The sequence below is a fragment of the Aquimarina hainanensis genome (assembly GCF_042684685.1).
In the GTDB taxonomy this organism is placed as follows: Bacteria; Bacteroidota; Bacteroidia; order Flavobacteriales; family Flavobacteriaceae; genus Aquimarina; species Aquimarina hainanensis.
The window spans coordinates 57,672-115,342 of record NZ_JBHULX010000021.1 but is presented as its reverse complement, the minus strand read 5'-3'; the positions used below and the strand labels follow the sequence as shown (position 1 = coordinate 115,342).

Annotated in this window: 33 protein-coding genes (1 of these 33 only partly in view); 18 read left to right on the top strand and 15 right to left on the bottom strand. The window is 35.5% G+C overall.

Annotated features, from left to right (window positions below; all coding sequences use genetic code 11):
* The 5 genes from ACFSTE_RS11310 to ACFSTE_RS11290 form a co-directional block, all read left to right on the top strand.
* On the top strand, positions 1-113 hold the 3' end of the coding sequence (locus tag ACFSTE_RS11310) for a 4-hydroxyphenylacetate 3-hydroxylase family protein (RefSeq protein WP_176028946.1). 1,429 nt of this gene lie to the left of the window's left edge; 113 of the gene's 1,542 nt are visible here — the last part of the coding sequence; the start codon falls outside the window, past its left edge; it ends in the stop codon at positions 111-113.
* Between the two features lie 49 nt (positions 114-162).
* Positions 163-1,143, top strand: coding sequence for a 3,4-dihydroxyphenylacetate 2,3-dioxygenase (gene hpaD / locus ACFSTE_RS11305; protein ID WP_176028947.1), 981 nt, complete (start codon positions 163-165; stop codon positions 1,141-1,143).
* A gap of 5 nt (positions 1,144-1,148) precedes the next feature.
* Complete coding sequence (locus ACFSTE_RS11300) at positions 1,149-1,511, top strand: 5-carboxymethyl-2-hydroxymuconate Delta-isomerase (RefSeq protein ID WP_176028948.1); 363 nt, start codon at positions 1,149-1,151, stop codon at positions 1,509-1,511.
* Positions 1,512-1,514: 3 nt separating this feature from the next.
* Positions 1,515-2,975: an NAD-dependent succinate-semialdehyde dehydrogenase gene (locus ACFSTE_RS11295; RefSeq protein WP_176028949.1), complete on the top strand. Its 1,461-nt coding sequence runs from the start codon at positions 1,515-1,517 to the stop codon at positions 2,973-2,975.
* Between the two features lie 115 nt (positions 2,976-3,090).
* On the top strand, positions 3,091-3,978 hold the full coding sequence (locus ACFSTE_RS11290; protein ID WP_176028950.1) for an AraC family transcriptional regulator: 888 nt from the start codon (positions 3,091-3,093) through the stop codon (positions 3,976-3,978).
* Here the strand turns inward: ACFSTE_RS11290 and ACFSTE_RS11285 are convergent.
* The 8 genes from ACFSTE_RS11285 to ACFSTE_RS11250 all read right to left on the bottom strand — a co-directional run bounded on the left by ACFSTE_RS11285 (position 3,944) and on the right by ACFSTE_RS11250 (position 16,482).
* Positions 3,944-5,185 carry a pyridoxal phosphate-dependent aminotransferase gene (locus tag ACFSTE_RS11285; RefSeq protein WP_378256913.1) on the bottom strand — a complete coding sequence of 414 codons (1,242 nt, stop codon included), beginning with the start codon at positions 5,183-5,185 and terminating at the stop codon, positions 3,944-3,946. The genes ACFSTE_RS11290 and ACFSTE_RS11285 overlap by 35 nt on opposite strands.
* 124 nt (positions 5,186-5,309) lie before the next feature.
* Positions 5,310-6,683 (bottom strand): aminotransferase class III-fold pyridoxal phosphate-dependent enzyme, encoded by a 1,374-nt coding sequence (locus ACFSTE_RS11280; RefSeq protein WP_217704324.1) that lies wholly within the window; start codon positions 6,681-6,683, stop codon positions 5,310-5,312.
* A gap of 10 nt (positions 6,684-6,693) precedes the next feature.
* Complete coding sequence (locus ACFSTE_RS11275) at positions 6,694-7,374, bottom strand: HAD-IA family hydrolase (RefSeq protein ID WP_378256911.1); 681 nt, start codon at positions 7,372-7,374, stop codon at positions 6,694-6,696.
* Positions 7,371-8,618, bottom strand: coding sequence for a Tm-1-like ATP-binding domain-containing protein (locus ACFSTE_RS11270; protein ID WP_378256909.1), 1,248 nt, complete (start codon positions 8,616-8,618; stop codon positions 7,371-7,373). The genes ACFSTE_RS11275 and ACFSTE_RS11270 overlap by 4 nt, the downstream gene beginning before the upstream one ends.
* A 113-nt stretch (positions 8,619-8,731) precedes the next feature.
* Positions 8,732-10,162, bottom strand: coding sequence for an APC family permease (locus ACFSTE_RS11265; RefSeq protein WP_176028954.1), 1,431 nt, complete (start codon positions 10,160-10,162; stop codon positions 8,732-8,734).
* A 74-nt stretch (positions 10,163-10,236) separates the two neighbouring features.
* Positions 10,237-11,673: an aldehyde dehydrogenase family protein gene (locus ACFSTE_RS11260; RefSeq protein ID WP_176028955.1), complete on the bottom strand. Its 1,437-nt coding sequence runs from the start codon at positions 11,671-11,673 to the stop codon at positions 10,237-10,239.
* Positions 11,674-11,940: 267 nt separating this feature from the next.
* A complete protein-coding gene (locus ACFSTE_RS11255) occupies positions 11,941-13,656 on the bottom strand; it encodes an amidohydrolase (RefSeq protein WP_176028956.1) in 1,716 nt (571 codons plus the stop codon).
* A 150-nt stretch (positions 13,657-13,806) separates the two neighbouring features.
* Positions 13,807-16,482 (bottom strand): TonB-dependent receptor, encoded by a 2,676-nt coding sequence (locus tag ACFSTE_RS11250; protein WP_378256906.1) that lies wholly within the window; start codon positions 16,480-16,482, stop codon positions 13,807-13,809.
* Positions 16,483-16,881: 399 nt separating this feature from the next.
* Between ACFSTE_RS11250 and ACFSTE_RS11245 the strand changes: the two genes are divergently transcribed.
* The gene (locus ACFSTE_RS11245; RefSeq protein ID WP_378256904.1) at positions 16,882-17,202 is read left to right on the top strand and encodes a hypothetical protein; all 321 of its coding nucleotides are present in this window, start codon (positions 16,882-16,884) and stop codon (positions 17,200-17,202) included.
* Positions 17,203-17,309: 107 nt separating this feature from the next.
* Here ACFSTE_RS11245 and ACFSTE_RS11240 read toward each other — a convergent pair whose 3' ends face one another.
* Entirely contained in the window at positions 17,310-21,398 is a 4,089-nt protein-coding gene (locus tag ACFSTE_RS11240; RefSeq protein WP_378256902.1) for a two-component regulator propeller domain-containing protein, read from the bottom strand.
* A gap of 381 nt (positions 21,399-21,779) precedes the next feature.
* On the opposite strand from ACFSTE_RS11240, the gene ACFSTE_RS11235 reads away from it, so the two are divergent.
* From ACFSTE_RS11235 to ACFSTE_RS11195, 9 genes are all read left to right on the top strand, one after another.
* Positions 21,780-23,138, top strand: coding sequence for a Gfo/Idh/MocA family protein (locus ACFSTE_RS11235; RefSeq protein WP_176028960.1), 1,359 nt, complete (start codon positions 21,780-21,782; stop codon positions 23,136-23,138).
* Positions 23,139-23,156: 18 nt separating this feature from the next.
* Positions 23,157-26,102 carry a SusC/RagA family TonB-linked outer membrane protein gene (locus ACFSTE_RS11230; protein WP_378256900.1) on the top strand — a complete coding sequence of 982 codons (2,946 nt, stop codon included), beginning with the start codon at positions 23,157-23,159 and terminating at the stop codon, positions 26,100-26,102.
* Between the two features lie 22 nt (positions 26,103-26,124).
* Positions 26,125-27,780 carry a RagB/SusD family nutrient uptake outer membrane protein gene (locus tag ACFSTE_RS11225; RefSeq protein ID WP_378256898.1) on the top strand — a complete coding sequence of 552 codons (1,656 nt, stop codon included), beginning with the start codon at positions 26,125-26,127 and terminating at the stop codon, positions 27,778-27,780.
* Between the two features lie 67 nt (positions 27,781-27,847).
* Positions 27,848-31,159, top strand: a complete 3,312-nt coding sequence (locus ACFSTE_RS11220) for a VCBS repeat-containing protein (RefSeq protein ID WP_378256896.1) — start codon at positions 27,848-27,850, stop codon at positions 31,157-31,159.
* Between the two features lie 647 nt (positions 31,160-31,806).
* Positions 31,807-32,673 (top strand): tail fiber protein, encoded by an 867-nt coding sequence (locus ACFSTE_RS11215; protein WP_378256894.1) that lies wholly within the window; start codon positions 31,807-31,809, stop codon positions 32,671-32,673.
* 89 nt (positions 32,674-32,762) lie between these two features.
* Positions 32,763-41,627, top strand: coding sequence for a LamG-like jellyroll fold domain-containing protein (locus ACFSTE_RS11210; protein WP_378256892.1), 8,865 nt, complete (start codon positions 32,763-32,765; stop codon positions 41,625-41,627).
* A 48-nt stretch (positions 41,628-41,675) separates the two neighbouring features.
* Positions 41,676-42,593, top strand: a complete 918-nt coding sequence (locus tag ACFSTE_RS11205; RefSeq protein ID WP_378256890.1) for a hypothetical protein — start codon at positions 41,676-41,678, stop codon at positions 42,591-42,593.
* 8 nt (positions 42,594-42,601) lie between these two features.
* Positions 42,602-42,988 carry a hypothetical protein gene (locus ACFSTE_RS11200; protein ID WP_378298145.1) on the top strand — a complete coding sequence of 129 codons (387 nt, stop codon included), beginning with the start codon at positions 42,602-42,604 and terminating at the stop codon, positions 42,986-42,988.
* 202 nt (positions 42,989-43,190) lie between these two features.
* Positions 43,191-44,111: a LysR family transcriptional regulator gene (locus ACFSTE_RS11195; RefSeq protein ID WP_378256886.1), complete on the top strand. Its 921-nt coding sequence runs from the start codon at positions 43,191-43,193 to the stop codon at positions 44,109-44,111.
* Positions 44,112-44,261: 150 nt separating this feature from the next.
* Here the strand turns inward: ACFSTE_RS11195 and ACFSTE_RS11190 are convergent, their stop codons facing one another.
* A complete protein-coding gene (locus ACFSTE_RS11190; RefSeq protein ID WP_378256884.1) occupies positions 44,262-44,552 on the bottom strand; it encodes a hypothetical protein in 291 nt (96 codons plus the stop codon).
* Between the two features lie 435 nt (positions 44,553-44,987).
* On the opposite strand from ACFSTE_RS11190, the gene ACFSTE_RS11185 reads away from it, so the two are divergent.
* Positions 44,988-46,184 (top strand): serine hydrolase domain-containing protein, encoded by a 1,197-nt coding sequence (locus tag ACFSTE_RS11185; RefSeq protein WP_378256882.1) that lies wholly within the window; start codon positions 44,988-44,990, stop codon positions 46,182-46,184.
* 55 nt (positions 46,185-46,239) lie between these two features.
* Here ACFSTE_RS11185 and ACFSTE_RS11180 read toward each other — a convergent pair whose 3' ends face one another.
* The 3 genes from ACFSTE_RS11180 to ACFSTE_RS11170 form a co-directional block, all read right to left on the bottom strand.
* Positions 46,240-46,635 carry a hypothetical protein gene (locus ACFSTE_RS11180; protein WP_176028971.1) on the bottom strand — a complete coding sequence of 132 codons (396 nt, stop codon included), beginning with the start codon at positions 46,633-46,635 and terminating at the stop codon, positions 46,240-46,242.
* A 261-nt stretch (positions 46,636-46,896) separates the two neighbouring features.
* Positions 46,897-48,132 (bottom strand): DUF4374 domain-containing protein, encoded by a 1,236-nt coding sequence (locus ACFSTE_RS11175; protein WP_176028972.1) that lies wholly within the window; start codon positions 48,130-48,132, stop codon positions 46,897-46,899.
* A 10-nt stretch (positions 48,133-48,142) separates the two neighbouring features.
* Positions 48,143-50,518 carry a TonB-dependent receptor gene (locus ACFSTE_RS11170; protein WP_378256879.1) on the bottom strand — a complete coding sequence of 792 codons (2,376 nt, stop codon included), beginning with the start codon at positions 50,516-50,518 and terminating at the stop codon, positions 48,143-48,145.
* Between the two features lie 239 nt (positions 50,519-50,757).
* Between ACFSTE_RS11170 and ACFSTE_RS11165 the strand changes: the two genes are divergently transcribed.
* Positions 50,758-51,768, top strand: a complete 1,011-nt coding sequence (locus tag ACFSTE_RS11165; protein WP_378256877.1) for a helix-turn-helix domain-containing protein — start codon at positions 50,758-50,760, stop codon at positions 51,766-51,768.
* 11 nt (positions 51,769-51,779) lie between these two features.
* Here the strand turns inward: ACFSTE_RS11165 and ACFSTE_RS11160 are convergent, their stop codons facing one another.
* The gene (locus ACFSTE_RS11160; protein WP_378256875.1) at positions 51,780-52,943 is read right to left on the bottom strand and encodes a PepSY-associated TM helix domain-containing protein; all 1,164 of its coding nucleotides are present in this window, start codon (positions 52,941-52,943) and stop codon (positions 51,780-51,782) included.
* Between the two features lie 295 nt (positions 52,944-53,238).
* Positions 53,239-53,868 (bottom strand): DUF4494 domain-containing protein, encoded by a 630-nt coding sequence (locus tag ACFSTE_RS11155; RefSeq protein WP_378256873.1) that lies wholly within the window; start codon positions 53,866-53,868, stop codon positions 53,239-53,241.
* 347 nt (positions 53,869-54,215) lie between these two features.
* Between ACFSTE_RS11155 and ACFSTE_RS11150 the strand changes: the two genes are divergently transcribed.
* A complete protein-coding gene (locus ACFSTE_RS11150; protein ID WP_378256871.1) occupies positions 54,216-57,605 on the top strand; it encodes an Ig-like domain-containing protein in 3,390 nt (1,129 codons plus the stop codon).
* Positions 57,606-57,671: the final 66 nt, after the last annotated feature.

Here is a 57,671-nt window from a genome sequence, read left to right as displayed (position 1 = left end):
ATCTTCTTAGACAAGCCATGGCTTCTAAATCTCTGGATAAATGTACCGCTATGGTCCAAAAATGTATGGATGATTATGACATAAATGGTTGGACAAATACCTGGTTAACCTGATTTACCTTATAGAAGTACAACACAACTGAATTTAAAAAAATAAAAGATAATGAAAGTCCTGAAGCACAATTTTAACCTTCCATTCAATATTATTCGCTGTAGTCATGTAGAATACGGAGTCAGAGATTTGGAGGTTTCCAGAAAGTTTTATGTAGAAACACTGGGATTAATAGAAACCGAACGAACGGATGAGGCATTATATCTCAGGTGCCTCGAGGAACAGCAACATCATTCTTATATTTTAAAAGTAACGGAAGAACCTTGTGTCTTAGCAGTAGGGTTTAAAGTAGCTTTTGAAAAAGATTTGGATGCCCTTAAAGAACATCTGGATCAAAAAAATATACGATCAGAATGGGTAGATAAATATGCAGAAGATAGAACGTTAAAGGTCACTACCCCACAAGGGTTTATTCTGGAGTTTTATGCCAGAATGAAAAAGGTGGCTCATAAACTACGAGAATACCAATCCTATCAGGGAATGCATCCGCAACGATTTGACCATTTTAATGTGTTTACACCAAATGCACAGGAAACCTATGAGTTTTTTGTAAACGAGCTTGGGTTTCGGTTGACTGAATATACTACTACTGAAAAAGGAGAGATGTGGGCCGCCTGGATGCATCGCAAAGGGAATGTACATGATATGGCGTTGACAAATGGAGATGGACCTCGTTTGCATCACTCGGCTATATGGGTGCCTACAGCACTCAATATTATTCACCTCTTAGATGTGATGGCAACATCCGGATTTGTTGAAAACATAGAAAGAGGTCCGGGACGACATGGGGTATCCAATGCTTTTTTTCTGTACGTATTAGATCCCGATGGACATCGAATAGAGATATACACCTGTGATTATCTTACAGTAGATCCGGATCTGGAACCCTTAGGGTGGGATTTGAAAGATCCACAGCGACAGACGCTTTGGGGAGCACCAGCACCCAAAAGTTGGTTTGAACATGGGACTTCTTTTGTGAATACACCTGTAAAAGAGGCTAAAATGGAAGCAAGACCAATCATAGCAAATTAATACAGATGCCACATATTACACTGGAATATTCTGATAATGTATCGCTGGATTTCAAACTTTTTTTTGAAGAATTGAAAAACAAACTGGTTGAAACAGGCTATGTTTCTGCAATGGGAATAAAATGTAGAGCAGTACCATCTACTGTCCATTTTATAATTGATGGTAATCCCAGTTATAAAATGGTAAATTTATTGCTTCGATTACGAGAAGGGCGCTCTCTGGAAGTAAGAAAGAAACTTTCTCAAATTGGAATAAGTTTATTGGAAAAGTATTTCCAGAAAGAGATCACTAATAAAGAAATTATATTGTCTACAGAGGTCAAAGAGTTGATCACTGGATTAGATATCACTAAAAATGCTATCAGATAACGAATGAAACATAACAGTAATACCTTGTTATTCCAGACAAGCGCCTATATCGATGGAGCGTGGGTTAGGGATGCTAATAATAAAACATTTGATGTAATTAATCCGATGGATGATTCTGTGATTGCATCGGTTGCTGATTTAGGAAAAGAAGAAACTAAAAAAGCCATTGAGGCAGCAAATATAGCATTTCACGACTGGAAAATGAAGACCGCTACAGAACGTTCCAAATGTTTGCGTAAGTGGTTTGAATTACAAATCGAACATGTCAAGGAGTTGGCAGAGATTTTGACATTGGAGCAGGGAAAACCCTTAGCAGAAGCAGAAGGAGAAATCAGGTATGGGGCTTCGTTTGTAGAGTGGTTTGCCGAAGAGGCAAAAAGAACTTATGGAGATGTAATTCCCGCCCACGCTAGAGACAAACGGATCATTACATTAAAACAACCTATTGGTGTAGTTGCAGCCATTACTCCCTGGAATTTTCCTAATGCTATGATTACACGAAAAGTAGCACCTGCTTTGGCGGCAGGTTGTACGGTGGTAGTCAAACCAGCAAAAAATACTCCTTTGTCTGCTTTGGCATTAGCGTATTTAGCAGAGAAAGCAGGAATACCCAAAGGCGTTTTTAATGTAGTAACTTCTAGTGATTCCAGAGCGGTAGGAGAAGAGTTGACACGTAATCCGATAATTAGAAAGCTGTCTTTTACCGGATCTACAGAGATTGGAAAAATATTGATCAAACAATGTGCAGATACAGTCAAAAAAGTCTCTATGGAGTTAGGAGGTAATGCGCCTTTTATCGTTTTTGAAGATGCGGATATCGATAAGGCTGTTGAAGGAGTTATAGTATCTAAATATAGAAATGCTGGACAAACCTGCGTTTGTACCAATAGGATTTTTGTACACGAACATATACAAGAAGAATTTACCGTTAAATTAGCCAAAGCAATTCAGAAATTAAAAGTCGGAAATGGATTAGAAGAAGGGGTTACAATTGGACCGATGATAGACCACCAGGCATTGGAATTTGTAGAAGAGCTTGTAGAAGATGCAGTAGCAAAAGGAGGAAAGGTGGTTTATGGAGGAACAAGAAGCGCTATTGGAAATAATTTCTATACACCTACATTACTTTGTAATCTGGATACTTCCATGAAGGTTTACCATGAAGAAATCTTTGGACCGATAGCGGCTGTTTTTTCTTTCCAAACTGAGAAAGAAGTGATTCAAATGGCTAATGATACTCCCTTTGGACTTGCTTCCTATTTTTATGGGAAGGATTATGCAAGAATATGGAGAGTAGCAGAAGCTCTGGAGTATGGAATGGTTGGAATAAATACAGGATTAATATCAACAACTTTGGCTCCTTTTGGAGGGATTAAAGAGAGTGGGTTTGGGAGAGAAGGATCAAAGTATGGAATGGATGATTATCTGGAACTTAAATATTTGTGTATAGGGGGAATTGAGTAGTCTCATATGCCTTATACTATCTACAGATATTTGATATTGGCCAAAACAATTTGTAACCCTGAGTTTTGATTTGCTTAACTTGGGGTTTCTTATTTTGGGTAAAAGAAAAGTAAATATGATGTATAAAAGAGATAAAGGAATGATTAAGAGAAATAATAGAGAAAGTACATTCGCCATAGAACCTTTGCCTTCTACTATCGTAAGAACCAAAAATGAACATCAAATCAATAAACATTTATACAAGGAAATTATCTTTTTGTTTTCTGGAGAAGGTAAGCATATGATTGATGATGAGTTGATTGAATTTACGCCTAATACCTTATACTTGATTAATATTGGTCAGGTACATTCGTATATTGAAGGTACGAATATACAGGGATATTCAATAAAGTATAAAAATGAATTTATTCCCTCTTCCGGGTTAAGTTATAAGTCTAGTTTTTATTCCAAGCTGAATGGATATATTGCTGATCTCAATTATATAAAATTAGCTAAGAAAGATGTAAAAAACATTCGATCACATTTTCAAAGTATATTGGAAGAATATAAGCAACCAGATGAAGCATTTACTAGTAAGGCTATTGTACAATATTTGTTTGTGAGTTTTATGCTTAAAATTGAAAGAATGGCCCGGGAGATTGTCATTATAACCTCTAAAACAACAACCAGCAACCATAAAAAAACCTTGTATGTTAAATTCTTGAGTTTGCTGGAAGAGAATTTTATGACCAACCATAGTATGGATTTTTATACAGAGAAGCTGAGCCTTTCCAGAAGAAAATTATCGGATTTGGTTAAAGAGTTTAGTGGGATTACTGCCAAACGCTATTTGTTAAATCGCATTATTTTGGAAGCCAAACGACTACTGGCATATTCCAATCACAATTTAAAAGAAATATGTTATGATTTAGGGTTTGAAAGCCCTGCCTATTTTTCTACTTTGTTTAAAGAGATGACAGGCAAGACCCCTAATGAATATCGCAAGATGCAACAGAAGAAGTAGTCGTCTTTTCGTGATCAATGTAGCGGTATTCGTCTAAAGCATGTTTTAGAATGGTTACCGCTTTTATAATGGAGTCTTTGTTAAGTACGTATGCAATTCTAACCTGATATTTTCCAAATGCTGTATTTGAATAAAATCCAGAAGCAGGAGCGACCATAACTGTCTCGTGTTTGTAATGGTACTTCTCTAATAACCATTGAGCAAAATGATCTGCATCACAAATCGGAAGTTCTGCGATACAGTAAAAAGCTCCCTTTGGTTGTGTAACTTTTACATGTGGTATCTTTTGTAGCTCAGTGATCAAGGTGTTTCTTCGGTCACTGTATTCTTTGATAATTTGATCAAAATATTCCTGTGGGGTATCCAAAGCTGCTTCACTGGCAATTTGCGCATATGTAGGGGGAGATAACCGGGCTTGTGCAAATTTTAAAGCGGTAGCGATAAAAGTGTTGTTTCTGGAAACGATACATCCAATTCTGGCACCACACATACTGTATTTTTTTGAAACAGAGTCAATCATAATTGCATGTTCTTCCAGCTCGGATTCTCTTAATATGGAATAATGTTCTGTATTATCATAAATGAAATCTCTATATACTTCATCAGCAATCAAGAATAAATCGTGTTTTTTTGCCAATTGCGCCAGGGCATGTATTTCTTCTTTGGTATACAAATACCCGGTAGGATTTCCTGGATTACAGATTAAGATGGCTTTTGTCTTGTCAGAGATTAATTGTTCAAATTCAGAAATAGGAGGAAGATCAAAATTAGTGTCAATTTTTGAGGTAACAGGAACAATGTGCACTCCAGAAGCGATCGAAAAACTATTATAATTAGCATAGAAAGGTTCTGGAATGATTATTTCATCCCCGGCATCGGCAATGCTGGAAAGCGTAAAAAATAAGGCTTCACTTCCTCCGGTAGTTACCAGAATGTCATCATGAGTTACTTGAATATGATACTTCTTGTAATGCATAGCGATCTTTTTTCGATATATTTCTGAACCTTCTGACCGGCTATACGCTAACACATCAATACGATTATTTTTTACAGCATCCAGGGCAATTTGAGGAGTTTTTATATCTGGTTGCCCAATATTAAGGTGGTATACTTTTATACCTCTTTTTTTTGCATTTTCTGCAAATGGAACCAGCTTTCTCACAGGAGATTCAGGCATATGATGCCCTTTTAAGGAAATACTTGGCATGGTAACAGGGATTTATAAAGTATAAGGATACAGGTATATCGTAGAAAAAAAATAAGGTGTCTGTACCTGTACCTTTATACTGATTTGTAATTATTTCAATTCTTGTCGGATAAAAAGAACGGGATTATAAAGCTTCGGCTTCAATAAGGGAAGTTTCAAAGATATCCACAATGCTGTCTAATTCTTTTTTGTTGATAATCAAAGGGGGAGAGATGATAATGGCATTGCCTGAAGCACGTACAAAGGCTCCTTTCTCGATCATTTTTTTATGAATTTTAGATACGATCTCTCTATTGGGCTTTTTACTCGTTTTATCTTTTACAAATTCGATGGCAAACATCAATCCTTTTCCTCTTACATCACCAACTGTTTTATATGTGTTTTCAAAAGGTTTTAATCGATTCATCAAGTGATTTCCCAGTTTTCGTGCATTGGCAGGAAGGTCTTCTTTAATAACTATGTTTAGGGCAGCAATGGCAGCTGCACAAGCAACCGGATGACCAGAATAGGTATATCCATGACCAATAGCGCCGAAGGAATCATTATTTGCTTTGAAGACATTATCAATTCGTTCATTACAAAGTGTTGCTCCCAAAGGAATATAACCAGAAGAAATTCCTTTGGCTAATGTCATGATATCAGGTTTTACACCCCAGGCACGACTTCCAAACATACTACCGGATCGACCAAAACCGGTAACTACCTCATCCGCGATTAACAAGACATCATATTTATCGCAGACTTCTCTTACTAATGGCATAAAATTATCAGGAGGAACAATTACACCACCAGCTCCCAGAACAGGCTCCATAATGAAAGCTGCTACGGTATCTGGACTTTGAAACTGAATTTCACGCTCTAGTAGTTCAGCACAGATTTTACCCAATTCTTCTGGGTTTTCAGTATACGGGTTTCGATAAGTCCATGGAGCATCAATATGAGAACATCCAGGAAGTAAAGGTTCGTAATTTCTTCTAAAACGAGTATTTCCATTTACTGAAGCAGCACCGAAATGTGTGCCGTGGTATCCTTGTTTTAGAGAGATAAATTTATATCGATCTTTTTGCCCTTCCATTTTCCAATATTGACGGGCAATCCGCATAGCGGTTTCCATGGCGTCAGAACCTCCGGAGCTAAACATGACCCGTTTCATATTTTCTGGCTTGGTCATTTCCATCAGTAAATGAGCTAACTCAATCGAACGTGGGTGCGAGGTACCTTTAAAGGTAGAATAGTATACCAATTCATCCAATTGATTAATAATAGCGTCTTTAATTTCTTGCCGATTATACCCACAATTGATATTCCATAATCCGGCAAATCCATCAATCATTTTGCGCCCATGATTATCTTCTATGTGGACTCCTTTTCCTTTTTTTATAATTAAAGGAGGCTTTTGTAACATGTCATTCGGGTGTCCCATGGGATGCCATTGTTCTTTCCCATTCCATTCTTCTATATTCAATGATGCGTCCATATTTAATAAGGTTGTATCCATTTTTATTTTTTTAATTGTTGGTTGCGATAAGAGAGTTGATGCCTAGTACATGTAATACATATTGATAGCAGGCATCTGGTTGTGTAATGTCGAAATGCAGGGTTTTTAATCCTGACTTCATAGCTCCTACTATGTTTCGTAATTGATCGTCTACAAACAACACTTCATTGGCGTGTAATTGTAGTGTGTTCAATGCTATTTCATAGGCTTTGGGATTCGGTTTTAAAATAGCGTTATGAGTAGCGTCGTAAAAAGAATCCAGATCTTTAAGAAAGGGAAGGTTGTCTACAAATTCTTTCCCGGTGAATAATTCGATTTCATTACTTAAGATCCCTACCTTACCTCCTGATTTTTTTACAATATCAATTACTTGTAATGCCTGAGGTCGCAATATTTCACTGTAATCGGTTTTTTCTCCCATGGATTTCAGTAAGTCAAGCATTGACCAGTTTTTTTTCCCAATTAACGCTCCAATTTCCTGAGCACGTGTTCCCCAATAATCGCGTTCAGTAATTTCATCTCGCTGCATGGACATCCATAAAGGATCACTACTTGGGTCAAAAGGTCCTTTCCAGGTTAATACTCCTTTGGGAAGTTGAAGTTTTTCTTCTATGATATTCTGGCGCTCAAACAGCGATTTACTGATAACACTACCAAAATCCAATAACAAGGCTTTTATAGGCGTTTTCATGCGTTTACAGGCTGTTTTAATATAATTCCTTTTTCTATCCAGTCATCAAATACATCAAGTACCCTGTCTGCAAAGACCTGATCATTGATATGGCAGTTGATTTCTTCTATTTCAATATTGGGAGTATGAAGAGATTTCATCTCGTTAAAAAACACGTGTAATGTTTCAGGGTCATATAACTCTCGACCTTTTCTATCCCATTCCAGTACCCCTTTTAGAGGAAGCAGTAGTTTTGTTTTTCCTTTTGCTTTGGCAATTTTCTGTGCAATCTTTGCTGCCAGTTTTCTAAGTTCTTTTTTATCTAGCACTACAGAAGAAATCAGTCGATTATGTACATGAGAAGGGCGGTCTTTCAGTTTTTTTGGTGGTTTTTGCCAGGTTGGAATATCAACAATATTAATAGAACCGGGGGCAATGATTTGAGGAATTCCGTTTAACCCTGTATTTTCTAACCGATCTTTTCCAGAGGTAACAATAGAATTAAACACATCATTGACAACTTCCTGTAAACTGAAATCCAAGACGGCTGCAAATCGTTTTTTACTGGCTAACCACTCCAATGCTCTTCCGCCCTGACCGGTTGTGTGAAATACAACCAGTTCAAAACCTCTTTTTTCCAATTCTGGTTTTAGATATACCATATACTTCAGAGCAGATTTTCCCAGAGAACTCATAGCGACCAATGGTTTGTCTATTTTAAGCTTTTGAGAAGCTCTTGCTGCTCCGACTACAGCACCACAAGCCTGTCTCAATACAGATTTACATATTTTGTTTATTCCATATAAGCCACCTGACCAAAGCATCATCGATAAGTCTGGAGATATTCTTTCAGGAGGGATTAAATGAGAAAATGAAATGGTAGAAACCACATATTTGGGAACACCAAAAGGAAGAGAAGAGGCAACATCCAATGCAAGGTCAGTACCCATGGTACCTCCCAAAGCAATCATTCCATCAATCTTTCCTTCACTATATAATTGACTGACTAATTTAGAGGCTCCTTCAGCGGTCTTAGTCATGGCTTTGTTTTCGTCTCCTAATGCTATAATAGCTTTGTTGGTAGTATTTATGGTTTTTGCAACATCATGTTTACTATAATCAACGGCAAAACCAGGATCTCCCAGAACGCCTACATCCATGACTTTTGGGTTTCCTCCCTGCGCTTCGATACAATGCTTCATGAATAATAATTCGTCAGATTTTGTATCTGCGGTACCAACGATAAGTATTGTTTTTCTTTTCATTACTTGCTTATTACTCCTGATTAAAATTAAAAATGAAATAGGACTCTTGTTTACATAAAAGTGTAATTAATATTTATGTTTTGTGCTTTTTTATTGATTAAACAAACTATTTGTCAAGAGGTTTCCTGATGTGGGTGTTTTTGCAAAACATGCTCTATTTCCAGAGGAGTCCAGAGCGGTACTTCCTGTTTGTATTTAAGCCATACAAAAGAATAAGTAGCACATATAGAGAGTATGACAAAAAAAGGAATATAAATCTGAGATGGTGTTAAGAAAGGAGGGACTAAATAGAAAAAGGTGATAAATAATCCGATAATAGCCAATAATTGTGGGAGAGGATATAAAGGGGTCTTAAAAGGGCGTACAATTTTAGGGTGTCTTTTTCGTAGTAAGACTACAGCAATATTAATCAGTATATAAAAAAATATCCAGGAGCAGATAGCTGCCAGGATGAGAGCAAAAACTCCATTGATATCAGATCCGATGAGGTAAGATCCAAGCATAGGGATCAGTGCAATAAAAATAATACCAACATAGGGAGTGTCATATTTTTTATGTGTTTTTAGAAATATTTTAGGCAAGACTCCATCAAGTGCCATTCCATAAAGTATTCTGGGAATACTGGCGATGATGGTATTTATTAAAGCAACTGTGGCAAGGAATATTACCAAAACAAAACCCCATTTACCCACCTCACCTAAAATAGCATCACCATACACCAAAGCGCTCTCAGGTGTTTCCAGTAATAATGTATTACTTGTTTGATCGACAACTTCATTAGGAACTAACCGAACGATACTGGTGCCAAATATCAGCATTGCAATTAATGACATTGTCAATCCGATAAATAAAGAATGTTTGATATTCTTATTAGGATCCTTCATTTCAGGGGCTAGTGGTGTTACATATTCTGCTCCTACAAATAGGAATAAGGTGAACCCTACCAAGGTGAAAATTGCAGAAATGTCATGACCGATGGAAGAGTCACCCCAAATAAAATCTAAATTGGTTTTGGGGATGATAAACAATCCGATGATTCCTAGAATAACCATTAAAGCATATTTGGAATACGATAGGATGTTTTCTATCAGAGCAAACATATTGATGCCTCTAATATTGATTATAGCACATAGAATTACAATTCCCCAACCAATAATCCAGGAATTTTCTGGAGAAACGAAAGAAGAAACAATAGGAAAATTACTTTGTGCAAATAAGCCTGCGGCAGCTACCTCTGCTGATGAAGCAAAAAAAGTAACAATCACATAAGAAGCGAGTGTTGCAGTAACTCCCCAAAATCGCCCCATTGCAATGGTGATGTAATCATAGACAGCTCCTACTGTTGGAATGATTCCGGAAAGCTCTGCAAAGCTGGTTGCCTGACACATCATTAATACATATGAAATTACCAGTGCAATAAAGAAAACATAGCCGCCCAGGCTAATCCCTTGTGTAATGGTTAATAGAGAAGATGCCAGTAGCATTAATCCCAGAATAGATGCGATACCTGTCGGGGTTCCAACTTTTTTATTGCTAGTACTCATAATTGTATTAAAAGTGTTTTATGTTAATAGATTACATGTCTGATTACAATATACTAATTTGATAATTAGGGGATTTAGTAGGAGATTACTACGGATTTTGATCTGGTGAAGGCTGCTATAGATGCTTTCCCCAGCTCATTACCAATTCCAGATTGTTTAAATCCTCCTAATGGTAAATTTGGATCAGACCGAACAGGAGAATTGACATAAATCATCCCTGCATGTAGTTTAGACAGTAAATAGTGCATATTACTTACATTTTTTGTCCAAATACTTGCTGCCAGTCCATAAGGAGTATCATTAGCTTTTTGGATTAAATCATCTAAACCATCGTAGGAGACAGCTACGAGAACAGGACCGAATATTTCTTGTTTTAAAATATCTATTTTATGATTATCTGGGTTTGAAAATACTGTGGGAGCTACATAATATCCTTTGTTATATAACTTATTACCTCCTGCAATAACTTCTGCTCCTGCTGCAATTCCAGAATCGATATACTTTATAACATGTTCCATATGTGATTTGGAAACTAATGGTCCCATTTGAGATGTTTGATCCATTCCATGTCCTACTTTCATGGTTTTGGCTATATCACCTATATCACTCAGGATGGTATCATATTTTTGTTTAGGAAGATAGATTCTGGAGCCGGAAACACATACTTGTCCCTGATTATAAAAAATCCCTTTGGTAGTTCCTTTGGGTAGAGAATTCAGATCAGCATCATCGAGTACTAGTACTGGATTTTTACCTCCTAGTTCTAATGTGAATTCTTTTAAATTTTGTCCGGCTTGTTTTCCTATGTTTTTACCTACTTGAGAAGACCCGGTAAAAGTTATTTTATGAACCTTGGGGTGATTGATCAGGTAATTCCCGACGGTTGCCCCTCTGCCATTAACTACATTGATCACTCCATCAGGGATACCTGCTTCCTGAGATAATTCTGCTAGTCGTAATGCAGTTAAAGGGGTTTCTTCTGATGGTTTAAAAACTACAGCACAGCCACAGGCAAGGGCAGGTGCTATTTTCCAAGCATACATCATCATAGGAACATTCCAGGGAGCAATAGCAGCCACAACACCAATGGGTTCTTTTTGGGTATAGGCAAAATGGTTTCCGCCACTTAGGGATACTCCCAGGGTAGATCCTTCTATTTTGGTTGCCCATCCGGCATAGTATCTAAAACAATTTACAGTAGCACCCACTTCTTTTTGGGCATCCGCAAGTAGTTTTCCGTGTTCTGCTACGAGTAATTCACTCAATTCGGTAGTGTGTTGTTCTATGATATCAGCATATTTGAGTAAAACAGCTTCCTTTTTATTTGGAAGCATTTTATACCAATCCCCCTGATATATCTGGTAATGAGCAGCATTTATAGCAGTGTCAATATCGATATTTCCTGCTTCTGAGATGGTTTGGATTTCTTCTTCGGTGGCAGGATTGTGTATGCTAAAAGTAACGTCTGATGAACCATCAATCCATTTACCATTTATGAAATTTGATTTCATAGCTTGTATAGAGAATTAAAATAAATGTTTGTTTTTATAGCAATTCGTAAAATAGAATTCACAAATCACTGAGTTGTCTTTTTGAACTTCAAAACCCATAAGTTGTTATTAATAACAAAAACGGAAGTAATCCTGATTCGATTTTATATAACATCTTCTTGAACTCTGTTAATCAAAGAACAAAATGACTACTCCAAACATATTCATCATTTGTAAAAAAACACTACATAAAAATAGATGTTTTGTTTAGGTTTTGTGCGTTGTTGTTTATGGTTTTAACCTATGGCATTCAACTCCTTTGTAATAGGTTGACAGTACTTTGATTTCACTAATATCATCTGGATCAATATCGAAGATGGATTGATCAAGAATGATGAAGTCTGCATTTTTACCAACTTCTAATGAACCGGATTCATGGTTTTTATTCATTGATATAGCACCGTTTATAGTGAAGATTCGCAAGGCATCAGATAAAGGAATTTTTTGTTCGGACCAAAATGCTTTTGTAGTGTTTGTTGCTGTAGGGTTTTTTCGGGTTACCATGGCTTCTATACCAACCCATGGATTGAGGTTTACGGCAACTGAAGGCCAATCAGAACCTGCTATGCAATGAACTTCATGCTTTACCAAGTTTTTAATGGGCCAGAAGTCATGATTTTTTTCATCACAAACGGTTGCCAAAATATTATCAATAATGGGACTTGGAAACCATAGATAAGGAGACAGATCTGCTGCGATATTCAGTGTTTTCATTCTCAGGAGGTCGTACTCATGTATATAACTGGCATGTGCTAACTCATGTTTTTGAGTGCTTTGAGGGTTATTTTTACGAGCATATTCGACGGCATTAATAGCTTCTCGTGCCGACCTGTCTCCGGCAGCATGAATTTTAATGATAAACTGTTCTTTGTCGAAATTAGCAATATCTTGTTGTAGTAGTTCTGGTGTAATATGCAAAAAACCATTAGTTGGAGTAGGGTGATGATGATCCGTTTTGTAATTGCATAGCATGGCGGCTGTTCGAGAGGAAGTGGGAACGCCATCTAAGAAAAATTTGATAAAATAAGGGTCGATATTATCGGTTTTGTTCTTTTTAGCAGTTTCTACAAAAGACCGGATATCCAGGGGGTGGTTTCTTGCCATTTTAGGTGTAGATTGACACATGGCAAAAAACATATTGATAGCACCAGCTTGATCCATTTTATACATTGTTTCAATGGATTTTTTATTGGCGTCTGCATCCTTAATAGCGATAATTCCATAGGAGAGCGATTGTTTTTGTGCATATTCTATGGACTTCGCGTATTGTTCTTCGGTGAAGGTTACCTTATCAAGTACCAGAAAAGAAGCATTTTCGTGAAGAACCCCATTGGGGTTTCCCTGAGGGTCTTTTTCAATTCTTCCATTTTTAGGGTCTGGAGTATCGCGATTGATGTTCCCCATTTTTAACCCAGCACTATTCACCCATAAATTATGACCCGTATCATCTGCTAGTAATATAGGAATGGTGCTATTGATTGCATCCAACCATCTTAAGGGGTGATCAATCTGATTTTTTTCAAAAAAATCACTAGCCCAGGCACCTCCAATGACGATTTCAGAATTTACGTGCTTTATATAATGCTTCATGCTTTTGTGTAAAGAATCAGCTGGAATATCCCATTCAAAATTTAATTGAAAAAGATCTTTTAAGGCTCCAGTAATTGGATGAGAATGCGAATCATAAATACCGGGCATTAAAGTGTTCTGATGTAAATCTACTTCTTTTATGGAATAGATTTTTTGCAAAGAATCTTTTAAGATGTGATAATTTCCGATTGCTATTATTTTTTTATTTCTAATAGCCATAGCCTCGACAATATCATTCTGCTTATTAATGGTTAGTATTGAACCATTATGAAAGATGGTGAGGGGTGGTTTATTATCTTTTTTACAACTGATACAACAAAGAATCAGTAAGCTATATAGGAAACGATTTTTCATTATTATTGGTTGGTTTGCTAAGAGTAATGTATGTAATAGAAATAGTAATGATTTGTATCAAGATCAATAACCCTCTGTGAGTTTTCCACGAGGGTTATTAATATGGGATCTATATGATTATCATTGTGTCTCTGAATACAAAAAATATGTTTAAAATTTATATCGCACATTTATACCATAGGATGCAGGTCTTCCTACTGCATATCGATATCTTCCAAAAGGAATAGCAGCTAAAGAAATGATATCTCCAAAATTAGCAATTTCATTTGTTAGATTTTTGCCAAATACAGCAATATCAAATTTTGATGAGGAATACCCAATTCGCGCATTTAGAATACTGAAAGCATCAAAGATAAATTGAGGTTCGGTTTCTGGGGAGAATGTATTCACACGCTCTCCGGTATGTTGAAAATCCAGGCGGTAAAACATGGATTTATCTGTTTTTAGTTGATGAGAGTATTGAATATTGGCACTGGCTGTAATATCAGGAACATTTAGTATTCTATCTCCTTTTTCTGAAGCGGTAAGGATACTCCCTTCATTTACTTCGGCCTTTACATATCCAAAAGCTCCTCCAATCTGAAGATTCTTGCTGACTTTCCCTTTTACTTCGAGGTCGAATCCGGTGATGGTTGCTTTACCAATATTATCTACAAAAATAAATCCAGAAGGAAGAAAAACACGTTGTTGCAGATCATTCCATACTGTATGAAAAACAGAAGCATTGGCAATCAATCTATTTTGAAGGAAAGTATTTTTACTACCAATTTCATATGTCCACAAAAAATCAGATTCGAAAGTCCGGGGTGCTTCTTCTAGTCCCAGGGCAGCCAGATCTGCTTCGGCGAAAATTACAGGGACAATACCATTTGCTCCACCAAGTCGATATCCTCTGGTAGCACTTCCGTAAAGTAAGCTTTTATCATTAATGGTATACGTGAGGTTAAGCTTGGGGGTAAACCCATCATCCGTAATTTCTTCATCGGTAGGGATTCCTCCTCCAGCAGCGACAAATCCTCCTAGTTTTTGTTTTAATTCCTGTTTGTAAGAAAAATAACGCAAACCAAAAGTAGCTTTTAATTTAGGGGTAATATCCCAATATATTTCACTAAATAGGGCAAACTCATCTGTTTTAAAATCGGTATCCTGCGAAAACCAAATAAAATTCTCAGCAGCGATAATTTCTTGCAGATCAGGAAGCCCAATATTTCCAAAGAAATTAGATAATGCTCCCAGATAGGAGTTCCTCGGTTGTATACCATCAAATTTTGAAGTTTCGGAACTAAAGAACAAACCTGCAGTGATATTTAGTTTTTTATCAGGATTGTTTAGAGAATATCGCAACTCTTCTACTACTTTGGTTAGTGCGCCGGTGCGATCCATAAATTCCGGATAAAAATAAGCCTCGGATAAGTCTGCAAAATCTCCATTTTCGTCAAATGGAGTTAGTTCAGTACTGGAATTCCCAGAACTTTCTCGTTCAGTTACATCTTCTCTGTCAAATTGATTCACCTCACTGAAGGAAAAATTATTGGTAAGTTCCCCGTATTCTCCCAATCCGAGTTGAATTAATAGACTGCTATGTAATAATTCTAGTTCGTATTTTTCGTCGATACCACCAATTCGGTATTGCTCGAAATTATCCGGTCTGAAATCTGCAAAATCCAAACCATCTCCTTCTGTTTTTTGGTAGATGAATTTAGGAACGATTTTTAAGTTTTCACTTGGGTAAATACCAAGTGCAGCGTTAATTCCAAAACTAGTTTCATCATCTACATTTTCTTTTTGAGTTTCCCCATCTCTCCAACCATGAGTATCACTAACATCACTATTCTGTAATGTGATCGGGATAGGATCACCGGTAAATGGTATTTGAGTTCCACTGCCATCAGGGTTATCCCATATGGCATTGGGATTAGCCCCTGTGCCATCTCCTGTGTTTAGAGGGAATCCATTAAAATGAGTTTGTCTTTTTCTGTCAAAGACCCCTGTTTCAAAAGCATAGAAAGTCCCTAGTCGTAAGGCGAGTTTTTCTTCGAGAATAGGGATGTTAAATACTCCTTGAATACTATAGTCTGCATCTCCTTCTTTTACAGAAGCTCCTGAGATATCAATGTTACCTGATGTTTTATAGGCATTTGGTTGATTAGTGATTACTTTTACAGCTCCTCCCATCGTATTGGAACCGTATAAGGTACCTTGCGGACCTCTTAATACTTCGATTCGATCGGTGTCGAATAACCTGGGGTCAGCAAATTCTGGTAGAGGGGTTTCATCCAGATAAAAAGCAGTGGTATTAGTTCCTGAAATTCCTCGGATAGCAATATTTTTTCCAGAGGATCTTCCATCTCCTAACCCGGCGCCTCCCCCTCCAGAAGCACTGATACTCAGGTTTGGGATACTAGGAAAATAGTCTTCTGCCTTTACAGAACCTGTTCTGGCTAGTTCCTTTGCACCTACCGCAGTAATACTTAACGGAACATCTTGTGATCGTTGTGTCGTTTTATTGGCTGTAACGACAATGTCTTCTAACTGGAAGGCATCTTCTTCTAGCTGTACTCTGATTGTTGTCATAGTACTGCTAATACTAATTTTTTTTGTTTTAAAACCCAGAAAGCTAACAATTAGCGTAGGTGTATTACCTGACGATTCAATAGTGAAATTACCTTCAAAATCTGAAGTTGTGCCTGTTGAAGTTCCTTCAATGATTACCGAAGCCCCGGGAATGATATTCCCGGAGGTGTCTGATATATGTCCGGTAATCGTTTTTTGTGATAGCACAGTACTTGTCGTAAGCAAGACAAGTATGAGTAACGCTCTTTTCATAGTGAATAAATTATTTTCAATTTTTTTAAATATTGTTATACGTAAGAGTTTGTTGAGTATCTTTATTGTAATAAATATGTTAAAAAAATAAATTAATCTGAATCAAACTTAGTTATCTTAGGTATTGGTTTCTTACATAAAAATGAATGATTAGTTTAACTTTTGTGCTTTTTAGAATATAAGAAGGTTGGTTAGTTTTAAGAAAATCAGCAGTGTTTTGTAGGTTTTTTATTACACTAATAAAAAGAAGGTAGTTAGATAATAGTCAGTATGATACGTGTTAAGCAATTGTGTTAATCGTAACATTTTTACGGAAGAGTACATGTATATTCTAAAGAGTTATAGTAAAATGAAGATGTCTTTTGTTTAGTAGCAAAAAGCAATTAAAAAAATAGTAAAATGAAAGGAGGCTATCTAATGCTGGTTTTATGGGTGTCATTTTTTCTAAAGTCAGAAGAGAGGGCAAAACCACAAGGAATAGATGATTGTACTTTTAAGGGAAAAAAACTGTACGGAAGGGTAAAGCTTGTGGAGTATGCTTCTGAAGCTGATATAAAAGTAAAAATAGTGAATAGTTTTCCAGACCTAAAAGTGCAATTTGTAGGAAGTTTCCCTGATGAATGTGGTCAATGGAAAATAGTTGATTCGAATGAAGACCTGAAAGTGTATATAACGGAGAGCTTTCCTGATATTAAGATTCAAGCGGTTACTTCTTTTTAAAAAAAGTCTGTAGATTAAACAAAATGGTCAGATAAAGGTAACGCAAGTCGCCTTCGGAATTAATATCTATTTTCTGTATAAGGTGTGATATGTTTACCTCGAGAAAACTATTTAGGAATCTCTATTTGATATTTATTGAGGTAGGTAGTTACACCTATTTCTTTGGCTTCCTTTTTAAAAACTACAGGTGTTTTTTCGAAGTGTTTTTTAAAACATTTTGAGAAGTATTTAGGATCATTAAATCCGGTCATAAAAGAAGCTTCAGAAATATTGTATCCATATTTGGTGATTAGAATTGCTGCTTTTTTTAAACGGAGTACCCGGACAAAGTCAACAAGACTATGTCCTGTTAGGGATTGACATTTTCTGTATAAACTGGAATACCCCATATGAAGGGAGGAAGCCAGTTCTTCCATTTTAAAATTAGGATCGTCTAACCGGGCATTGATATTGTGCATAAGTTTTTCCAAAAAAAGTTCATCCTGTGATTTTTCCATACTTACTTTAGGGCGACTAATAACTTCTTTTCTATATTTAGAAATAATGTGTTCTTTAGTAATTAGTATGTTTTTTATTTTGAGAAGTAGCTCATTGGTATTAAATGGTTTATTGATGTATTCTATAGCTCCCGATTTTAACCCTGAAATTTTGGCGTTAGTAGAATTTTTAGCTGTAAGCAGCACAATCGGGATATGTTTTGTTATAGGCTCTTTCTGAAGTTTTTGGCACATTTCGATACCATCTAACTCTGGCATCATTATATCGCTCAAAATTAAGTCCGGGATTGTATTCTTGGCATAATTGTATCCTTCTTCTCCATTCTCTGCCAGAATAATATTATAAAAATCACTTAGAAGATCTTTCAGAAAAGATTGTAATTCATAATTATCTTCTACAATAAGAATAGTTTTTTTCATTAGGTCTTTCTCCGTAATTGAAGGGTCGTCTAGTACAGGGGTAATTGTATTAGGTTCCTCCTTATGAGTAACGGTTACTTTTTCTGTGTCATCATAGGCTTCTTCGGTAACGGGGAATTTGATTGTGAAGGTAGTTCCTTCAGAAGGATTTGAATCGATTTTAATTTTTCCTTTGTGTAAGTTTATTAACTCTTTGGTAAGTGCTAATCCTATTCCCGTTCCTTTGTTTTTTTTGCCAATATCCGATTGATAAAATAATTTGAAAATATGCTGTAATTCATCATCAGGGATTCCCGGACCGGAATCTATTACCGATAATTTGATTTTCTTTTTATTAGTAATGGGGACAATGTTTAATAAAATATTTCCTTCTTTGGGAGTGAACTTGAAAGCATTCGACAGCAAATTATAGATAATATGTTCAATTTTTTCTCTATCATACCAAGTATTAGCTAAGTTTTTTGGACAGTTTATTACGAAATCTACTTTTCTCTTCCGGGCAAGCTCTTTAAATGATTTGGCAATGGTATGCACATCTTTATATAAATCATTTTTAGTTATGATTAATCGTAATGTTTCCAGTTCTTTATTTCTAACCAGAGTTAATTCACGAGCAATTCTGGAAAGTCGTTTTGTATTATAGGAGATAATATCAAGCCGCTGTTTTAGAAGTAAGTTTCCATTTTTTTCAGCTTTTCGAAGCATATCATCAATAGGCCCCAGAATTAAGGTAATAGGAGTTTGAATCTCATGCGACATTTTGGCAAAGAAATTCATCTTTAAATCGTGTAACTCGCTTTCCTTTTTGTAATGGACTTTTTCCAGGAACAATTTCTTTTTTAGCGAATACCACCTTCTAATACCGTATATGGTTAAGACTAGTATTAGAAAATAAAAAAGATATGCAGGAATTGTATTCCATAAAGGCTGTCGAATGCGAATCGAAATACTTTTCGAAGGAAGATCCCAAACTCCTTTTTTGGTTCCTCCTTTTACCTCAAAAATATAATCCCCGGGAGGAATATTGGTATAGGTAGCTAAGCGTTCAGATTGGCTAATGATCCAATCTTCGTCAAAGCCCTTTAACCGATATGCATAATAATAACTTGGATTCAGGATATTGTCGACAGCATAAAATCTAAAAGAAAAATAGGATTGATCATGCGCTAACTCGAGAGAATCAAGACTGGAAATACTATGAGTCATTTTAGAGGGCAAAATGGTGTAGACCGGTTGATTAAGGATTTCAACACTATGAATATGCAATCTGGGGTCAGCAGCTTTTTTTCGTATAGTCGATGGATTAAAACTATTGACTCCCATGACTCCTCCAAAATACAATAGCCCCTGTTTATCTTTAAACTTACTTCTGAGTAAGAACCGGTTGTCCTGAAATCCATCGGTATCATAAAAAGTCTTGAGCGTTTGTTTTTCGACATCGAAGTGACTAATTCCATTATTTTTCGAACTCAACCATACATCTCCGTTTTCATCAGTAAGAACCGCGTGAAATACAATTTCTCCAATAGATGGAATATGGTCAAAATAGGTGTATTCCTTTTTAGTAATATCAAACCTTAGTAGTCTGCCGGAGCGATCGATCAACCAAATTTCATTTGAATTCCCAAAAGCCATAGACCTGGCAGCTTTCATTTCATTGATATATTTTGTATTTGTTAGAGAGTAATCTATGAATGTAGAAAGGTTGATATCCGAGAGATCCTCATCACACTGAAACAATCCCCCTCCGTCAATTCCCAACCAAATAGTACCTTCTTTATCTTCGAGAATACTTTCTGTATTGACCCCTTGTAGTCCATTGGAATTATTATCAAAAACGGCCAGTAATTTTTGTTCTTTATTGTATACGTTAATAGAAAGGTTTGAGCCTACCCAAATACGCCCTTTGGAATCAGAAAAAACGCAGCGAATATCCGTTGCTTCTTGGTTACTCGAATTATAAACCGGAATTTTTTGAAAAGTACCCGTATTTGTATTGTGAAACCATAATCCATTTTTATAAGTGCCAAACCAGATATTGGATTGTTGATCTTCTACAATGGATTGTACATAAAAATTCTTGTTCAATAGTGGATCTTCAAAAAAACGTGTTTCATGAGATGTACCATCAGGTTTATAAGTTATTTTTGTCAAGCCAGCCCCATCAGTACCTACCCATAAAATTCCTTTAGAGCTTTTGTACATGCTTAGAACTCTGAGAGGAATATGATTATCAGAGCCTTCATGGTACATGATATTATTATTTTTATACGGTAAAATATTAAGCTTGCCATAATTGGTTGTAATCCATAAATTTTTATGGTTGTCTTGATTGATATCTAAGATGGTATTACTGCTTAGTGAAAGCTCATTTGCATAGTACCTGGTAAATAATTCGATTTCTCCGGTATGAATATTTATTTTATATAGTCCTCCTCCATCAGTACCTCCCCACATATATCCATCCTTACCACAATACAATGTCAAAAACATCTCCTTATTGATATTGAACTTTTTTTCCTTAAAAAACGAATCTTGAATAAATTGCTTTTCCACAGGATCATAAACAAATAAGCCATAGGTTTCGGTTCCTATCCATATTTTGTCATTACTATCTGCTGTGAGGTAAATATTTCCGGGATAATTCGTAAAAGTCCCTATGATTTCGGTTGTTTTTCCAGAGGATAGCGAATAGGTATAGATCGTACCGCTATTAGTTCCTACATATACATCAGAAGTACCCAGAACTTCTATATCAATGATATTTTTGATTTCAGTTCCCTGATTCAAAACTGTCGTAATATGCTGCATATTCCTATTGGTATATTGATATAAATTACCGAGTTTGGTACTTAGCCAGACTCCATTTTTTTTTGCTACGATTGCATTTACAGCTTCCTTTTGAGGAAAGAAAGCAGTCATGTCTTTAAATGTATTGGTCGTCGTGGTATATTTTGTTAAGAGACCGAAGTTAGAAGTAATCCAGATATGTTTGTCAGCATCAATAATCATATCATTAATAAAGTCATTGTGCTGAATGTCTGGGAAGATCGTTTTGTTCTTAAGAAGTGTATATTCATATCCATTATACACTAAAACTCCTTCCCTGCATAACATCCATATATTCCCTATAGAATCCTGAATTGTTTTTGAAGGAATAACAAACTTATTGTCATTAACGGGAGAAAGTTGCTTGAAACTTGTGTGGCTTTGACCTAGCAAAAAAGAGGAATACCATATACTAATAATGAACAAAAAGTAGAATCTTGACGTATGCATATAGAATATCTTTTTTAGTAGTACATCTTTTAGAAGCATACCATATTACACATAAAAATAGTTCCTTATAATAAAGGTCATTGTTATCTGAAAACAACTATTAGCTAGAAATATAAATACAGTATAATTGTTGTTTTTTTAACATTTTTAAAAATAATCTGGTATTATTTGTTAAGATAATTAACAAAAATTAAAATCATAAATTAAATAACGTTAGTAAGTTATTTTTCTATAGGAGTGTAATTCGTCAAAAAAGGGTACAAAATAAGCATTTGCATACTCGAAGAGGAATTTGTCGCCCTAAATGCTTAAAATATCAACCATAATACAAAATGGAACCGTCATATTTGAATTATCACAGTTTAACATAAAATAATTTAAATGAATTCTAGACGAAATTTTGTTAAAAAAACAGTACTTGCCGGTGCTGGAGTATCATTATTACCCACTATGTCATTTGGTCAGATGACAAGTCTTAGAGGAGAAAAGTTAAAACTAGCATTTATTGGAGTTGGATTAAGGGGAATGGTTCATGTTAATAATGCACTACAAAGAAAGGATGTAACCATAACTGCTATTTGTGATATTGATCCGAACCGAATTAATGTAGCATTAGATAAAATTGATAAGGCGAATTGGAAGAAACCAAAAGTATTTGGAAAAAACGATTATGACTACAGAAACTTATTGGCATTAAAAGAAGTTGATGCGGTGATTATTTCTACGCCCTGGTTATGGCATACTAAGATGGCTGTAGATACTATGAAAGCAGGAAAATATACAGGTTTAGAGGTTTCTGCAGCGAATACGCTGGAGGAGTGTTGGGATTTGGTAAATACGCATGAGGAAACCGGGTCACATTTAATGATTCTGGAGAATGTGAATTATCGACGAGATATACTTGCTGTTCTGAATATGGTTAAACAAAATGTATTTGGAGAATTGGTTCATTTTAGATGTGGATATCAGCACGATCTTCGATTTGTAAAATTAAATGATGGGAAGACTGCTTATGGAAAAGGAGTAGAGTTTGGAGAGAAAGGAATTTCTGAATCTAAATGGAGAACACAGCATTCCGTATTAAGAAATGGAGATGTGTATCCTACTCATGGGGTTGGACCGATGGCTACTATGTGCGACGTTAACAGAGGCAACCGTTTTCTGTCTATAAGTTCCAATGCATCAAAAGCAATAGGATTACATAATTACATTGTGAAACACGGAGGGAAAGATCACCCTAATGCTCGCGTAAAATTCAAACAAGGCGATGTAATTACTTCTACAATTGAAACGGCTAAAGGAGAAACGATTATAGTTACCCATGATTGTAATTTACCACGACCGTATTCTTTAGGGTTTAGAGTACAAGGAGCTAATGGATTATGGGAGGTAGATGGTAATCGAATATATATAGAGGGAGAATCAAATCCACATAGATGGGATGTTGCTGATGAATGGCTTAAAAAATATGATCATCCTTTATGGAAAAAATATGAGCAACAAGCTGTTGGTGCAGGGCATGGAGGAATGGACTTCTTTGTTCTAAATGCCTTTGTAGAATCTGCAAAACAGAATATAGCACCTCCACTCGATGTATACGATGCAGCTGCCTGGAGTGCTATTACCCCATTATCTGAAGCATCCATAGAGAATAACGGTGAACCACAGGACTTTCCGGACTTTACAAGAGGAATGTGGGTGAAGCGCCAGCCTTTTGATTGGATGAATAGCAAGTATTAAACACTAAATAATTACTATATGGAAAAATTGAAGATTATATTATTGATCTTTATATGCGCTTTGACAAGTAGCATGGTCGCCCAGAGAAAAATAATAAAAGGTACTGTCCATGATGAATCGGGGATGCCTATCGTGGGAGCTTCTGTTTTAATTAAAGGAACAAATACAGGAGCTTCTTCGGACTTTGATGGAAATTTTACAATTGAATCAGAGGAGAAAGATATATTACTTATATCGTATTTGGGGTTTGTCACACAAGAAGTGCTGGTAGGGGATCAAAAAGAAATAAATATCTTATTAAAGGAAGATGTCAGTAGTTTGGATGAGATTATTGTGGTTGCTTATGGAACCCAAAAAAAAGCAACTATAACCTCATCAATTGTCAATATTAAATCAGAAGAATTAAAAGATGTTACAACTCCGGATGTCACTACGATGTTACAAGGGAAAGTTGCGGGAGTTCGCTTGGGAGCATCTAGTGGTAGCCCGGGTTCTGTTCCGAATATATTAATACGAGGATCTTCTTCTTTAGGGGGGAGAGTTACTCCTTTGTGGGTTGTTGATGGAGTGATACAACATGAAGTTCCTATTGTTAACCCAAATGATGTGCAATCTATATCTGTATTAAAAGATGCTTCTGCAACCTCTTTATACGGATCTCGAGGAGCTAATGGAGTTATTATAGTCACTACAAAAAGAGGAAATTTAAAAGCTTCAGAAATCACAGTAAGTTCTAAAGTATCTATTAACCGTTTTAATACTGGAAATTTTGAAGTAATGAATTCCCAGCAGTTATATGACCTTCATACACAGTTCGAAAATGAACAATCCTGGTTTGGTCCGGAATTATTAGAAAGAGATTATAATTGGTTAGAAAATGGAACAAGAGATGGTTTTGTCAGGGATGTAAACCTGTCTTTTACTTCTGGAACAGAAAAATTAAACCTGTATATTAATGGGGGATATTATAATGAAACAGGGACATTAAGAGGGAATGAGTTAGATCGGTATACCTATCGAATGAACCTGGATTATGATATTACTAAACGTCTGAAGTTAAGTCCTAAATTATCATTTAGTTTTGATGATAGAGGAAGAGTAACAGAAGCACCTTTATACCAGTTATACCTGAACTTACCCTGGGATAGTCCATACGATGCCGATGGAAATGCGATCAATGCGAAAGATGATTCAGATTGGTTAGGAAGAGATGAATTGAACTATCAGTATGATCAACAATGGAACTATTCTTCCGATAATGTTTTTAATTTAAGTTCTAATTTTGATTTTGAATTTCAGATTTTACCAGATCTTATATTTAGGTCTGTAAATAACTTTACCTATTATCGGAAAAAGGAAAAAAAGTATACAGATCCAAGATCCATCGACGGACTGGCTACAAAAGGAAGTATTGAGGATGAAATAAAAGAGCGCTTTACGAGATTGACAACGCAAACACTAAAATACTCCAAAGGGTTTGGAGAACACTTTATGTCTGTTTTAGGAGGATATGAGTACAATGATTATGAATATGAGCAGTTAAAAGTGTCTGGAAATGGAATCATTGCTGGAACAGAAATTTTAAATGTAGCTAGTGAAGCAGGAGATATTAGTGGATTCAAGAATGATTATGCACTGCAATCGTTTTTCCTTGCTACGGATTATTCATACGGCAGTCGGTATTTTGCCAAGGCTTCTGTACGAAGAGATGGGGCGTCTAATTTTGGATTAAATAATCAGTATGGTAATTTCTTTGCCCTGGGAGCAGGATGGAACGTACATAATGAAGCGTTTTTTACAAGTAATTCTGTTAATGAGTTAAAATTACGTGTAAGCTACGGGTCGGTAGGAAACAGACCTTCTGAATTATATCCATATCAGGGAACATATCGATTGGATACACAATATATAGGAACTCCGGGAGCGATTTTAAAACAATTAGGGAATCCAGATTTAAGCTGGGAAAAATCGTATGAAGCAAATATTGCCATTGATGCAAGATTTTTGAATAGAATAAATGCGACTTTTGAGTATTATAATAAGGATACATCGGATCTTTTATACTTTGTCGATTTACCAGATGTTACCGGTTACAAAGGTTTCTGGGAGAATGTAGGAGGATTAACTAATACAGGGTTTGAGGCTGCTGTATCAGTAGATATATTGCAAACGAAAGACCTGGAGTGGAATGTAGGGTTTAATATCGGGGTCAATAGAAATGAAATAACAGAGCTGTTTGATGGTCAAACAGAAATCCCACGAAGTGGAGGTAAGATTTTTAAAATCGGGGAAGATTCTAATTCATGGTATATCAGAAAATGGTTAGGAGTTGATCCAGCTACTGGAAGCCCTCTCTGGGAAGTAGTTGATCCAGATACAGGAGAACGAACAGAAACGACTAATTGGAATGAGGCTACTCTGCAAATAATTGGAACCTCTTCTCCTGATTTTATCGGTGGATTTGATACAAGAGTACGTTATAAAAATCTATCGCTTTCTTCCAATTTTAATTTTACTAAAGGGGGGACTCTATATAATAGCGCTCGAGAATTATTTGATTCCGATGGTTTATACCCCACGTTTAACCAGCAGGTACTAGCGGATGATTGGAACCGATGGGAAAAGCCAGGAGATATAGCGACACATCCTCAGGTGGTTGAAGGAGGGAATAATAATTCTAACAAACGATCATCACGTTATTTGGAAGACGCGAGCTACTTGCGTATGACCAATGTTACCTTATCGTATACATTACCCAAAGTGGTTTTAAAGAAGTTAGGTCTTAGTAACTTTAATATTTACTTGTCAGGAGATAACTTATTGACATTTACAGATTTTAGTGGTGTTGACCCCGCAGTAACAGGGAATCCAAATGATAGAAGTAACATAGGGTTATCAGGAACCCCGGGAATAACCTATCCGATACCAAAACGCTATGCATTAGGTGTTAATGTATCATTTTAAAAACATTCAAAAACCAATTAGTATGAAAAAATTAATAGTACTGCTGCCAGTTATAGCATGTATATTGTATTCCTGTGATTTGGAAAGAAATCCATATGATCAGATTTCAGAAGATGAGTTGTTTTCTGATCCTGAATCAGTAAAAACAGCGACTATAGGTAACTATGCTTTGTTAAAAGGAGATGTAGGTTATGATGGTTGGGTAGATGATTTACATCGAATATCAGAATATGCAGGAGATAATGTGAGCTTAAGTGGGGGGACAACAGATCATTTGTTTTTCCTTTATAATTACCAATCGATAACAACAAATTTAAGGGTTGAACGATTTTGGAGAAATTCGTATAAGATCGTTGTAGGATGTAATATTATTATAGAAAAAATCAAGGAAGGAGCTTCCGAAGAAACAGATCAGTTATTAGGAGAAAATTATTACTTACGCGCATTGACATATTTCCAAATGGGAAATGTATTTGGGAGACCGTATAATCAGGGAGCCTCTAACTTGTCAATTCCATTAAAACTAACTTCAGATACTGAAGATCGTCCAGATAGACATACTATAGAAGAAGTGTATAAACAGGTAATTAAGGATTTAGAAAAAGCGGCATCATTAATGACAGAAAACAAAGGAGCCTCTTTTGCTTCCAAAGAAGCAGCCTATGCCTTATTATCCAGAGTGTATTTATACAAAGAAGATCATGAAAAAACAGAGGAGTATGCCAATAAGGTTATAGAATCAGGAGAATATTCTCTACTGTCTAAAGATCAGTTTTCTAAAATGAATACCTTAACTCCAGAACAAAATGCAGAAGCAATTTTTGCTGTAACATTAAGCTCGGCTTCTGATCTCTTGGGAGGAGGTGATGATTGGTATACGATAGGATCTTTTTATGCCAATGTGCAAGGAAAAGGGTGGGGAGAAATGTATGCTTCAAGAACATATCTGGATTTAATTAATAAAAACCCGGATGATGCTCGGAAATCATTTATTGATCCACAATTCGAAGAAGATGAAAATGGAGAGAAAATTCCAGCGGTATATTGGGTCAATGATGCATATGCATATGAATTCAGACGTACAAGTGAAAGTGGAGGTGTTATTAGCTTTGAAGAAGAAGGAACTACCTATACGGTAATGTCAGAGGAGATAGATGGAAAAACAAATTACTATTTCAACGGACCAAATGGGAAACAAGATGTGGTCAAAGGATATGATATGAAAAAGAGAAATGGACATCCTAAATTTTATATTCTCAAAGCTTCATTACAGGAGAATGATATTCATATGTGGTCTCCTATGGTATCCCGTTTATCAGAAATGTATCTCAATTTGGCAGAATCTCAAGCTAAAAGAGGCATGGATCAATTAGCGTTAGATAATATAAATATTATTAGAGAAAGAGCAGGAATCCCAATATATTCATTAACCGATATTCCTACAGGAAAAACAGTATTGGATATTGTTTTGGAAGAGCGTAGGTTAGAGTTAGCATATGAAGGGCATCGACGATATGATGTATATCGAAATGGGCGAACCATGGATAGGAAATATCCAGGAACTCACCTGAATGGTACGAATGCCTTTTTAGAGATTCCGGCGATACACCCCAGAGTAGTGGAGTTTATCCCGGAACAGCAAATTATTTTGCAACCTTCTCTTATTCAGAATGATTGATTAGGTTCCATAAGGGGTTCATTAGAACTCCTTATGGATTATATTTAATATACTAAAAAGAGCTTTTATGTATAAATGGAGTATCGTATTTGTCTGTGTTTTTTTATGTGCATGTCAGGATTCCGTCGATTCCTTACCAGTTGATAAATTATTTACCAGGATTCCGGCAAGTATTACAGGAGTAACCTTTGAAAATAAAATAATGGAATCCGAAAAATTACATTATTATAAGTACTTATATATCTATATAGGAGGAGGAGTTGCTGCTGCTGATTTTAATAATGATGGTTTGGAAGATCTCTTCTTTACATCCAATATTTATCATAACAAGCTTTTTTTAAACAAAGGGAATTTTCAGTTTGAGGATATTACAATTCAGGCAGGGATTAAAAAACGAGCAGGGTTTGATGCCGGAGTTTCTGTTGCCGATATTAATAATGATGGTTTTCTGGATATTTATATCAATCGAGCAGGCTGGTATAAAGGGGATCAAAAACTGGCTAATATGTTATATATTAATAATGGAGATCTCACGTTTACAGAACAAGCTGCCAAGCATGGTTTGGCAGATACCAACCGTTCAATAGCATCTACATTTTTTGATTATGATAAAGATGGCGATTTAGATGTATATATCACAAATGCTCCTGCGGATTTTGAATTATCAGATAAAATAGTAGATATCAAACGAGTACAACAACACCCCAAAACACATTCGTATAAAAGCAGTGATAAATTATATGCGAATGATGGGAGTGGAAATTTCACAGATGTATCAATAGAAGCAGGAATACTGCCTGATTTAGGTTTTGGCTTGAATGCCCAGGTAGGAGATCTTAACAATGATGGGTGGTTGGATATTTATGTGTCTAATGATTTTATAGGACCAGATTTTGCCTATATAAACAATAAAAACGGAACTTTTTCTGAGCAAAGAAACACACTGTTCAAACATATCTCATATTATAGTATGGGGAGCGATATCGGAGATATTAATAATGATGGGTTGTCGGATTTAATGGTGTTAGATATGAGTCCTGAAGACCATATACGCTCAAAAACCACGATGGCGATGATGTCTGCTGATCGATTCAATAAGATGGTAGAAGAAGATCACCATCACCAATATATGCATAATGTAATGCAGTTAAACAATGGAGCGAAAGGATTTAGTGAAATTGGATACTTATCCGGATTGGCACAGACCGATTGGAGTTGGTCAATACTTTTTGCAGATTTTGATTTGGATGGATTGAATGATGTATATGTTACCAATGGTATTTATAGGGATGTAGTGGATAGAGATGTTAATGATGAGATCAATGCATTGATCGATAAGAACAAGACAAGCTTGCAAGAGCAGGATTTTTATGAGTTTACTCAGAAATTACCACAACAAAAACTGACGAACTATCTGTTTAAAAATAACGGCAATCTCACCTTTGATAATATGACTTCCAGGTGGTCTGATGAAGCTGCCACCTTTTCTAATGGTGCAGTTTATGTAGATTTAGATAATGATGGTGATTTGGATATTGTAACAAATAACCTGGATGAGCATGCAACAATATTAAGGAATAATGCAAGAGACATTAGTAAGAATAATTTTTTGCAAATAGATTTTTCCGGATCAAAGAAAAACCTGTTTGGAGTTGGAACTACGGTAAAATTGTATTTGAAGAATGGTGCTGTTTTGAAACGTACTTTAATAAACTCCAGAGGGTATTTATCTTCTTTGCCAAGTGTACTGCATATAGGTTTGGGAGAAGAAACTTTAATACCCAAATTAGAGGTGGTGTGGGCAGATGGAAATTCTCAAATATTAACGGATATAGGAGTAAATCAGAAAATACATCTCAATTATACAGAAAGTAGTACTGGTAATGAAAAAAAGAAGTTAGTAGCATCAGACTTTATTTTTGCAGAAGAAACCTTTGACTTGGAGCATAAAGACACTGTTTACAACGACTTTGATAAACAGCTGTTATTACCACATAAATTATCACAGACAGGTCCTGCAATTGCCAAAACAGATATCAATAATGATGGTTTGGAGGATGTTTTTATAGGAGGAGGACACCGGCAAGAATCACAATTAATGATCGCTAGAGAAGATGGAAGCTATATAAAAGCAACGGTACCGGATTTTATAAAAGACCAGGCATATGAAGATGTCAGTGCCTGTTTTTTTGATGCAGATAATGATGGAGACCAAGACCTGTATGTGGTTAGCGGGAGTTATGAATTTAGATCTGATGATCCATTATTAGAAGATCGCTTATACATAAATGATGGAGGAATCAATTTTAGACGATCTTCTGATAAGTTGCCATTGATACGAATTGCAGGAGGGGTTGTAAAAGCTTCGGATTATGATCAGGATGGAGATGAAGACTTGTTTATAGGAGGACGTGTTGTCCCGGGAAAATATCCATACGCACCAGAAAGTTATCTGTTAATCAATGAAGAAGGAAGATTCGTGGATAAGACAAAAGAATTAGCAGCGGATATTTCAGAAATAGGAATGATTACCAGTGCAGTTTGGGAGGACATTGATAATGATAATGATATAGATTTAATCGTGACTGGAGAATGGATGGGGATTGAAGTGTTTATTAATAAAGAAGGTACGTTGTCTAAGGACATGAAATACGATAAGCTATCATCTGCTACTGGCTGGTGGAATAAGATAGTAATGGCAGATATAGATAAGGATGGAGACCTGGATATCATTGCAGGGAATTTAGGGTTGAATTATAAACATAAAGCCTCGGAGAAAAAACCATTTCATATTTATACTCATGATTTTGATAATAATGGAACAGAAGATATTGTTCTGGCAAAAAATTATAAATCGAAGCAAGTTCCTGCAAGAGGTAAAAATTGTACAGCTCAACAAATGCCGTACTTAAAAGAAAGAGTCAAAACATATAAAGAATTTGCATCGAGCAATCTCCAGGAACTGTTAGGGGATAGTTTTGAAGCAGCAATCCATTACCAGGTAACAGAGCTCAGATCAGGGGTTTTTATAAATAATAGCGATAGTTTTGAATTTACCCCATTCCCAATAGAAGCCCAAATGAGCCCTGTTACTGCTATCATTTACGAAGATATTGATCACGATTCGGTTCGTGACTTAATTATGGGAGGAAATAATTATCATACCGAGGTAGAAACAACACGTTTGGATGCAGGAATAGGTGTTTTTCTTAAAGGAGTTTCCGATGGAAAGTTTGCGTTTCAAAAAAATAGAGAAACAGGACTTTATACTTCAGGAGATGTTAAAGATATGCTCTTGATTACGCATAAGAATAAAAAGAAACTGCTTGTCGCGAATAACAACAGCAAATTTCAATTGTATAACATAAAAGATAAATAGTATTAAAAACAAATTCTAGGAATTTGAAAAAATAAAAATTAGAAACTTTTAAAAAAGAACCTTTTTCGGTAATTGTTTTGAGATATTGTTGGATTGTTACCTCATCTGCTGAAAAAAATAAAAGTTTCGCAAGAGCCTAAAGCCAATAAATGGCTTTAGGCTTCAAATGAGACACCATAACGGTGTCTTTTTATTTAATACATGCTGGAAAATAGCCAACATTATATGTGGTTATGCCGTATGTAATTTGATTTTAACCCTTTGAAATATAGTGAAATATTATTTTTTTAGGATTATGTATAGTTTAGAGGTCTTAAAAGTAAGGATACATTTTTTTAAGTAAAGACTAACCAACAAGTATAATCTCGGGGACTAACATCTTTAGATATGTTTTTCTCGAATGGCACTTTGTCGTATTAAAATAGTGTATCAAAGCCCCGAAATGACCTGTTCTTTTAGTTCAATAGTACTGCCAAAACAAAAAGGATAACCATACTGTATGATTTTTTACAAAACAAATAGCTGATACAGAAGAGTATCACTATTGAATAATTACAACATGAAACCCAGTAATAGACCAATTATTTGTTCTATCTGGGAATTTTCTACTATTATTTTTTATCAAACCACACTCAAATTTAAAACCTATGAAAACAAAACTACTATTCATTGTAGCTGTATTATTTACAGCTGTACTATTTGCTCAAAATACAGGGATTGCTGTTCAGGGAATTGCTAGAGATGCTAGTAAAACAGCCTTAGGAAACAAAAATTTAAATTTTGTTTTTGATATTCAAATCTCGAATGGGACCTCTAAGTATAAAGAAACACAAAACCTGACGACGGATGCTTTTGGTGTATTTTCTCATGTGATTGGAACCGGAACCCCTCAGGGAACAACTTTTAGTGAGGTTGATTTTAGCACAGAACATCTAAAGCTCGTTATTAGTTTAGATGGGACAGTAATTTCAGATCAACCTTTTCACTATGCTCCGTATGCATACCATGCAAACAATGGGGCTCCAACAGGAGCTATTATGCCTTATCTCGGCGCAACAGCACCTCCTGGGTGGTTGTTATGTAATGGAACAGCAATACCTAATCCTTCTACTTCAGGAGCTGCTTTGGTTGCTCTCATAGGGAATAACACACCTGATTTACAAGGAATGTTTTTAAGAGGAACAGGTACCAGTCCTGTTAATGGACAAAGTGGACCGGGATTAAAAGCTACTCAATCTGATACATTCAAATCTCATAATCATTATGTAAACTTAACTACTAGTAGTAATGGAAGTCATTCACATGGATATGATGATTATGCGCATTCAGATTCAGTTGCAGATCACTCTGATCATGGTACAGGTAGCGGAGATGATAATGGAAACAAAAGAACGTCTCGAACAACTGCGAGTGCCGGTAATCACACTCATACCGTGAAAGGAAATAGCAATACTACAGGTGGAGCGGAAACACGTCCGGTAAACTATGGAGTAAATTATATCATAAAATTATAAAAGTACTTTTTGAGACCATCAAGTAAATAGTAGTACTAAGTAGCTTATGTACGACTATTGGTAGATGGTGTTCTATTATACAAAAACAGATGAAAAAGATACTTTTATCCCTTTGCTTAGGGCTAATGGTTAATTGGCTTTGGGCACAAAGTAATCCGCAAGTGATTACAGGCGCAACAACCCTGCAAGAGCAGGCGTATAATACAAATGGTGATAAGGTGAGCCTACAAATAGGTCCTAGTCAACATTATTTTCAATATAGTTTACCTATTCCCGAAGAATCAAATGGTACGGTAATGGGATATTTTCCCTGGGATGTGCTGTATATGGAAGATACGTTCGCAGAAGAAACTTTTGATATTTCCAAAGGATATTATGGCGATAAAATCCAATTAGATTGGTCAATCGGAGCCAATAAGGAAGCGATTGATCGAATTGAAATCTATCGTCGTCCTTATATTGATGAAAATACCTCCTATTTTGAATATCAAAATGGAGTGAATGTCCCACACCCATCTTTCGGGCTTCCTATTACTACATTGAGTCGAGATGATTTTCAATACATAGATAATTATATTGAAGGAGGTATTTTATATGAATACCTGGTATATGCCCAAGGAGTTTCTGCGATTGCAGAACGGTATATAACATACATCACAGGAATAGGGTATCGAAATCCTACAGCTGTTGTTTCGGGAAATATTAGTTTTGATGGAGGAAACCCTGTGAAGGATGTAGTTGTTAGAGCAGAACCACAAGGAGCAGAAATCAAAGCAGGGAGTAGTATTGCCGTTACTGATCAGGGGAACTTGTCAGTACAATACTTAAATAAAAATATAACGACAGCAGCTACTTTTCAATCTTGGATGCGAATCTCCGAAACAGCTGATTTTACTTGGGTAAGATTACAGCAGCGAGACTTCCTTACCGGAGAGCTGACGAACTCAACTACAGAAGCTAAGATACAATTGGAAGAAGTAGAAGAGGAAAAAACATTGAATATTCTGATTAGAGATGAAGGAAGTGGAGTACATAAAGTGATACTAAAAAAGTTTTATCCTACAGGAGAAGTAAATGGTAGAGGAGATGATATTTTTAAACCAATTACAGAAATAGCTGCTCATTTTATTCACCTTTCTTTAGTATTAAATGAAGGAGATAGACCAGCACTATTTATTAATGGAAGACAATTAAATCAGGCTTTTATAGAAGAAACAATTGCTGCCCAGCAAAAGGAATTAGATATAAACAAGAGAACGATTCCTGAATTAGAAATAAACACTACCTATAGATATCCTTCAACAAATAGTTTTAATAGTCTACTAATCGCAGATAAAATGAATGGGATTATTGACGAAATACGATTATGGCAAGGTAAATTAAATGGCAAAACAATTCGTCAGGACTTTAAGCGGTATTTAAGTGGAACAGAAACAAATTTATTGATGTACTTGCGTGCGAATGAAGGACAAGGGGTTTATGCGTATGATTTATCGGCTAAAGGGTATGATTTTAATAAGAATAAAGCTCTTTTGCAATTGGCAAGCTGGACTGGTAATATTTCGGATAGACCTACAGGAAATCAATTAGGGGTTTTAGGGGTTACGGATGAAAATGGGAATTATGTGATTGCCGCGATTCCATACACAGGAACAGGAGAGTCATTTAATATAACGCCTTCTTTTGGGGTGCATCAGTTCGAACCGAACCAACAACTGATCTTTCTTGGACAGGGGGCAGAGGTAGCAAATAAAATCGATTTTAAAGATATTTCGTCTTTTATTTTTAGAGGAAAAGCACGTATGGATGTAGTAGGGACATTCGAACCAATAAGGAACAATGATGGAACTATTGTTGTTCCAGAGGTATTACAAGTCAAAGAAACCGGTTATAATGAATATACGGTAAGTATGACAGATGGAAATGAACGGACATACCAAAAAGGAGATTATCAAATGGGAGAAGTCCCCAATACGATCGTTGATATGCCGAATGTAGGAGTCGAAGGAGCCAATATATATATTGATGGAAATATTGTAATAGGAAAAGATAACAAGCCTGTATTAACAGATGAAGATGGGGGATTCGTGATTGAAGTACCTATTGGGAATCATTATATCGAGGTCAAAAAAGATCGACATGATTTTACTTATGGAGGACGTTTCCCAATGACCATAGTAGATGCCCTGGCGCAAGAAGAACGCCTCAAAGGGAGTCCTCTTACTACCGAAGAATCTGAGTATATTACTGAAAATCATAAAACAGAATTTGATTTTTTTGAACATCAGGAGCAATCTGTTACCTTTTTAGATCAAACTAAAGTAACCCTTGTAGGGAAAGTAGTTGGAGGGTCTGTAGAAGGAGAAAAACCTATCGGTTTTGGAGGAGAAGGGTATGTAGAACATATTTTTGATCCACAGACTCCAAACGAACGAAAAGTAGCAGTGAGTGCAGTCAATAACATTGGGCAAGCGACAATAAAACTAAGCCATGAAGCAGGAGATGTTACTATTGCAACAAATAAAGCTTCAGGGGAATACAGAAGGGAACTGGCCCCACTTCAGTATGTTATAGAAAAAACGAGTACTAGTGACGGGGTTACTGTTCTTATAGATACAGATAATATTAGTCATACATTTTTAAATGCAAATGAAGTAGTAGATTTACGAACAGTGCCAACTCCTAAGACGTCAGAGTTTTCATTAGGAGAAGAAGAGGAACCATTGGTTTCTGATCCTTATCATTTTGAGAAAAGTTTTGTATATCGATCAGCTCCACAGTTAGATGTCACCAGACAAACTTCTGCTCCTATGATTAATATAGGTGGAGTGGAATATTATACAGAAGGGCTCAAACATAATGGTCAAGATTTGGTTATCTATGAACAATTTGAAGAATATTTTATTGATTTTGAAACGTCAGAAGTATATAAAAATTACGATGATCTCGCAACAGGAAAAGAAGTGAGAGTGCCTATTACTGATGGAGAGTTTATCATAACCAATAATCTGGCATTAGAAAATACAGAAAGTATCTCTTATAATGATACCGATAAGAGTAAGTCTACGTATCGTTTTAAGGCAGGACTCCCTAGAATATCAAAACCATTTTTAAAAACCTTATCTATTAATTACAGGGTAAATAATGTTGATACCCCTGCCCATGGATATAATAATGAAGGTTTGATCTTAGGAGGGAAGTCAGATGGAAGTCAGACATTTGTAACAGCGGCTCCCGAAGTTCCGGATATTATTCTTAGGGATCCTCCGGGTTCTAATAGTTTTGCCGCTATTGAAAAAGGAGAAAGTATTTCTTTTACCACTAAAAGTAGTTTTACCAGTACAGGAGGGATCTCCAATTCTTTACAGGTGTTATTAGGAGTGAAATTTGGAGCAGGAGGAGGATTAGCAGGTCCCGTCATTGAGTCAAAAGCTACCAATAATGCCACAGTCGGAATTTCTATAAAAACTTCTTCGGATAAAGGCCGTAGTCTAAAAACAACCTATAGTTTTGATCAAACTATTAAGACTAGTAGTAGCCCATTTTATGTGGGAGCTGATGGAGATCTATACATAGGGAATTCCAGTAATTATTTTTATGGTTCTTATGATAACATTCAGGCAAATACAACCTACTTACCTGATTCAGATGCATTAGAGTTACATTTTAAGGATATTCAAGGAAATGAAATTCCTTTGTTTATAAGTAAGCAGAAGGCAATGTATTTTGTAGAAGAGCCGTCAGAAACATTTTTTGTCTATAGTCAGCGGCATATAATTGATGTTTTAATTCCAGAATTAGAACAGATAGTATATAACATAGATCATGGTATTATAGATCCTAATACACCAGGGGTACTACCTCGTAAGGAATATCTACAGCAAATAGCATTATGGAAAAAAGCGATTCTGAGAAATGAAATCACTAAGTATAAAGCGCTGAATGAACGTAGTGAGTATAAAAAAGAATTAACATCTTTTCTGGAGGATCAACAATCAAGGTTGGAAAGAGAAATAGAGAAAGGAGATCTGGCACCAGGAGGTTTATTACATTCTGAGACGCAACTCAAAGAAAAATTAGATGACTTAAAAGGGTTGGAAACTATGCTGGAAGCAAATTTTGAAGAAAATATATCATTTGATGCCGGAGTAGGAGATATTACAAAAGGGATGTCTACAGCTTCTGTTTCAGGAGAGAGTACTGCATATAATATAACTATTGATGAATCATTGGCAATAGAATTAGGATTTAAGTTTAATGGAGTGGGACTATTAAATAAAACAGAAGCAGCTTTTTCGCAAAAAATAGATGGTTCTATAAATACAGAAAATGTAGAAACAACTAAAGTATCCTATACATTAAAAGATAATGATAAAGCCAATATGCTTAGTGTGGATGTTATTAATGCATTTGATGGTAATGGACCGGTTTTTAGTACAATAGGAGGGCGTACCTCCTGCCCCTATGAAGGGATTAGTACTTCTTTGTTTTTTGAAAAAACAGCCTACAACAGAGATGTTAATGAATATAAGAGAAAGAAAGCCTTATACGATAAGTATCTCGATGATAAGAAAAAGTTTGATAGGTGTGTGATTTTGGCATTACTATCTGGGCAAATCCCTAGTTGTACACCACCATCTCCAGTAGAAAAACCTTCCTTTGAAATTACTCAAATTGATACCTATACAGGAGATTTTGCTTTAAACTATGCGACTCAAAAGGTGGAAATTCCTCTTATTAGTGTAGAAAATGCAAATATTGCTAATGTACCAGAAGCAGGTGCTGCGGAGTTTACTTTACTATTGGAAAATAATAGTGTTAGTGAAACGGATATGGATTTCAAACTGAGGATTGATCCAGCCACAAATCCATATAATGTAAAGCATAATATTGCTTTAAACGGAACTATTATTCGTGTTCCCTATGGAAAGAAAATACCATTTGCACTAACTTTAGAGAAATCAGTGTCAGATCAATATGAGTATAAGGATATTGATATTGTTTTAGAATCACTATGTGATAAATATAATGTGAATGATCGTGTTTCAGTTTCAGCTTCATTTGTCCCTTCATGTTCTAAAGTAGTTATCTCAAAACCCTTTGATAATTGGGTAGTAAATAATGAAGATATTTATAACCAGGATGGCACTACGAATAAATTGGGAATAGAGCTATCTGAATTTGATACAAGTTTTTCCAGTTTCAAAAAAATAGAGCTACAATATAGAAAATCTACAGCCTCTTCATGGAATCGCTTACACACTTATTATAAAGCACCTTTTACAAGTGCGGGAGGAGTTTTAGTAGATTATTTAGCAACAGCAATAGCTGATGGAGAAGATAAGAATTCTGTCATAACAGAAACTACGCAATTATACGAATTTGATGTTGATAAATTAAGCTTGTCAGACGGTACTTATGAGTTGAGAGCAATCTCTACCTGTAGTAATGGCACCCAATATATATCTAAAGTTATAACAGGAACAGTTGATCTGAATAAGCCAGAACAATTCGGAACACCTTCTCCTACAGATGGGATATTAAATGCTGGAGAAGATCTGAGATTACAATTTAGTGAACCGATCCAATTTAATGATGCTATTAGTAAAATTGAAATTGTAGCAGAGACAAATAATATGCCGATTTCTCATGGAGTTTCAGTATACTTTAATGGTCCTGAAAATAGTGTGGAAATAGATAAAACCAATGTTGTTAGCGGAAATTTTAGTATCGAATTTTGGATGAATAATTCTTCAAAATCTGATGCAATTATTATGCAGCAGGAAAATGGATTTGAAGTAGCACTAATAGATGGAGAACTAGTATGGACATTAGGAGATCAAACAATACAATCTTCAATAAGTAAAGATGATGTATTTCATCATTATACGTTGAGTTATCACGAGACAAAAGGAGAACTCCGAATCTATGAAGATAGTCATGAATTAGCAGTAAGGACAGTTGATAAGATAGAGTTTACTAATAAAGGGAGGTTAACACTGGGAGGAAATACTTTTTCCGGGAATTTGCATGATCTTAGAATGTGGACAAAGTCGTTATCCTTATCGGAATCAGTAGCGAATATGTATACGCAATTTTCAGGATCTGAACGGGATTTAATAGGGTATTGGCCCATGAATGAAGGGCATGGAGATGTTATGAAGGATCTGGCAAGGTATATTCATGGAAAAATGGAAGCCTCTTGGGATATAAAACCCAAAACCAATGCCTATGATTTTAAGGATCGGCAATATATAGAATTGAATCTAAATGATTTTTCAGAGTTTGGAGCAGCTAAACAGATTCATGACGAAATGGATATAACATTATCCTTCTGGATGAAAACGGCATCAAAAGAAGTTGCAACTATGTTTTCTAATGGAAGAGGAACCATTGAAGATCTGGTACAGGCTAACGGCAAACGTAATAAATGGGAAGTAGGATTAGATGAGGAAGGAAGTTTGATATTTACAAACGAAGGCGTTACTTATAAATTAACAGAAACTAGTCTTACAGATAACTCTTGGCATCATATCGCGATGATTGTTAATCGTAGAGGAGCCTTAAAAACGTATGTAGATAATACATTAGTAAGTTCGCACTCAGCTAAGAATATTGGAGGTATTTCAGGGAATAAATTCTGGATAGGAGCACGTGGTTTTACAGAAGTAGATGGAACGATAGTAACAGATAGGTTTTTTACCGGAAAAATAGATGAAGTAAGATTGTGGAACACAGCGCGTACGATAGAACAACTTCGTAGAGATAGTACCTGTGAGATAGCACCTGCCACATTGGGATTACTACTCTATACAACGATGAATCAACCAGAACTTCCGAATGGAAAAGGGCCTAAATATTATCATGCATTGTCTAATAATACGACACCTGCCGTTTTTTCGATCTTAAGTTCGGGAGTTCCTAATTATTCCGAAGATGCTCCTAAATTGAAACCTAAAAGGAACTTATTGAGTTTTGATGTTCGCCATATAATTAATGGAGATGAGATGATCATTACTCCGGAGATTAGTGATTGGGCAGTACTAGAAGGGCAAGTTTTGGATATAACGGTTGATAGGATATTCGATCTAGCTGAAAATAGGCAGGCATCACCTATTACCTGGACGGCTTTTGTAGAACGTAATGAGGTCAGTTGGTATGTTGCAGATAAAGAAGATCTCTTAGAAATAGAAAAATTTGTAGGAGACGAATATGAATTTGATATCTCTTTGATTAACAGAGGAGGGAAAAAACAAACTTTTGCCATTAAAAACATCCCGAACTGGTTGTCATTAGATAAAACCTATGGCACGCTGGATCCTAATAGTAAAATGACAGTAAAAGCAAGTATTGATCCAGAGTTTACGATTGGGGAATATATAGAGAACCTATATCTGGAAACGGATTTTGGGCTTGATCAAAAACTACAGTTAAATCTTAGAGTGTTAGAAACAGAACCTGATTGGACAGTAAACCCTAGTGCCTTTGATTTTAGTATGAACTTTATCGGAAAATTAAAAATCAATGGAATAATTTCTACAGATGCATATGATAAAGTAGGAGCTTTTGTTAATGGGGTTCCGAGAGGAGAAACCCATTTACTATATGATGAAGCTTTTGATGAGTATTTTATATACTTAACCGTGTTTAGTAATACAGCATTTGGAGATGCAATCATATTTAAGGCATGGGATGCTTCTCAAGGTAAAATAGTGGAAATAGAAGTCGATGACATGAGGTCTGTAGTATTTATGGAAAATGAAGTTATAGGGACAAAATCGAATTCAGCTTTATTCGAAAATACAAACGTAGTAGAACAGCACCTTTCTTTAAACACGGGATGGACATGGGTATCTTTTGATGTAAATGACCCTAACTTCAAAAACCTTAATGAATTGACCAAGAATTTAGCATTGTCAACAGGAGATAGAATCTTAAGTTTAAGCCCTGCACAATTAGAAACCTATTATAAACACCCAACAGACATAACAAAGAGTAGTTGGTCAGGGAATATAAGTGCAAATGGTGGGATGACGACAGAAAAAATGTATAAGCTGAACTTGGCTAAAGGAGGAGAACTGATTATAAAAGGAGAAAAAGTGGATGTCAGCAAGTGGTCTTATGAATTGAAAGAAAACTGGAACTGGCTGCCTTTTATAATAGGGAATAATACCCCGGTAAATGAAGCTCTTGCTTTTTATGATCCAAAAGATGGAGATGTTATCAAATCACAAAATTTATTTGCGATTTTTGATCCGATCAATGGATGGACAGGTACATTAGACTATTTATTGGCAGGTCATGGATACATGATTAAATCTGGCAAGGCACAAACATTTAAATATCCAACGTATTTGAGCTCGAAGGCAAAGGTGATTGAGAAAGAGACTGAAACTCCTTCTGAAGATCAGGTCGCTGTAACCTATGCAAGGTATCCAGAAAATATGAATGTTATTTTACAGCTGCCCAAAGGATATTCCAAAGTAGTGGTTTATGATATGAAAGGCAATCGAAGAGGAAGTGCCAGCAATCAATTAGTAGGAGAAGAATCACTTAGTTTTCTGACGATTTATGGACAGGCTAATGAGATGTTACGGTTCTATGTGTCAGGAGAAACAACAGAAGAAGCAACTACTAAACTTATGACTTTTTCAGCAAATAAAGTTGTAGGAACAATACAAGTCCCAGTATTATTAGAGATGGTATCAGAAACGATTGATATATATCCAAACCCTTTTGAAAATGAACTTAGGATAAAAGTACTTTCAGAGAGATCTCAGAAGGTAAGGGTGTTTATACATTCTTTATCAGGACAACAGGTATACCAACGAGAGCTTTATGTAGATAAAGGGGAAGCTTTTTTTAGTATCGCACCAGAAATTTCTTCCGGAGCCTATTACCTGTATACGATAGTTAATGATACCATTATGAGAAATATGATAGTAAAAAAATAAATGAACAATACTGCCGGTATACAGTATCGGCAGTACATAAAAAATATAATGATGAAGAGATATAACTACTATCTGATACTATTGTTTTTTGCAGGGTATCAGTTACAAGCACAAAATCCTAATTGGAGTGTGAATGAGAATAATTATCAATATACGATGTCTTTTGTAGCTTTTCTGAATGTCGATGGAAAAGATTTGGAAACTGAGAATGATGTAGTAGGCGCTTTTGTAGATGGAGTATGTCGGGGAGTTGCTAATTTAACTTATGTTGCTTCAGAAGATAAGTATTATGCCTATTTAACAGTATTTGCAAATCAAAATAATGAATTGATACATTTTCGTGTATATGATGCTGAAAAAGAAAAAATTACAGAGGTATTTGAGACCCAGGTGTTTGAAATTAATAAACATTACGGGGATGTTTTTAGAGCATATAGCATCGCCGAACCAAGGCTGAGTGATGCGGCAGATATCATTGATTTTAGCTTTGTGAATACAAAAGCCAAAGATGTGATTTTTAAAGAGAGTGAAATAACAATCTTATTAGATGTTGAGGATAATGTTAAGGCACTTGTTCCCATCTTTGAACTTAGCCAGGGAGCAAAGTTATATAGGAATACCACAGAGCAACTGTCAGGAAAAGACAGTGTAGATTTTAGTACCCCAGTAGATTATAAAGTGGTATCAGAAAATCAATCGGTAACACGAGAATACACAATAAAAATCAAAGTAAGCTCTGGAGATATCACTTACTATAGAAAAAATGCCGTTTGTTATGAGGGAGGAGCAATTAAAGTTGTTTCTACCAGAAATAATGAAGAGGTATTGCTACTGAAGGATGGAGTTAACTTTTCTAGTCAGACAATAACTAATGGGGAAACTGTTTTCAATAATTTGGAAGCAGCAACATATGAAGTAAAGATGGGAACTATTCGGAAAGAAATTATCATTAATCAAAAAAAGTAAGTATGAGTATGAAAACAGTTTTTTGGATTATAATCGTTGTATTATTTTGTAATTGCTCTAGAGATGATGCTCCAGAAACCTCAGTTATAAAACCAGTACATATTAACTTTGTAAAAGAAGATGGAACTTCTGTAACAACCTTTGATTGTATAAACCCTAATGATAAGTATTTTGTATCGATTGTTGTCGAAGCAGAAGGAAGTGGAACAGTAGAAAAAACATTAGTAGAGTATACTGTTAATGGAGTTTTACACAGTATGGTTTTTACGGGAATAGAAAATCAACGTAATCAAATTATCTTAAAAGAAGGAGAAAATGTAGCACAGCTTGTCGATACAGGAATATATGCTAAAGTTTCATATGTGGCTGCAGAAGCATTTGAATTAGTTGAATGATAGAGACTATATTATTTTTTTCATCTTAAAAAGAGTAAAAACTCCTCAGTTTATCAGGACTGGGGAGTTTTAATATTATAAAGAATAAAAAATAGAAATTTTTCCTTAAAAATAACATTAGTATTTTCATTAGATGTTGGTTGTTAATTATTTTTGAATATATATTTATTTATTAATTATATAAATAATATTACATTTATTTATGAATTATACATTGCATCAACTTCAGATTTTTCTAAAAATAGTAGAGAAAGGAAGTATCACCAAAGCTTCAGAGGAATTACACCTCACTCAACCAGCAGTTTCTATTCAGCTTAGGAATTTTCAGGATCAATTTCCTATACCACTTACTGAAGTAATAGGTAGAAAGATATACATTACTGATTTCGGAAAGGAAATAGCAGAGGCAGCTCAAAAAATAATTCAGGAAGTTGATCAGATTAGTCATAAAACATTAGCGTACCAAGGACAGTTGTCGGGAGTGTTGAAGATATCAGTAGTGTCTACAGGTAAATATATTATCCCTTATTTCTTGTCTGATTTTATGAAAAAACATTCAGAAGTAAACCTGGTATTAGAGGTGACAAACAAAGAGATGGTCGTATCAAGTCTGGAGGAAAATTCTGTTGATTTTTCACTGGTGTCGGTATTGCCAAAACATTTGAAGATTAGTAAGACTAATTTGATGGAAAATCAATTATATTTAGTGGGGAGTACGACAGATACATTTGAGAAAAAAATGTATGATACTTCGATTCTTTCTGAGCTACCGTTAATCTATCGCGAACCAGGGTCAGGAACCCGACATACCATGGAAGAGTATTTAGAGCAAAATAATATTGTCGCGAGAAAACAGATGGAACTGACCTCAAATGAAGCGGTTAAGCAAGCGGTAATAGCAGGGTTAGGGTATTCGATTATGCCATTGATAGGAATACGAAATGACTTGGAAGCGAATCGATTACAGATTATACCTGTAAAGGGGTTTCCTTTGAAATCAATATGGAACCTGATATCTTTAAAGAACAAAAAATTTTCTCCGGTAGCAGCAGCATTTTTAAGCTATGTAGAAGAAAGAAAAGATGAAATAATAAGAGAGAAGTTTCAGCTTATAAATTTATGATTTACCGGAAGGGGTACTTGCTGTATGATGATAAAAGAGGATTCTGACTCTCTTTTATTAAGATTCAAAATCCTCTAATAAAATAATGAACGTAGGATTTATAGCACTATTCTAACCAAAAACATAAATCCATAACGTTTAAAAGAGGGGTTAATCAGTAATTTTAATCGTCAAAGTTCCGTTTATTTCAACTCTTTTTCCCGTAGTCATTGCTTCTTTAAAAACAGCTTTAAATGCTTCTTTTTCTTTTAATAACTGGGCAATGCGTTCATCATCATAACTGGAATCAATATGTTGATTTCCTTCATGCATAGAAAGCCTGTGTAGTTTGTGAAAGTTTATTTTTTCTTTTATTAATGCATTCACAACATCCGAAGCTTCAGAAGGAGTAAATGTATTGTCTACCAATTGTATCTTGTCCATTACTTCTGTTGTAGTCATATCAGTTAAAAAATTATAATTAATAGTTTTTCGTTATGTCTGCTCTTTCTACTTTAATGTATTCGTATGCTGATAGGAATGCATCTACGTGTTATATAGCAGAAGTATTAATTATTTGTTTAAGCCCCGGTGAAGAAAGAAACGAGCAACTCTAAGAACAGTTTGTAGTACGCAGAGTAACCCGTTTCATAGTTTCCTCCATTTTTATTCACAGGGGCAAATATTAGATTAATTATTGATATATTTTTATTTATAATTATTATGTAATTCATTAATATTTTTTATTATAAAATAAATAGTAAAATATTCCTTTTTTGAAAAAAAGTATTAAAAGAAATAATTGAATTAAAAGTGAAAAAAAAGGTGCCAAAGTATCTGTTGGGGCGTTTTATATGTATAAGATCTGTTCATTTGTATAAAATCTAAAAAACGAACATGAAAAAAGTAATACAATTGTTAATCTGCTGCCTGGGAGCCTTTTTAGTGATAACTAATAGTTTTTCTCAAAAAGGAGAATCTACAGAGTCAATTCAGGAATTGGATAGTAAACTGGAAGAAATATTCAAAAGTTCAGACCTTACAGGAATTTCTATTGTAGTAGTAAATGACAAAGAAGTGTTTTATAACAATTCTTTTGGATATGCAGATGTAGCGACCCAAAAGCCGTACACAAATCATACGGTACATAATATTGGTTCTGTTTCCAAAACATTTATTGCTGCTGCTATTATGAAAGCTCAAGAGTTAGGAAAACTACGTTTAGACGATCCAATTAATCAATATCTGCCATTCCAGGTGATACACCCTAAATTTCCTGATGTGCCGATTACGTTGCGACATCTGGCACAACATACCTCGGGAATTAGTGATGATAATGCTTATCTAAGAGCATATGTGTTAGAAAATCCGATAGATGATTATTCTTATTTGCCAGATGATTTTGCAAAGAATCTAAAAGTTATCGCGCAGAATGAGGATCTTTCTTACGCGATGTTTTTTGAAAATGTGTTGTCCAAAAATGGAAAATGGTATTCAAATAAAAATTTCACAAAAAAAGCTCCTGGCAAGCGATATAACTATAGTAATATTGGAGCAGCTTTGGCAGCGTATGTGGTTGAAAATGCAACAGGAGTTCCTTTTGAGCAATTTACAAAACAGTATATTTTTGATCCTTTGGGGATGGAGAAAACAGCCTGGAAGATAAACGATAATAATCGGGAGGAATTCGCCTCCAGATATGTTACTAAAAATACGATGGTGCCAGCGTACCACCTGATTACGAGTTCAGATGGGGGGTTGATCACAAATACAGATGAATTTGGGGAATATTTGAAAGAAATTATCCGGGGAAGAAACGGGGAAGGTACGATATTGTCAAAAGCATCTTATGAAGAAATGTTTACCCGTACAGAAATAGGAAAAGAATCCAGTGGAATTTTTTGGGGAGTTAATGAAAAAGGAACTCTGAATCATTCCGGGAGTGACCCTGGGGTAGTAAGTATTGCTGCTATAAATCCCAGCCGTAATGTAGGCGTGTTTCTGATGACGAATATCAGTGCAGATGAAGACAAACAATTGATGGGAGCTGTTCTGGAAATATGGACAACTCTAAAGCATCATCGTTGGGAGTAAGTGTCATATCATAAAAAAAGCCATGTAGTAAACATGGCTTTTGCATATTGAAGTTTTAAACTTCTTTACGCCATTTGTTAATCAAAACAATCAAAACAATATTAATAATTGCAACAAACGATAATAAGATAACTTGAGAGAGATTAGTGCTACTTACCATGAAGGTTTCTATAACATGAGAGATGTTTAATAAGGCGAGTAAGAAAGCATACATGAGAGAGAATATTCTAAACCCTTTTCGTTCGTAAAATAACGTTAAGAATGCCATTATCATAGGAAGGATCATCGCTACAATGTGGATGATGTGAATGGCAATGGGAACACCATTGCTAAAAGGTTCTGTAGGGAGAGGTTTAAAGAAAATACTTTCTCCAACTTCTAATGTGCTGTGTATTGCTATACCCAGTGCAATTAATACCCATGAAATAAGAATTTTTTGTTGATTATTCATGTAGAGGGGAGTTTTTAAGGTAGTACATGTAAAAGAATAACTCCCTAAGTACTAACGAACGCAAGTTAGTGCTTAGCTGTTAATGGAGTTATTGCAAAAGAATTTGTAATAAAGATATGCGACGTAAACACTAAGGAGAACAATCTCCCTAGTGTTTTATGTAGCAAAAGGAATAACATATCACATGGTATCGTATTGCTTTCTTTTTCTTAGTTTTATAGATAAAATTTCCAGGAAAAGAAGGCGATACCTGTAATGTTTTTATAGAGGACTTAACTGGCTGGGAACTCCTCCAGAAAGAGAGAAAGCTTCATTTACCTCTCCATTAGCCGGGTTATACGTGTAATAGCCTTGATAATTAGAATTGCTAACCGCAAAATACACTAAGCCATCAATAACAACAGGACCACTGATACTAGAGCTTATAGATCCACTACTGGGAATTCCTGCTATTTTTGTGATCTTCTTGGTGTTTATGTCTACCATATATGCATCGACATCTTCTTCTCCAAGATTACTATAGTCAGAATTAATAGCAGATGATTTAAGCTTTATGTATAGTTTATCACCTACAACAGCAGGTCCTGCTAGACAAAAACTATTTCCTCCTATGAACTCATTAAAATCAAGTTTCCAGGAAGGGTCAATTTGATTACTTCCTGCTTTGATTCGAATGCATTTGGAGTGAGCAGGATCAGAAGTATTCCCGACTGGACTTGCAAGATAGATATCCCCATTGTCCGCTACTGTTGCATAATTTGAATTTTTTCTCTCGAAACCTAACCATATATAATCATTGTGCTGAGTTAATCCAATGAAGGTATCATTTGTTGTGTCAAATACAGCAACATAGCTTATATCAAAAGCATGTGTTCCATCTTCTTTTAGAAAAAATACTTGAGTATATAATTTTCCTTTGCTTTCCAGCATAAAAGAACCAATTCTGGTACTGGTAACTTCATCGGTAAGAATAGGAGTAATAGCTTCTGTTATGTCGATTTCTCCTGTTCGCTGCATAGTCGAAGGGTTAAATGTCTGGATTGCCGTACGACTTCTGTTTGCATCTGTATAATATCCCTTGGTAGGACTAACAACTTCAAAAGTAAATATTTTCTCATTAACAGCGATAAATCCTTCATCTGTAAAAGCATTGTTCTGATAACCGAATTTTTGTATCCCATTATCCCCTGCAGAGTTCGATGTATGGTATACAGCTCCATCAATAGCTAATCCGGTTGTGCGGGCAGCAGCTATTTGTGTTGCATTAGAGACTTTAGAAATGTCAATTGTACCGGAAAACATCTCCTCTGAGGAAATTAACAATCCACTGGAAGTATTAGGGTCAGTAATAACAAATAAGGAAACACCAGATTTTTCGGGACTTGTTCCTCCTCCATCAGGATTAGAAGGTTCAGAATTGTCATCACTACTACAACTACTTATGAGATACATCATTGATAGGATGTATGCACACATCTTAAAGGTCATTTTTTTCATTTTTCACTTTTTAATTAATTGAATACTTGATTTTTAAACGATAATTAATTCCAGGTTTTTGGACTCTAAATCCATCAAAGGCTTCGGCATCCAGGATATTGTTGATCTCTGCGTTAACCCAGAGTGGGGTACCAGAAACTTTATAGGTAATTCCTATATCTATTAGATTTTGAGTTGGAATTATATTTACTCCGGTGATGCCATTAACATCACCAAATAGAGGGGGTTCTTGCTCTTTGGAAACCGCATTTAGTAAGTATTTTTCTACGTAATTATAATTGCCGTAAAATTGCCAGTTTCCTTTTCCGATCAATTTTTTAGGGTGATAACGAAGTCCGATATTTCCAAAAAAGTATGGAATATTGGGTTGTCTGGAATCTTCGAGTAATCGAGAGTTAATATCCGTGTTTTTTCGTCGTATATCCTGATAGGTTACGGCTAGATTAAACCGAATGTTTTTAACCAAGCTCCCTTTTAGCATAAACTCTCCCCCAAGTATTCTGGCATCATCTGTATTTTGATAGCGAGAATATAATAGACTGAAGGGGCGCAGGAAAATATTGTTTTCGACAGCTCTATAGAATGTATTAATATCTAACCAGAGGTTTTGTTTTTTAGTGATATTAGAGTAAAATCCGAGATTGATATTATGACTCGTCTCAGGTTGCAGGTTGTAATTTCCAGAAATAAATATAGCATCTCCAAAATACTCCTCAGACTCTGGGATTCGGGTAGCTCGCTCATATGATATTCGCAGGTACCGGTGCTTGTTAATGTTGTATTTCATGGAATTACTTATACCATAACTATCATCGGAAAATTCTGGAATTTCACCATAATAATCATAAACCGAAGAGATAGAACTAGTGATAACCCCATATCTTTTTACGGAAAAAACATTGTCGATTTTGTTACCTAAAAAAGAAGAGGTAACCCCAATACCTGTAATGTTCCGTGTGTATTTTGCAGGAAACGTTAAGACATCTACATCTCTTCCAAAAGTTTCTGCCAATGGATCAGAACCAACTCTTTTTTCATAGATATAATTATGATTAAAGTTTAATTGATGGTTTTCATGGAGTTGGTAATTAGCATTGGCACGAATAGTCCAGTTATCGAAGTTAAGTCTCCTATATGATTTAGCATTTTGATTGGTCTCTCCTCCGTTGTCATTATCAGGAATAGGAAGTGGTTCTCCTAACCAGTTATATCTGTATGTGGGAGTATCATCGAATAGAGTATTTCGATCGCTATAGGCAGTGAAAAAATCCAGATGTAGTTTGTCGAACTGTTTTTGATACCTGATTGTAAAAATAGATGCATCTTCTTCATATATAGCTTCTCCATAAGGGATCGTAAGCCGAATATTATTTTGTAACTCTTTTTGCATGTCAAATCTGGAAAATCCAACTTCAAATAAATCGGCGATTTTAGTAGCTCGCGCACCTATTTTTGTTTCCAGGAACAAACTGTATATACCATCGTGAAATCGTTCAGCCTCAGTTGATTTGAGAACACCGGTGTCGGCATCAGGGATATCGACATTTATGGTGTAGTTATTATCTGATGTGATAAAATATGAAGTAGCAGCAGCAAAAAGTTTAGAATTAGGAATTGTCAAATATCCGTTTAGATTGACTTGGTGCGTATTAAAAGAAGCGACTCCGTAAGAAAGGTCCAAATGGTTTTTGTGATTGTTTTGAGAAATAAAGTTAACAGCACCACCCAAGGCATCAGCTCCTAAATCCACAGGTAGCACCCCTTTGTATATCTCTATATTGGTTAATTGATCAATGGGAACCATGCTCAAATCAAATGCTCTTCCAAGATAATCCAATGGGATTCCATCTTTGAAAAAACGAATGGCATTCCCCTGTAATCCATTAATATTGATAGAAGTTCCACTTCCAATACCTCCATTTTGTCGTACTTTAACTCCAGAAGTTTGATTCATGATTTGAGGGAGACTGATGGATTGAGCTTGTATCTTCTTTACATCAATTACTTCGATCTTAATAGGCTCTTCTCGTTTTCGCTGTACTTTTGACTTGCTTTGAAGAACGATTTCATCTAAGTTTTGACTTGTCTCTGATAAGGAAATACTAAGAAAAAGAGGTTTTCCTTTCTGAAGAAAAACAGTAACTATTTCTTTTTTAAAACCGAGCATGCTTACCTCTAGTTGATAATTGCCCAAAGGAGTTTTAGAAAGTTCAAAATAACCATTGATATCACTAATAGCTCCAATGGTTGTTCCTTTGATTAATACGGATGCTCCAGGTAATAGTTGTCCGTGTTTATCAGTTATTTTTCCTGAAAGAGCAGACTGACTTAATAGTGGGGGACTTATCAAAAACAAAAAGATAAGTACAAAATAACGCGGGTACATTTATTTTTATTTAGTTTAAATAATGAGCAAAAGTATTGTAGATTCTTCACCCTGTACCTACGCAAATAGAAGTTTTAATGCCGCAAAAGAATGAGGAGTAAAACTAATTTCCCCTTTTTTTATTGTATTTTTGCAATTGTAATTTAGACTGAATAAAATATAAAGAGAAGTGTTTTATTGTGTTGGAATACAGTGTGGAAACTGGTGTTTTTAGGGGCGATAAAGAAGAAAAAAGTATCATGGAATCAACGTTTAAATTTGAGCAGTATCAAGGGAAGAAATTAATAAGGAAAGAAAGAGAAGGGTTAAGAACAAATGAAATTGAAGAAAAGGTAATCGAAGTGGATGTTGATTTTTTTCAGGGAGAGAATCATGAAATTATGCTGGATGGGGTTAAGATTGATATTGGGAATGTCCTTATTAAACCTCCTCTGATTATGCAGGTGATGCATGATTTTCCGTTTCTTAAAATTCATTTTGAAATAGAAGGGCATAGTGAGTATATTCCTGATAATACCAAAAGTATTCCGATTATTATAAAAGGAGGGCAATATAATTTTTTCTATCTTCCAGAAGTAAAAGGGACATTGAGGTATCCAATCCGTAAAAGAAAGTCATTAGAAATTATTTTTACAGAACAGTATGTAAAGAAAATATTTAAAAACAATTTTAAAGAAGTAAGTACTGATTTTGGAGCAGCCTTAGAGAAAAAAATACCTTTTGCGATGTTCCCCGAAAGCAGGGAAATTCCTTCTCACTTGTCGTTGATTATAAATGATATCATCAATTGCTCTTATGAAAAAGAAATTAAACAAGTCTACCTGGAGTCTAAAATAATTGAGATTTTTAGTTTTCTGTTCACACAATTGAAAGATGAGAAAAAAGAAGAGAAGTGTGTGGTGCTAAAAAAACACGAGCATGAAGAAATATTAAAAGCAGAGCAGTTAATTAGGGAGAATATTCAGAATCCACCAACCATACTGGAGTTATCCAAACTATCAGGGATTAATCAACATAAACTGAAAACAAATTTTAAGTTAGTTTTTAAGGAACCTATTTTTTCATACCTTACTAGTATACGTATGGAAAAGGCAAAAAAAATGCTTATCGAAGAAGAACTTACGGTTTCTGAGGTAGCTTATGCTGTGGGATATAAAAACCCACAACACTTTACTACTGCATTTAAAAAGAAGTTTAACTATTTACCAAGTAATTTGAAAAAAGAATATTCACTAAAACAAAAGGTTTAGAATACGATTACTTATGCAATCCGTACTTTTTTGGTCCTTCTTTTTTCACGCTCCTTTTTCTTCTTTCTCAACCATAAAATAAAGCCGGTTACAGGAAGACTGGAACAGATAATTCCTATGATAAATGTGATAATTTTTCCGAATAATCCCCACCAATGTCCTACATGCAGGTCAAATACAGTTTGGTTAATTTTTGTATAATTATCTAAGGAAGCAGGAAGTACTACGCGATCCCCGGTATACCGATTCGTAAAAAAGAAATCTCCTTTAATCCATGATTTTAATCCGATTGTTTCACCTACTACAGTTAGATAATAAGGGTCAATTGCTTCATGCGGGAATCCAATTCTTATCTGCTTAGTTTCAGGGTTTGATAACTGTGTTTTAGAGATGACCTCATCTATAGAAAGCATTTTTCTTGTCGGATCGGGTTTGGGTAGGTGGGCTTCTATCAAAGCCTCCCCATCAGCAGTCCCCCCAAAACTGTTTTGAGTAATGCCTGTCAGTACTTTATATGCCATGATTAATCCAGTTACTGTTATTAGAAGTGCAGGGAGTAAAGCATAAAACCCAAGGATTTTATGAAGATCATATACTCTGCGTTTCCAATTGGTGTTTTGTTTGATGGTAAAAGAAGCTTTTCTCGCTTTTTTGTTCCATCGTTTAGGAAACCATAAGATAAGACCACTAATTAATTCCAGTAAAAAAATAATAGTAGCAATACCAACGATTGTTTGTCCAACCTTATACATTAAAATTTGGGCGTGGATTCGGGCAGCGATGAAAAAGAAAAACCAATAGGATCTTGAGTTTTTTAGAATTTCCCCAGAATAAGGATCCATATAAGTATATGTGAAATCTTTCATGTTTTTTTCCGAGGCAATTCGGAAGCTGCGATCAGAATCAGTATACGTGTCTACATAAAAAATTCCTCGCCTGGGTTGTTGTTCTTTAAATTTATCTATTAATGTTGCTACGGGAAGTTTTTCTTTTGAGGGGTCGACAGTTACATACTTAGCATCTCCTGCACATAATGAGACAAACTCATCGGCAAAAACAAATAATGTTCCGGAAAAAGATACGATAAATACGATTAAACCAGAGGTTAATCCCATCCATTCGTGTATAAATCTGATCAATCTTTTTGCGTCTCCTTTTTTGTAACTCTTTTTCATCAATGTTATTGGGTATAAAGTAGCTGCCGACTAATGAAATAGTATGAATAACCTCTGTGTTGAGGTATAGATAATATGCATTAGTAGGCATGGAGTGCGAAATTATTGTTATCCACTAAAAAGCCTATAACGTGATTAGAAGTTTTTACTACGCAAAAGAGATAAGTGGATAGAAGCGTACATAAAATAATAAGAGAAAACAATACAGCGCTGCTTTTCTGTTATAAGACATAAGGGGATTGCAAAAAAAAGGTTGCCAAAAAAGCAACCTTGAATATATATAGAAATTATTAGCTCAGAATATATTATTCTCAGAACTATCTGTTGAATCAGTTTCATTTACAGAGAGAACTTCTGTTTCTTCCGGACTGAAATCCGGTACTTTACTTTCAAGAGTATCAGTATCCGGAGTAGGTGGAACTGATGGAGGAATTTCTTCTTCTGAATGCATGGAAGCTTTTATCGATTTGAACTTTTCTAATTGATCTTCTTCTCCAGTAAAATAGGGAAAAACATCCATGATCGGAGATTCAGCTATTGCTGGGATTGTATAATCACTCATCGAATCTTTCATCATACGAGTAGTATTGTCAAACGCTTCTTTTATGTCATTAGCCTGTACCAAAAGATACATATTTGACTTTCTTTCTTTACCACTTTCTTCATCAAATGTAATAAGAGATACTTTTGATTTGAACCAGCGGTCAGAATTCTCGAAAGGATGAATTTCTGCAAAGTTGGCTATTTTTATATTTGTAATTTTGAATTCTTCACTAATATAGGCAGACATTTCCTCATTAATTCTAGTTTCAGCTTCCGTATAAGATAATGCATCAACTAAATAAGGTTCTGTTACCATTTTATGAGAACCAGACTCGTCAACTTTTCTATACTTGACTTTACATTCGTACCAGGTAGTATTCATATTCCTTTTTTTAGGAGAGCAAATATAGATGTTAATGAGACCTTCAGGAGATACCTGTTATAATAGATATTCACAATTTTAGAAAAAGGGATGTTTTGACAAGAGTAAAATGGTTTTTTGAGAGTGGATGTATGTACAAAAAAGGAGGTGGTTTCTTCCTGTAATTTTGAAAAGAAAAAGTGTTAAAAAAACAAAAAAAGAGGAAAAATGCACTTTAGTTCTGTTTTACTTCCAAAAACAGTTGGTTTTAAGTTGTTTAGCTAATTAATTTTTTGGGGTTATTTATTCTTTCTAATTTTTTTCTACGAATTATTACACACAAACATTTTAATTTAACTAATGTAATTATGAAAAAAACGAAATTAAAATCAAATTTTTGGAGGATAAGGACAATGTCTCTAAAGATTACTGCATTTTTATTTTTTCTGTGTTTATCGGGGCTAACCTATGCTCAGGTAAATACCGGAGGAAGTGCGACAACGGCAAATCATCAAAAGCAGGTAATAGGATATATTACCAATTGGGATGCATGGAAAAACAGCAAAGCAGGAGTTCCTTCTGCAGGAGCACTTACACACCTTAATATTGATTATTCGAAATATACTATTTTGAATTTTTCATTTTTTGGAGTAGCAAGAGACGGTTCTCTACACAGTGGAGATCACAGAAACAAAAAGATCTACCAGCAAGGGGTTTCTCAGGAGCCAAAAGATCTGTTCTATACAGATTTATATAGTAGCTGGGATTTACATATTCTTTTTGGAGAATTGGAATATGTAAATTATGTGAACGCGGATATAAAAAGAAGAGCGGAAGCACAAGGATTCCAGGTAGAAGTAGGTAGTAGTCGCTGGACTCATCCTACATGGGGATTAAGTGGAGGTCTTCCTTTACCGCTAAAAAAAGAAAACGGTGTTGCAGGTCTATTAGATATGGCACACCAGAAAGGAGTAAAAGTGATGGCTTCTATTGGAGGATGGAGTATGTGTAAACATTTTCCGGAAATGGCTGCTGATCCTGTAAAAAAAGCAAAATTTATCGATGATTGTAAAAGATTAATCGCTATTGGATTTGACGGAATTGATCTAGACTGGGAATACCCAGGACCTTATCCAGGAATGAATTTTACTGGAACTGATGCGGATTTTGCAAACTTCGAATCATTAGTAAAAGATATCCGTGCAGCGATTGGACCAGATAAATTGATTACTTCTGCGATGTCTGCGGATCCAAGAAAATTAGATGGATTTAATTGGGCTAATCTGGTAAGAGATATGGACTACTTTAATATGATGACTTATGACTTTAATGGAGGATGGTCTAATATTGCAGGACATAATGCACCAGTTTACCCATATACCGGAGCAGAAGTTCCATTTTTTAACTGGCAGTCAACATTACAAAAGCTCCAAGAGCATGGGGTACCAAGCAATAAAATATGTTTCGGAGCTCCGTTTTACGGAAGAGGAGTAATAACAGATGGTCCGGCAGATCTGAATGTGAAAACAGTAAAAAGATCAGAAAATATCCAACCAGACGGTCCTATAGAAACTGCAGCAGATTATACGAACTGGCCTAAAGAAGTATATGATGGAACACCCAATCATTTCTTTATCAAACAAAAAGCGTTGGGAGCGAATAGCGGATGGACAAGAAAGTGGGATGATGAAGCAAAAGTTCCTTATTTAGTAAAAGGAAATTTCTTCTTGAGTTATGATGATGAAGAGTCAGTAGGAATAAAAGCACAGTTTATAAATGATAATAACTTAGGAGGAGTAATTGTGTGGACTGTGTATGGAGATTTGGAAATCAGTGGAACAGCGACTTCTTTTGGTAGAAAACTAAAGAGATGGTCAAATGTAAAATCCCCATTGATTAATAAAATGAATGAAGTATTTGCCAATGGAGGTGGTGGAGGAAACCGTCCTCCTGTGGTTGATATTACAGCACCGGCTGATAATACGACAGTAGCTCCGGGAACAACAATTACGATTAAGGCAAATGCATCTGATCCTGATGGTACCGTTACTAAGGTAGAGTTCTATAACGGAACAATGAAACTAGGAGAAGATACCACTGCTCCATATGAATATGCATGGCAAAATGTACCATTAGGAAATTATACATTGACAGCAAAAGCAACAGACAATGAGAATGCAACAAAAAACTCACTCCCTGTTTCTATTACAGTAAGCGATGGTACACCTAATGAACCACCAACGGTGAGTATCACTTCTCCAGCAAATAATGCTACATTTGATGCAGGAGCTTCCATAGAAGTAACTGCATTAGCAGCAGATATTGATGGTTCTATAGCAAAAGTTGAGTTCTTTAGTAATGGAACGAAATTAGGAGAAAGTACAGCAAGCCCTCATAGTTATACAATTACAAATGCTGCTGTAGGGACATACTCTTTAACCGCAAAAGCAACTGATGATAAAGGGGCTATGGCTACGTCTGAAGCTGTAGCAATTACTGTGAAAACTGTAGGAGGAGGAGATTGTGCTAATATCCCACAGTACGTAGCAGGAACTTCTTATACTAAGAACCAAGAAGTAAAAAATGCAAGTCAAAAATTCAAATGTGATGTCCCAGGATGGTGTTCTTCAAATGCAGCATGGGCATATGAGCCAGGAAAAGGAGCGTATTGGCAACAAGCATGGACTAAAGTAGGAGACTGTGGAGGGTCTAATAACTCATCTCCTATAACGAGTATCACTTCTCCGGCTAATAACAGTACATTCCAGGCAGGAACAGCTATTACAATTCAGGCAACTGCTAGTGATAGTGATGGAACAGTAACTAAAGTGGCATTTTATTCAGGAAATACCAAGCTGGGAGAAGACACCACTGCTCCATATGAATATGTATGGCAAAATGCTGCCGCAGGAAGTTACTCGTTAACTGTTAAAGCAACGGATAATGAAGGAGGAACTGGAATGTCTTCTGCAGTAAGTATCACTGTTGAAGGAGGAGGTTCTAATACTCCACCTACAGCTAAGATTATGTCCCCAGCGAATGGAGCTACTTTTGATCAAGGAGCCCCTATTGTTGTTGATGTAACAGCAAAAGATTCAGATGGTACGATTGCTAAGGTAGAGTTCTTTAGTAATGGAACTAAAATAGGCGAAAGTACTACAGCTCCATATACTACTACGATTACGAATGCAGCAGCAGGGACTTATACCTTGACAGCGACAGCGACTGATGATAAAGGTGCTTCAGGATCTTCACAGTCAGTTGAGATTATAGTAAAAGTCGTTGGAGGAGGAGGATGTCCTAACATTCCTCAATATGTAGCAGGAACCTCTTATATTAGAAATGAAGAGGTGAAGAATGCTGGGCAAAAGTTTAAGTGTAATATCCCGGGATGGTGTTCTTCTTCAGCGGCATGGGCATATGCACCAGGAGAAGGAGCGTATTGGCAACAAGCGTGGACTAAAACGGGAACTTGTACTAGCAGAATATTCTTGGATAATAGTGAAATCAGTGTGTTCCCTAATCCTGTAGTAGGAGAAACAATTCAGGTGACTATGAAGTCAGAACAGAAATACGCAGATTTTAAATTAGAAATCTTTAATGCTAATGGAATTAAAGTACTGGATTTCAAGAATACTGTAGTTGAAAAAGGCAGCAACACAAAAACATTTAATATAAGTACTTTACAAGAAGGACTCTACTTCTTTACTATTACTAAAGGTAAAGAGAAAGTAAGAGGTAAAATTGTAAAGCGATAAAATAGTGTATTGCTATAGTTAATATGTAGGGTATTAAGCATAGCCAAAGCCCGGTTTATTCAGCAG

Coding starts and splice junctions, on each gene's coding strand:
- ACFSTE_RS11300 (WP_176028948.1), top strand. CDS start 1,149: ATGCCACATATTACACTGGAATATTCTGATAATGTATCGCTGGATTTC.
- ACFSTE_RS11155 (WP_378256873.1), bottom strand. CDS start 53,868: ATGAATACTACCTGGTACGAATGTAAAGTCAAGTATAGAAAAGTTGAC.
- ACFSTE_RS11205 (WP_378256890.1), top strand. CDS start 41,676: ATGATGAAGAGATATAACTACTATCTGATACTATTGTTTTTTGCAGGG.
- hpaD (WP_176028947.1), top strand. CDS start 163: ATGAAAGTCCTGAAGCACAATTTTAACCTTCCATTCAATATTATTCGC.
- ACFSTE_RS11230 (WP_378256900.1), top strand. CDS start 23,157: ATGGAAAAATTGAAGATTATATTATTGATCTTTATATGCGCTTTGACA.
- ACFSTE_RS11225 (WP_378256898.1), top strand. CDS start 26,125: ATGAAAAAATTAATAGTACTGCTGCCAGTTATAGCATGTATATTGTAT.
- ACFSTE_RS11220 (WP_378256896.1), top strand. CDS start 27,848: ATGTATAAATGGAGTATCGTATTTGTCTGTGTTTTTTTATGTGCATGT.
- ACFSTE_RS11210 (WP_378256892.1), top strand. CDS start 32,763: ATGAAAAAGATACTTTTATCCCTTTGCTTAGGGCTAATGGTTAATTGG.
- ACFSTE_RS11235 (WP_176028960.1), top strand. CDS start 21,780: ATGAATTCTAGACGAAATTTTGTTAAAAAAACAGTACTTGCCGGTGCT.
- ACFSTE_RS11240 (WP_378256902.1), bottom strand. CDS start 21,398: ATGCATACGTCAAGATTCTACTTTTTGTTCATTATTAGTATATGGTAT.
- ACFSTE_RS11185 (WP_378256882.1), top strand. CDS start 44,988: ATGAAAAAAGTAATACAATTGTTAATCTGCTGCCTGGGAGCCTTTTTA.
- ACFSTE_RS11160 (WP_378256875.1), bottom strand. CDS start 52,943: ATGAAAAAGAGTTACAAAAAAGGAGACGCAAAAAGATTGATCAGATTT.
- ACFSTE_RS11150 (WP_378256871.1), top strand. CDS start 54,216: ATGAAAAAAACGAAATTAAAATCAAATTTTTGGAGGATAAGGACAATG.
- ACFSTE_RS11255 (WP_176028956.1), bottom strand. CDS start 13,656: ATGAAAAATCGTTTCCTATATAGCTTACTGATTCTTTGTTGTATCAGT.
- ACFSTE_RS11170 (WP_378256879.1), bottom strand. CDS start 50,518: ATGTACCCGCGTTATTTTGTACTTATCTTTTTGTTTTTGATAAGTCCC.
- ACFSTE_RS11215 (WP_378256894.1), top strand. CDS start 31,807: ATGAAAACAAAACTACTATTCATTGTAGCTGTATTATTTACAGCTGTA.
- ACFSTE_RS11270 (WP_378256909.1), bottom strand. CDS start 8,618: ATGAAAAGAAAAACAATACTTATCGTTGGTACCGCAGATACAAAATCT.
- ACFSTE_RS11295 (WP_176028949.1), top strand. CDS start 1,515: ATGAAACATAACAGTAATACCTTGTTATTCCAGACAAGCGCCTATATC.
- ACFSTE_RS11280 (WP_217704324.1), bottom strand. CDS start 6,683: ATGGATACAACCTTATTAAATATGGACGCATCATTGAATATAGAAGAA.
- ACFSTE_RS11245 (WP_378256904.1), top strand. CDS start 16,882: ATGAAAGGAGGCTATCTAATGCTGGTTTTATGGGTGTCATTTTTTCTA.
- ACFSTE_RS11180 (WP_176028971.1), bottom strand. CDS start 46,635: ATGAATAATCAACAAAAAATTCTTATTTCATGGGTATTAATTGCACTG.
- ACFSTE_RS11250 (WP_378256906.1), bottom strand. CDS start 16,482: ATGAAAAGAGCGTTACTCATACTTGTCTTGCTTACGACAAGTACTGTG.
- ACFSTE_RS11265 (WP_176028954.1), bottom strand. CDS start 10,162: ATGAGTACTAGCAATAAAAAAGTTGGAACCCCGACAGGTATCGCATCT.
- ACFSTE_RS11175 (WP_176028972.1), bottom strand. CDS start 48,132: ATGAAAAAAATGACCTTTAAGATGTGTGCATACATCCTATCAATGATG.
- ACFSTE_RS11200 (WP_378298145.1), top strand. CDS start 42,602: ATGAAAACAGTTTTTTGGATTATAATCGTTGTATTATTTTGTAATTGC.
- ACFSTE_RS11195 (WP_378256886.1), top strand. CDS start 43,191: ATGAATTATACATTGCATCAACTTCAGATTTTTCTAAAAATAGTAGAG.
- ACFSTE_RS11285 (WP_378256913.1), bottom strand. CDS start 5,185: ATGCCAAGTATTTCCTTAAAAGGGCATCATATGCCTGAATCTCCTGTG.
- ACFSTE_RS11275 (WP_378256911.1), bottom strand. CDS start 7,374: ATGAAAACGCCTATAAAAGCCTTGTTATTGGATTTTGGTAGTGTTATC.
- ACFSTE_RS11190 (WP_378256884.1), bottom strand. CDS start 44,552: ATGACTACAACAGAAGTAATGGACAAGATACAATTGGTAGACAATACA.
- ACFSTE_RS11290 (WP_176028950.1), top strand. CDS start 3,091: ATGATGTATAAAAGAGATAAAGGAATGATTAAGAGAAATAATAGAGAA.
- ACFSTE_RS11165 (WP_378256877.1), top strand. CDS start 50,758: ATGGAATCAACGTTTAAATTTGAGCAGTATCAAGGGAAGAAATTAATA.
- ACFSTE_RS11260 (WP_176028955.1), bottom strand. CDS start 11,673: ATGAAATCAAATTTCATAAATGGTAAATGGATTGATGGTTCATCAGAC.